The sequence below is a fragment of the Bacillus sp. FSL K6-2841 genome (assembly GCF_037976435.1).
Lineage (GTDB): Bacteria > Bacillota > Bacilli > Bacillales > Bacillaceae > Bacillus > Bacillus pumilus.
On record NZ_CP150266.1, the window covers coordinates 2873255 to 2930780 of the forward strand.

A 57526-nucleotide genomic window follows, 5' to 3' on the forward strand; every position below is an offset into this window, starting at 1 on the left:
TGGAAGTCCAGTTTTCACCGCACAGAAACGGCATGCGCGCGTACAAACAGATCCAAGGATCATAAATGTAGCGGTTCTTCTCACTGCCCAGCATTCATGAATATTCGGACATTTTGCTTCCTCACAAACGGTATTCAGGTTGTTTTCCCGCATCATTTTTTTCAAACCGGTATAGTTTTCATTCGTATTCAGCTTAATTTTAAGCCAGTCCGGTTTTCTTACGTGCTCTTCCTTCTTTGCCAATTCCATCATCTCCATATGAATTCGTTAAAGGTGCATCTACAAAAATCTTCCTGCTATATACGATGGATGCAGCTAAGAAGCTGCAAAAAATTGAATCTTCGGCCTAAAGCCTTTTCTTTAGACACTTTAACATAGTACAGATTGAACAACAAGGGAATGAGCTGCAAAAATACCCAAAAGCCTCCTAAAAAAATCACAAGAAAATTACTAACATTTTCTTCTTATGAAATAGGGTGATCTAACCACACTAAACGGTAGAAGACGATGCTTGATGAAAGGAGATGGACGTTTGTGAAAGTGGTTTTAGCCATCATGATCGCTCTTTCAATGCTCCCTTTACCTGTTCATGCACAAGGGGAAGGCAAGCAGCCAGATGTACTGAAGCAGCGAATGGCACTATACGAAAAAGTCGCCATCACGACACAAGTTCCATGGTATGTACTTGCTGCGGTTGATCAGTATGAGCACAATATTCGAAAAAGCAGAAGAGATTTACCAAAACAAAAAGGCATCATTGGCATCTACATTCCCCGGGAAATGTGGATCGGCCCTGAAAACCCGAATAAGCAGGATACCTCTCCTTTAAGCATTAAAGTGTTTGATGGAATTGGACTTGATGGAAACGGGGATGGAAAAGCAAGCAGCGATGACGATGAGGATGTATTATTCACGTTTGCTCAATACTTGCTTCATTACGGCAACAGCATTGATCAATTAAAAATTGCTTTATGGGACTATTATGGACGAGATCAAACCGTTGGAATCATTTCATCTTTTATGAAGCTATATCAGCACTATGGTCATCTTGACCTCGGAAAGCACGCTTTCCCTCTTCCGGTTGGAGCTGACTACAGCTACCGGAGCACATGGGGAGATGCAAGAGGATTTGGAGGCAGAAGAATTCATGAGGGTACGGATTTATTTGCCCATTATGGACTTCCTGTTCGTGCGACATCATATGGTGTGATTGAAATGAAGGGCTGGAACCGCTTTGGCGGCTGGCGGATTGGTATTCGAGATATTCATAACCATTATCATTACTTCGCTCATTTGAATGGCTTTGCAAAAGGACTCAAAACAGGTCAAATTGTTGAACCCGGACAGGTCATTGGATCTGTCGGAAGCTCCGGTTATGGCCCTCCAGGCACAGCAGGAAAATTTCCGCCTCATCTTCACTATGGCATGTATAAAGACAACGGCAGAACTGAATGGTCTTTTGATCCATACCCTCATTTAAGGGCATGGGAAAGGGCTGAACGGAAACGACATTAACGAAAAGGAGAAGTTTAGCGTTTTTGCATTCTTCTCCTTTTTCATGTTTAAGCAAGTTACTGCTCATTTTTCTCCTTCAAACCTAAAATTAAAAATAGAATTCCCATGATGAGAAAAATGAAATACACAACTGTTACTTCCAATGGAATCATGTCAAACATACCTCTAAAAATATCGATACTTAAACTTTCATTTCTGACCAGTAAAATGGATGCTGTGATATATTTAGCACTAAATACTATAGCAAAAACCAAAAAACAAATACCACTTACATAAAGTTTCTTCATAAAGCTCCCCCCTAATAGCAATTAAAATTGATCATGACACATTCATCCATATGGAATCAAGCAGTAAATGAGGTTTTTATTAACAGTTCACATTTACAATGACTGCACATCAAAAAACAGCCCAATCATTCCTTGGGCTGTTATTCTTTCTTCTCCTTTTTCTCAGGAAGAACAATCGATGGAGCGCCAGAGTTCGTTCCGCTGCCATTGTAATAATCTGGTACGTCCCCTTGAACGGCTTGGATGGAGACGGGAACTGAGTTTTTAACCACGATTGTTTCAGATGCAAACGGGATGATGACTCTTACCTTGACCTCGATCAGAACACTAATATCAATCAAGGCATTGTTGATGCCATAAGGCTTAATGTTTTTTTCAACGTCCGTATGCGGGTCACCAATAACACTGAAGCGTACAGGTACTTTTGGTCCTAGGTTGGCGATGAGTGCATTTCCGGACGCTTGCCCAAGCGGAATGTTATATATAATGCCGTCATGTCCATCTGTTTGATCCTTTAATGCTTCTTTTGCCTCTTTTTGAAAATTCCCCTTTTCAATGTCCTCTAAATTTTTTTGAAGATGACGTGACAGATCAGCCATTGCTTTCGATGTTGCTTGCGCATTAAAATCGATGGTCGTTACTTTTCCGTTCTCACTTGTATTCATGACCACCATATCTTTCATATTCTCCTGATCTTCTGCAAAGTCTTGAACGGAATATTGAATCAGATGATTGGCGATACGCTCTGTTTCTAGTTCAGCAATGTGAATAAGGGTTGGTTTAATGGAACGGTTAATAAAAAATAGACTGATGACAGTTGAGAGTACAAAGAATAAGATCGCAAGCAGCATGACGTATCGGAATGGCAAAGGGCCCTTTTTATAGGGGCGATAGCGGCGGTTCATTCTCAATAAAAAATCCCCCCTTCTCCATTACAAGTGTATGCAGACAGGCGGGGGGATAGGAATCATCTCTCCATTTTATTTCATCATTTTTAATAAGGCGTCTCTTCCAATGGTTCCAACTGTAATGCCTAACGCTTCTGCAGCGTATGTCACAGATTCTAATGGGGCATCAAGCAATTGCTCTATCGTTCTCACTCCAACTGCTCTCCCTGCGATAATGCCTCTATCTGCAAGCTTTTCATTTAAGAGCCCGACATCCAGTGCACCGCACATAATATACCCATGTTCATTTGTCACTGCCATAAAATTCGTCTTCGGCAGTTTGACGGTGACGGCTGTAAAGGAATGTCCATCAATATTAATAGGTGTTAAATTCACCAAATCCCTTCACTCCTCTCATCACAATCTATGTGACAAGAGGGCGAGTGTTGTTAGGCAAAAGCGGATTTCATGTGGCTTCCTTCAGGCGCCAAGTAAGCACATCACGTAAAAATTCCGGCATGAAATATTCAATGTGTTCATGGTCACGAATATGAGGAAATAGAGAGCCTAATGTATACATATCGACTGTTCCAACCGTATAGGAAGCGTCTTTATTGATCGATTGATCATGCACAAAAACATCCTTCACCCGTTTGGTTTCGCCTTCTTCTAATGTATAGGTGAGACCACTATACAGCATTTTGCCCATCAGTTCACCTCTAAAGCCGAAGCCCTTGATGCGCAGCTGTTCCATTTTTTCTTCACATGCACGCCGAACGGTTTCGATGAGCTGTTGACCCGAAAGCGTCACACGAATAGGGTTAATGGGATGCGGGCAGATTCGATGGACTTCTTCTCTAGTCACAATTCCTGCCTCTAATGAATCAAGCACCATCCCAGCATTCATCATGCCGATATCTGCCCCGCACCAATCTTTAATGGCATCTGTTAAGAGCTGCGGAAGCGGGGATTCATCAAACCACTTCGTTTCTAACCCTGACTCAATCGCGGTTACTTTTTCCTGCATGAGGGCTTTCGCTCTTCTCTCTGCTTGCTGTAAAGTAGTGATGGCTTCATCTGATTCACTGATCAGCTGATCCACTGACTGCACCGTTGCTTTTTTCTCGATGAGCTCTTTGCTCGCTGTATCAATGGTCAGCTCGACACAGCCAATATAATGCCCATACTTTTCAGCGCATGCAAGCAGCACTCCATTGTCCATTTCACCCTGTTCTAACAAATGATGCGTGTGTGAACCTAGGATAATATCGATGTCAGGAAAATCACGGGCTACCTCCCGATCATGGATGATACCTAGATGGGATAAGAGCACAATGACATCCGCTTTTCCCTTCACTTCCTGCAGCATGTCCCGTATGCTGTCAAACGGATCTGTAATCTCCCAGCCCAGCTTTTCATAGACAGGTGTATACGCAATGGTCACGCCTAAGAGACATATTTTCAGTCCATTTTCCATTTGGATTATATGATAAGGCTTTGCCCACGATGGTCTTTTGCCTTTCTCAAATAAATTAGACAGGATCACTGGAAATTGTGCATGCTCATACAATTGATCGAGCTGATCATGAGGCAGTGTAATGCCTTCATTATTCCCAATCGTGACCCCATCATAGCCAAGTTGATTGAGAAGCTTGACATTTACTTTTCCATAATCAGCTTCTGACACAAGGTTCACTCGGTCCATATGGTCGCCAATATCAAACAAGAGCATCTGATCGTGAACTTGACGCTTTTCCTCAATATAAGCTGCGATTTTTGGCCAGTTCTCAAAGTGGCTGTGCAAGTCGTTTGTATGATATAACCATAGCTTCTGCAGCATGTTGATCTCTCCCTCAAGTTGTCACTGAACCATCTCATTCAGGTTGAAAGCCGCAGCTCTCATTTAACTAAATAAATCTAACTGCTTCGGAGAAAGGCTTGAATACGTAATATCCAGCAAATCAATCATCTGCTGGCCATTCGCCGCTGCATCTCCGCCGGAGTTATTATTAAATACGACATAGACATCTTTTGATTGCTGATGCAGAATGTCGAGATTCTTTTTCCACTCTTTTAATTCAGCTTCATTATATAAATATAAGTATCGCACTTCACGCCAATTTTCATGATCCGCTGGGTGAAGCCAGCCCTGTTTATTTCTCCCGTGAAAACGAACCAATGTTTTATCACGGTGCGTAGCTTGTATGACTGGCGGAATGGAGCCTTCTCCCACTTGCGGCTCATCACAAACAGAATGAATCCAGCCTTCTTTTTCCATAAAGGACAAGGTCTGCTCATAAAATTCATCTGAGAACCATGTGCGGTTACGGAATTCGAGGGCACATGGAATGTCGCCCATCTTCTCTTTACACCATCTTAAATAAAGGACGTGCTCTTTTTTGCAATCAAACCATGGTGGAAATTGAAATAGAACCATGGCTAATTTCCCTGCACGAATGAGCGGAGTCAATGAAAGAATAAATGCGTCAAACATCTCTTCCTTTGAAGCAAACGGAATTTCGCCCCTCTGATGACCGGTCATTCCTTGATATGCTTTTACGACAAATTGAAAGGTGTCTGGCGTATCCTTGATCCACTTTTCATGATTACGTTCAGGCTGAACTGCATAAAAGCTGGCATCCAGCTCCACAATGGGAAACGTAGACGAATAGTGAAACAGCTTTTGCGCGCTGCCGATTTTCGGCGGATAAAGACTGTCATGGTCTCCCCAGCCAGTTAATCCGATATAAATCATGTTTCTCACCTCTTGCCACTTTCATGTATAGACGGCTTCCTCACATGAAAGCCTTTTTCTCTTGTCATACCCATCTTTCTGAAAGAAATTCTTCTGTCTACAACATATCATATTTGCCGGTAATTCTGAATGAAGATGACTGATGGTGCGTGATTTTATCATGATTTCTGTTTGTTTGTCATGTTAGTTGACAATATTCTATCTAAAATGATGTGAGCTGATAACATACTATATATCAGAGAAATGAACAGTGATTGTCCATTTATTTATTCATCTTCACCAAGAACTTTAGTTCTCAATAAAGGAGACTTAGTGGATATGAACATAGACGATAACCAATTTGAAACATTGCAAAAAATCGCCGAAAAGATTCACAAACCTGTCTATTTGTGTAACCAGCATGGGCGTCTTCTCGGCAACTCGCCCATCACGCGCCCAGATTGGATTCGCATTCTTCCCTTTTTCCAAAGCATGGCACCCCATTATTTTTCGATAATCGATACGAAGCAAACCTTTTCTGTCTTTCCGATTGATCTAGCCGAACAAACATGTGAGTATGTGGTCATCCCTTCCTTCATTCTTCCGCTGAATGAAACACTGCAAGTCATCATTGAACAAGCCGTACACGAAATCTCGATTGCGCGAATGAGACAATATACTGCCCAGCAAACAGCCAAGCGTGCCAGAAATGAAGCGTTTCGCAGATGGATAGAGGGTTTATCGTCTTCTCAGCAAGACGCTGCATACGTTGCGAAGGCGTTTGGATTAAATGTAGATAGCAGCTATCTATGCATGATCTATCAGCTTGATCAGTGTCATGAGACCACTCATTTTTTGAAGCAGCAACTAATATTAGATCAAGTCGTTGATCTGCTCGACAGCGCACTGCCAAGCTCTCCTTTCCCTTCCTTTTTATTTGTCAAAGGTGATATGGGCATTCTATTAATGGAAGAGACGGGCAGTTGGTCTGAGATGAGTGACAGACTCCTCTCTTTTTTAAAACAGCTGCAGATGCTCGTTAGCATACAAGTGAATCACACCATTTCCTTCGGCGTGAGCTTGACTAGTTGTCGCATCACCCATCTGTTTGAGGGCTACAGTGAAGCATTAGACGCACTTCAAGCCGGACATCTCTCGGCACAGCCGGAATATATACACTTCTATCAAGCAAAGGATGTGCCAGATTTATTGAAGCTTATTCCAAGAAAGGATTTAATCACGTTTTACCAAATGCACCTTCATCCGTTATATGAAGCTGGTCAAAACCTCCTCCACACCATATCTGTCTATTTAGAAACACATTGCCACATTTCAGAAACAGCGAAACGTTTGTCAATTCATCGCAACACGGTCATTTATCGATTGGAAAAGTGTGAAGAGCTGCTTCAAATCAGCTTAAAAGACCCTGAAGCCACATTAAGGCTGCGCTTAGCATTACGTATTCAGATGCTTCTTTCACCCCATCCTGATTGAATGTTTTCTTCCGAAGCTTCATATAGTTTGGAGGAGAAAAGTGATACAAGAGGAGGGATGATCAATGGATGGTGAGCTGGGTCACATCCCGCAGCCAATTCGAGAGGATGGTGCTGGTGCCACCGATCTAGGCCCGCGGGACGTCCTTCGAGACATCGAGAACCCCGATATGCTTGTTCCACCTAAAACCGATGCCGGAACCATTCCAAACTTGAAATTTTCATATTCCGATACACATATGCATTTGAATCCTGGCGGCTGGTCAAGAGAAATTACGAAGCGAGAGCTGCCTGTTTCCACAACGATTGCGGGTGTCAACATGCGGCTGACTCGAGGCGGAGTGCGAGAACTCCATTGGCATAAGCAGGCTGAATGGGCGTATATGATTTTAGGAAAAGCCCGTATCACCTCTGTAGATGCAGAAGGGCGAAATATGATCGCTGATGTAGCAGAAGGAGATTTATGGTATTTCCCGCCAGGTATTCCGCACTCCATTCAAGGACTTGAGGACGGGTGTGAATTTCTTTTAGTCTTTGATGATGGCGCTTTTTCTGAATTTGATACGTTCACCATCACAGACTGGTTTGCCCATACACCGAAAAACATTCTCTCTGAAAATTTTGGCGTTCCTGAGAAGCTGTTTGATAATATTCCGAATAAGCAGCGCTACATGTTTCAAGGCTCTCCACCAGCATCATTAGAAAGCCAAACGGTATCTGATCCATACGGAAGCATCGAGCCACCATTTACGTACCAGCTGCTTCGCCAAAAACCGCTGATGACCTCTGGAGGAACTGTCCGCATTGTCGATTCACGGAATTTCCCTGTTTCAAAAACCATTGCAGCTGCGCTTGTTGAAGTAAAGCCTGGCGGCATGAGAGAAATGCACTGGCATCCTAATAATGATGAGTGGCAATACTATTTAACAGGTACAGCCAAAATGACGGTCTTTGGAGCCGGTGGCACTGCCCGCACCTTTAATTACAGAGCAGGTGATGTCGGATATGTTCCTTTTGGTATGGGACATTACATCCAAAATATCGGTCAAACGAGCCTTTGGTTTTTAGAAATGTTTAAAAGTGACCGCTTTGCAGATATTTCGTTGAATCAGTGGATGGCCTTAACCCCTCCTCAATTAGTGAAAGAGCATTTGCATGTAGGTGATGCCATGATTCGTGCGCTTCATAAAGAAAAATCACCTGTCGTGACATATAAAAGGTGATGACCATAAAAAAACCGATCCATTTGTGCTGATCGGTTTTTTATAATTGAATTTTAAGAAATTGCAGAACGCTGCTGCACTTTTTTCCCCCACACGATGGATGCAATGAAGCTTATGCAAAGCACCAGTGTTCCGAGCATAAAAGGGAACTCAATATTCACATCAAATAAAATGCCCGCAAGGCTCGGTCCAACAATATTGGCAAGGCTCATAAAGGATGTATTGAGGCCTCCCGCTACTCCTTGCTGATTACCTGCCATTTTGGACAGCAATGTATTGAGGGCTGGACGAACAAATGATGTAGCCGACAAAAATAAAATAGAGCCTGCAAAGATCAGCCAAAATGACGGCGCAACACGGCAGACGATGAGCATCAAAGCCGCTCCCAGCAGGGCATAACGCACGACGCGCATTTCACCAAATCGTTTCACAGAGGCATTCACCAACGCACCTTGGACAAGCACGCCAGCAAGACCCGCAACTGTAATCACAAACGCAATATCCTTCGGTGTAAATCCATGTTTTTGATCTACATATAAGCCGAAAATCGATTCAAAGTGAATGATGCCAAAATTGAGGACAAACGCCAATATAAACAAAAAACCGTAGGATGTCTTTAAAGCTTGCATCATTTGTATAAATGGGTTGAAATGAATGTCTTTGTTTAACCGCGCTTCTTCCTGCTTTTCCTTTGTTAATGTTTCAGGTAAAAACAGGATGGACAATAGGGTTGAAAGAGCTGCAAAGGAACCTGCGATGAGAAAAGGAAAAGCGATTCCGTACTCGACCAAATAGCCGCCTACGCCTGGTCCAATGACAAAGCCTAACGTCATTGCTGCACTAAATAGCCCCATTCCTTTCCCTCGATCCTTCTCACTTGTGATATCAGCGATATATGCAAACATGGCTGGCATGAGTAAAGCTCCGGCAGCACCACCTAAAAACCGAGACACAAACAGCATCCAAAGCTGATCAGCAAATGCAAAAATAAACTGGGCAATCGTAAAGCCGGCGATCCCGGCAATGATCAATTTTCTACGTCCAAATCGATCGGTCAGTGCGCCTGCGACCGGCGATAAAGCAAACTGTGTGAGACCTGTTGCAGCGACAAGAAAACCGAGTGTTTTTCCTGTTGCGCCAAAGGCCTCAATGTAACTTGGCATGACAGGGACAATGAGGCCAAAGCCAAGCATGGCAATAAAAATATTGAGCATCAAAATGTATAATCTGCCCATTTTTTTCATATCAAAAAACCTCTTTCTGCTAAATAAATGAAAATGATGACAAAAATGATCAGAACTTCTTCAGTATAGCGATATCACTGTCTATAAGTCTAGTTTTTCAAAATTTAGTTTTCTTTTCCAAATAAAAAATACCCGCAAATAGCGAGTATCCTTATGACTTTATTCACCTTGTTCATAGATAGAAAGAGCCGCCTGAAGCCCTGCACCGCAATGGATAGATGCACCATGCTTGATTAGAATTGCTTCTAGCCCTGCTAACACAAAGAGCACATTTTCTTTTCGGCAGCTATAGCCCATTGTACCAATTCTCCATATACGTCCGGCTAGCGGTCCAAAGGAGCTGGCAATTTCAATACCAAAATGCTTAAGCAGATCGGCACGTACCGCTTCTCCATCCATACCACTTGGAATCTCAATACATGTCACAACTGGCATTTTACAATGTGGATCACCGAACAATTGAAGTCCCATCGCTTCAAGACCTTTCATCAAGGCTTTCTCGTGATATGCGTGCCTTTGAAAACGCTCAGACAGACCTTCTTCCAGCACAACACGAACCCCTTCACGAAGTGCATAGAGCATCGTTGTCGCTTCTGTATGATGATTTAATCGCCTAGGGCTCCAATAATCCTGGAGCTGGCTGAGATCAAAGTAATTGCTTTTAATTGGCGAAATATCCATTTGCTCCTGCAATTCATCCTGTGTCGCAATACCCTTTTCCACTTTCTTTCTCGACTCAACGACAGCTGCCACCCGTTCATTATACGTGATAGGGGACATACCTGATGGAACTGACAAGCACTTCTGCGTACCGCCAATCGCCGCATCAATCTTCCATTCGTCCACTTTCACCTGGACCCCGCCAATGGTTGCTACAGCGTCTACAATGAACAACGCATCCAGTGCTCGGCACGCTTCACCGATTTGCTCAAGCGGCTGCAATCGACCGGTGGATGTTTCACCATGGACCATCGCAACGATTTTAGGCTTAACCTGCTTCATTTTCTGAATGATATCACTAGGGTCAAAAACCGTTCCCCATTCACATTCCATTGTATGTACATCAGCCCCATAGCGCTGTCCTATTTCAATGAGAAGATGACCGAACCGGCCAAAGACAGGCACAAGCATCGAATCTCCCGGCTCAATGACACTGGCAAGCACAGCTTCAAGCCCTGAACGAGACGTGCCATCAATTGGAAAAGCCCATTCATTTTCTGTTTGAAAAAGGGAACGCAATAAAGTCATCGTCTCATTCATGATATGTGTAAATGCTGGATCAAATTGACCGAGAATTGGCGTACTCATCACACGGAGTACCCTGGGATCTACTTCAACAGGTCCTGGTGTCATAATCGTTCTTGAAGGTATTTGTAGTTCTTTCACGTTATCCATCCTTTCCCTTGCTGTCATCCTATATGCCCACTTATACAGTAATGCTGATAAAATAGCAATCTCTTTTCCTGCGAATTTATTACATAAAATTTACGATAAATCCATTTATTTCTTTCCGACATTATGATAGAAATAAAGAGAATACATTCCCTATTAAGGAGGAAATCGAATGAAGAGAACCTTATTTGGAACTGTGGCTGCCGGAATCATGATATTCGGTACGTTAGCCGCCCCGCTGCCGCAAGCTGCGAATGCTCAAAGCTTTACTCTGAATGAACCGAGCCAAACCATCACATTTTCCCCGTTACAGCTTCAAAACGAAACATCTGCACAACAAACGAAAACAACAGCTACAAGTCAAATCGATTCCTATTATCAAACTGCTAATGGCAAATCAGGACCCGCTCTAAAGAAAGCTTTACACGACATTATTGATGATCATAAGCAGCTATCCTACAGCCAGGTTTGGGATGCCTTAAAGAAAACAGATGAAGATCCAAAGAATCCAAGCAATGTGCTCTTGCTCTATAGCGGTGTCTCTCGCTCAAAGCAAGCGAATGGCGGAAATGTTGGTCAGTGGAACCGGGAGCATGTGTGGGCTAAGTCACACGGCAATTTTGGGACAAGCCAAGGCCCAGGTACAGATCTCCATCACCTGCGGGCAACAGACGTACAAACGAATAGCACACGTGGAAATTTAGATTTTGATATGGGCGGAAATGAATACAAGGCAGCACCGGGCAATTTCTACGATAGCGACTCATTCGAACCTCATAGCCGGGTGAAAGGGGATGTGGCAAGAATGCTCTTTTATATGGCAGTGCGATACGAAGGGGATGACCGCTTTCCAGATTTAGAATTAAACGAAAAAGTGAATAATGGCAGCGCCCCTCTCCATGGCAAAATGTCCGTACTCCTCAAGTGGCACAAACAAGATCCTGTCGATCAAATCGAACGAAACCGCAACGAGATCATTTATCAAACATACCAGAACAACCGCAATCCCTTTATCGATCACCCAGAATGGGCAAGTGCGATTTGGGAATAAAAAAGAAAGGCACTGCTACGAACAAGCAGTGCCTTTCTTTTTATCAAGTGGACAGACAAGACAATAATCGAGACTCTCCGATTTTTTCTCGAGCTTATAATACATACAGCAAGTCTTTCGATTGGATGTTTCTAGTAAACTGTCATCTAAGTTTAAGCTGTGATGAAATGGATTTTGTTTTGCTCCGAATACATTACCCGCTGCTTGCTTCAGATACAGATAGTCCTCCTGTACGCGCTGCTTCACAGCAGGGTCTTCAGCCTCCCGCATCATGCTGCGATAAAGAGAATTGATACGAACTGCTACATTCTCCCATAAAATAGAATATGGAAGTCTTGACGTGCGCTTTAATACATCTAAAAGAGGTGTAACACACTCCGTAAACAGCGCATGCACAACCTGCTCTCTCCATTCATTCCGATCTCCTTCTAATGAAACAAACGAACACAATGACTCATCAATTTCGATTTTCCGATCCTCTCTAAAGACACATGCCTCTGGTGGAAACTGATAGACACCGTCATACAGCGTCATCATGTACAAAGTGGAACTGACGGCTAAGTAGGCATAACGCTTTGAAAACATCGACGACGCTACAGCTAAATTCGGTGCATGCATTGCTTCCTTTTCAGCCTCTAATAAACGCAGGACAGATGCTTCTGAAAAAAGCGCAGCAAGTGTGCGATCAGATGTCATTGGTCCATGTGTGATGTGTACGCCGAAATCAAGTAACTCTCTCTCAACCCACTCTGGCCTCATATCAAAACCTCCATCTTTCGTTTATCGATTTCTCTGCTGGTATAACAAATAAATAAAGAACGGTGCCCCAATTGCAGCTGTGAATACACCTGCTGGTACATCTAACGGTAGAAAAGCCGTTCTAGCGACTAAATCTGCGAGCATCACGAGAATACTGCCAACAAGTGCAGATGCTGGGACAAGCGCAATGAAGGAACGACCGATGATCATCCGTGCGACATGCGGCGCCATCAGTCCAACAAATTCAATACCGCCTGCAAAGGCAACGGCAATCCCCGCCAATGTCACACTCATCAGTAGAAAGAATAACCTTTTTGCCTGTACTTTCACCCCGAGGCCTGTTGCAAGATCATCTCCAAGCTCTTTCACATTCATCGTTCTTGCTAACACCATGACAATCGGTAAAATGACCATGATCCAAGGAAGCATCGACGTGACGTCCTTCATCGTAGAACCATATAAACTGCCTGTCAGCCAAATATATGATTTTGTCGTCGTCATCGTATCACTAAGAACAAGAGTAAACGTCACACACGCCTTCATGATGGCAGAAATCCCGATGCCCATTAGGACAAGTGTGATCGGCTTGACTCCTTTTTTCCATGAAAGCAAATAAATCAGACACGAGACGGCAAACGCCCCCGCAATCGCCCACAAGGATTGATACGCAATAGGCACAGTGCCCATCCAAAAAACAATAAACATAATCGCACCGAACGAAGCACCACTCGTAATCCCAATGATGTCAGGTGATGCAAGCGGATTTCGGATTAACCCTTGCAAAATAAGCCCTGATACCGCAAGTGCGGCTCCCACTAAGACAGCCAGCAATGTTCTTGGAATCCTCAGTGTATTGAGCACAAAGGTATTTCCCTCTCCCTGACCGATTAAATGAAGAAGCACATCCACAGGCGAAATAAATCGGCTGCCCATACAGAGACTGAGAATAAATAACCCAAAAGCAATGGTCGTCAATAAAAGTAAAATTAAAAACGTCCGCTTTGAAAATTGAAATGAAATGCGTCCGTCCTTTGAACGCACTGTATATGTTTTAACCACCTGTCTTCAACCCCTTGCGCACGAGATAAACAAACAGAGGCGCTCCTGCTACTGCCGTCATGACACCAATCGGTACTTCCTGCGGCATGATCAGAAAACGAGCCGCAAGGTCTGCGACAAGTAATAGAGACGCCCCCACTACGGCACAATACGGCAGTACCCAGCGGTGGTCAGGTCCGACAAGCTTTTTCACAATATGCGGCACTAGAAAACCAACAAAGCCAATTGAACCAGCAACAGCGACGGAACCACCCGCTAAAAAGACGACGAGAACTCCCATCGTGATTTTCAGCATCAGCGTACGCTGGCCAAGTCCCTTCGCAATATCATCTCCTGACAAAAGGACGTTGATGGAACGTCCAAGAAGCAGCGCCACAACTGTCGCACCTAAAATATAAGGCAAAACAGGCAGCAGCATATCAATGCTTCTTCCAGACACTGAACCCGCCATCCAGAACAGGATGCTTTGAATCGACTGTTCATTCACGATTAAAAGACCTTGTGTAAAGGACGCAAACAGTGCAGATATTGCCGCTCCCGCAAGGACAATTTTGACCGGTGTCAATCCATCTCTTCCAATGGAACCCAAAAGAAAAACAAGCATCCCTGCAATTGCCGCACCTAGAAAGGCTGTCCACATATAGCCTGTTAATGACTCTGTTGAAAAGAAAACAATCGAAATGACGATAAAAAATAGTCCACCTGCATTAATTCCTAACAAATCTGGTGCTGCAAGCGGGTTTCTCGTTAATGCCTGCATCAGTGCACCTGAAATGGCTAGACTTGATCCAACAACTGTTGCAATTAAAGCTCTTGATAATCTGGATGTCATGACAATGACACTGTTTGGATCCGATTCATCAAATTGAAGAAACGCATGGATGGTGGCTTTGAGGGAAATGGAGGTTTGCCCAAGAGAAATGCTGAGCATAAAAAAGACCAACATCAATACGACGAATCCAGCAAACAGCAGCGCCTTGCTCGAATCCTTTTTTAATAAACTTCTCATCTGATTCCCGCTTTCAATCTGTTATGGAAAAAGGAGAAAATGGTTTTTCACATTTTCTCCTCTGTTATCCTTATTTATCAATGCCGAGACGATCATAAATATCATCAAGCATCATGTTTGCAGCAATAATACCGCCGCCCATGTTCCAAGTGATTTCATCGACTTTATGCACTTGTTTCGCTTTCACTGCGTCAAGCTGCTTCCATAAAGGATGACTCGTCCACTCTTTATATGCTTTTTCAACCGCTTTATCCTGGTCATCCATGAAGTAATAGATCACATCTGCATCCATTTGCGGAATGCTCTCTTTGTCTGTAAGTGTAATAATGTCTTGCTTTTTATCTTTGACATTCTTAGGTCCTTCAAAGCCTAGCTCTGTTAAAATGGACCCTGCGAATCCAGTTTGATAAATTCTAGCATGATCTGCACGGAAGTTCACTACAGACACACTCATTGGCCAGTTTTTGATGTCTTTTTTCGCTTTTTCTTTGAAGTCAGCGACGCGGTCATCCCACTTCGTCAGCAATTCTTTTGATTTGTCTTGCTGATTTAACGCTTCACCCATTAATTTCACTGTATCTTTAAATGTGAACACTGTTTCAGTTGCAACAGTTGGAGCGATTTCTTTCAGCTGATCAAAAATTTGCTCGTGGCGGACTTTTGATGCAATGATCAAATCTGGGTTAAGCTTTTCAATTTCCTCTAGGTTTGGCTGTATTTCCTGCCCAACAATTTTGACATCCTTTAAGTCATCTCTTAAATATTTATACGTAGGTGCTTCAAGCCATGATTCAACAACACCCACTGGTTTAATACCCATCGCGACTGCTGCATCGGTTGCTCCTTGGTACAGCGTCACCACACGTTTAGGCGATCCTTTAATTTCAGTTGAACCGATAGCGCTTTCAACGGTTCTTGCTTTTTCTTTACTATTTGACTTGCCTTCACTGCTATTGCTGCCGCAAGCTGCAAGTAAAACGATGGAGAGCACAACTAATAGCGACCAAAAAGATTTTTTGAACATGTACCTCACCTATCCATTCTATATGTAGTCATATCGTTTGATAACGATTCTCATTATCACAATTTGATTTTATCATAGAAAAAGTTGGTGTCAATGTAAAATATAAAAATAACAGATGATAATCTCCTAATGACAAAATAACATATTGTGGAAAATATAATTCTTTCGTCTCTTTTTTGCCGCTATCTATTTTCCTATAATGAAGTTGCAACAAATACAATTTTTGGAAGAGGAATATCACAATGAAATGGAAAAAAACAATGACTGGCGTCGCTCTTTCTTTTGGGTTACTTCTTTCTTCGTATGTTCCAGCAGCAAATGCTACTTCATCTTCACCAGCAAAAAGTTCAGATGGCGTTGCTCATACAAGCAATTTCGAGACGCCCTGTCCCGCAGATATCTTACGGAAATTTCGCAACTCAGACAAGCCTTTTTTATGTATGTACTCCGACACAGCTATTTTTGCAAACTCTTTCACAGCATACGGAATAAAATGGTATTTCAAAGGAAGCTCTGGACTCTATGCTTATTATGAGGGTAATGTATAATCCATAAAGTAAAAAACACCGATAAGTGAATGTTGTGATCTTTAGCAGCATTCATTTATTGGTGTTTCTTTTAGATAGGAATTATTATGTGACTGATATCCCGCAAAAATCTGGCTTGTCTGCTATCTCTTTGAATTAGCAGACAAAGGTGTGTAGGAGAAAGAATTCAAGAGCACCAATCAAAATAGAAATCCGTCCTAATGATTTGATCTCTCCATCTATCGGACTGATCAAATGCAGATAGACCATCTTCAATTATCAAACGAAAAAGAGTGCACAGGTCATAGCAAGTATAGCCAGCGCCAACCAGAACGTCGATACCGCCTCTTCATGATCAATGATAATCAAACGAATGACAGCTGTGATCCCTATATAAATCAAATAGCGAAGCGGAAAATGAAAGTTGGATTTAAAGTATTTAATAATTAAGGCAATAAACTCAAAGTACATAAAGAAGATCAGCAGTTCCCCAAGCATTCCATAATAGCTTTCTCCTTCCTAATGGCCGTGACCTCTTAAATCGAGCAAAAACGTATTCACATGAAAATCATGCTGCAGCGTATGAGCGATATGCTCGTAACCAGCTAGGCTGTGAGCGCCTCCGCCATGGATCAAGATGACATTTGCCTCGTTCTGCTTTTCTGCTAAAAATGAATAATACGCAAGGCTTGTGCCGTCGTGTGATGGCATGAATTGTCTTTCTGGAATATGAACAGGGGCTACCTGCTGCATACTTGCAAATGAGAATGGTTCGTTCTTGGTGTCTGTCAATGTTTCGCTCCTTCAAACAGAAACGAGAATGGCCAGCCTCGCTAGTCATCCTCATTCCTATATCTTATTCATTGCATTCTTTCAAAGGGAAGGTATTACTTTCAATAATCTCGACAATTTGGTTTAACGCTTTTTTTGCTTCTGGTATAGGGAAAACAGGAAACACATGATTCATTTTAGGATATTCTATATAGTTTATTGGAACCCCCTGCTTCTCTGCTATCTCTTTGAATTTACGGGCATCTGGGAGGAAGAATTCGTGAGTGCCTATAAAAACAGAAATTCGTCCCAATGCTTTGATCTCTCCATAAATTGGACTGACTAAGTGGTGTGTTTCATCCATGTCACCCGCATATCTTTTTCCTGCTTCAATTAATAAGGCTAGATTGAGCATTGGTTCTTTTGGAACCATCGCAGCGATATCTGGGTTGCTTAATGTAACATCTAGCCATGGTGATAAAAGAATGATATTCCCAGGCTGCGGCAAGCCCTTTTTTGCCAAGTATTGAGCAAAAGCTAACGATAAACCTCCGCCAGCAGAATCACCCATGATGACGATATTTTCAGGTGTTCCTTTCTCTAAAAGAGCTTGGTACACAGGAAGGACACTCTCGATCGCATCCATATACTGATGGTTTGGTGCTTTTGGATAAACCGGCACATACACCGTACTATTTAATTGCTTCGTCAATCGGTCTAAAAAACGCCAATGCCAAGTCAAAGGCTGTTCAATATAGCCGCCACCGTGTATAAACAACACTTGATGGTCATCCGGCTGGACATTTGATTTCAACATATACGTATCGACTGGAAACGAGTGATTTTTAGTGATTTTGTACTTATTCTTAATTTTTTCAGGCAATTCATAAGGTAATTCATTTGCCCTTCTTCGTTCTTCTAGATAATCATTTACATTGAGTTTCTTTTTCGTCAAAACAAGCAGCTTTTCTACTAAAAAGCTTTGAATACTTCGCATCTGATCGACCCCTGTTCATAGAATCATGATGTTCGATGTCTCTTGGAAAGAAAAGGCTTCTAAAGCATACCATAAGAATACGCACATCAGGTAAACCACTTTTGAAAAAACCTTTTTATCCTGATGATCACTCATCATCACAAACAGATATTCATTAATGAACAACTGTTTATTTATTGTTACTCATATTCTACTTTTTAGACGCATGACAATCAATTATCAATCTGATCCTAACCGTTCATTAATAGACAGATGACGACTGAGTGTTCATTTCGTCAATCTCCAGACATGAAAAAAGACGAACGGTCATCGTTCGTCTTCTTCCCTCACTTCACTTCTTCATTCTCCTGAACCGTATGTCGTTTACTAGCGATAAAAAGTGCAACAGTCATAGCTAAAATAGTCAGCGCCCACCAGAAGGTCGATACAGCCTCCTTATGATCGATGATAATCAAACGGATGACGGCTGTGATGCCAATATAAATAAAATAGCGAAGCGGAAAATGAAAGTTTGATTTAAAGTACTTAATAATTAAGGCAATGAACTCAAAGTACATAAAGAAGATCAGCAGCTCACCAAGCATTTCATAATAGCTTTCTCCTTTGTTGACCACATTCTTGTAGACAAATTGGACAATATACCACGTTTCACTAATTAAGAGAACGCTTAAAGCAAGGGCTAGAAAGAATAGACAAATATTCAGCAGACCTTGCAAGAGATCGGGTACCTTTTGGAAATTGTTGAATCGTTTCATGAGATTGTCTCTCCATTCCATATTATTCATTTGTCATCTATATTTTGATGTGCCAGAATCGCAGCACGGTGTAGTAAACGCCGTTCTTTTCCATCTTCTCAAACTGCCCGTGCATGCGGGACATCATTCGTTTAATGCTTCGTTCACCAAGTCCAGTGCTTTCCTGCGTGTCATTTGTCTCTTTTATCGCATTGCTGACATGGATCTCAAAGATTTCTTGATCGGATAGAAACGTGAGATTGATGTCTTTTTTCGGATCGGCGTATTTTAGTATGTTCGACATTAGATTATCAAACACTCGGCCCAGCTCCTCGACATTCACGTTGATATAGCTGTCAGGCAGCTCTCCTAAAAGATGAACCTTGAATGTCTCTTGCTGCAAGATCGCCACCTGATCTGATAGGAGATCGTAAATGACCTCTTTGACTGCAACGGTCTCAAGCTCAGGTTCATGTTCTTTATCAAGCAGAAAATAGGCAAACAGATTATCGGACAGATTTTTCAATTGCAGTGCTTTTTCATAAGCACTTGCTATATATTGATCTTTACGTGTATCCGCCCCAGCTGCCTCTTTTTTCGCAAACTCTAAATTCATCATTAGCGATGTCAGCGGTGTTCTCATATCGTGCGACATTTCAGTAACTAAGCTGCGGCTCTCTTCTTGCAGCTCATCGATGGCTTGAAGCTTGTCCAGAAAAGCTTTACGAAGATCCTCAATACTTTTGGCAATCATCGCTAATTCATCATGCCCTTTCACCGTCATCTCGTAAGCCAGCTCGCCGCCTTCAAGAATATGAATGTCTTGGTGAATCGTTTGCAGGTAGCGTAAGCTTTTGCGAATGCCAAGCAGAACAATGAGGAGAAAAATAAGCGTCGACCCGAGCAGCTCAAGTGTAAAGGCAAGATCGTGGTAACGAGATGAATAGAAACCATCCACCATGACCCGACCTTCACCGTCGCTAAACTGAACCGGATACGAATGATGCTCAGCATACTGGGTCACCTTTTCTTTTCCGTAAGCCGATTCATCAGCAGCCGAATAGATGGAGTCATATTGCAGCACTTCATCCTTGAAGATGGTCAAATTAATGTAATTCTCTTTTTTCACCCATTCACCAAACGCTTGTCGATCTGTAGAAGACAGCTCATTGTCAGACACATAGCGGCTGAATTTTTGAATATATCTAGCTGACTCCGCCTCGTAATACTCGTCTGAACTCAAATATCCTTCAATGAGGTCATCGGTGATCTTTTGCAGCGTCAAAAAGACAAGTCCACTCACAACCGTAGCTGTCAAAATCAGCAGTGCCAGCTTTTTGGCTAGTGTATATTTACGATGTGCCAAATCGGTATCCTCTTCCCCATTCGGTTTTGATATATAAAGGACGTGCCGGATCATCTTCAATTTTGGCACGCAGCTTTCGAATATGCACCATCACCGTATTGTTGGAACAATAGAAATAAGGCTGTCCCCACACGCTCTCATAAATATTTTGGGCTGAAAAGATTTTGTTTCGCCTGCTCATGAGCAGCTTGAGCACACGATATTCTAAATCAGACAGCTTGATTTGTTGATTTTCTTTCCACACTTCATTGAATTCTTCGCTCACCCTCAGCTTGCCCCCAACAAGAAAAGTTTCTTCCTGTTCCTTCTTTTCCTGATAGACGGTGTACCTGCGTAATTGTGCAATCACTCTAGCATGAAGCTCCTCTTGTGAAAAAGGTTTTGTCATATAATCATCCCCGCCGGCAAGTAAGCCTTCGGTTTTATCGAATGTACCTGATTTGGCTGTTAGAAACAGAATCGGGACATTAGAAGAGGCTCTCATCTGCTGGCACGTTTCAATGCCTGATATGCCTGGCATCATCACATCCAAAATCACCAAATCGAGCGATTCGTCTACAAACTTCAATGCTTGCTCGCCATTCATCGCTCTTTGCACCTCATATCCAGCACGTATAAGGGATTCCTGCAAAAGGTCTCCAATATCCTGATCATCTTCTACGACTAATATTCGATGTGTCATGTCTCTCTCACCTCAAGATACGTGATGTACTTTCTATTATGCCTTTACTATATATCATCTAGCTATGTGAAAAGATACAGCATAAATCTTAACAGTTTATGAATTTGACCATCCTCCATCAATTTGTCACATTTATATTTAAATAATTGGATCTTCATAAATTGTTAAGAATTGGGACGTATATTGATTCATTGTAAGGATCGTTGAACTGATCCGAATGACATTTATCATAACAAGAAAAGGAGCATGGATATGAATGCAAACAAAGTAGCACACGCGATGAGTTTGAAAGATCGGATCCATTTCTTAGACATCGTACGGGGATTTGCCCTAATGGGAATTATTCTGGTGAATTACTTTTTGATTGTGGATTCGGCGAAGGGGTTCGATATGGGAGCAAATGATGTCTTTCATAACTTGGTGAATTGGTTCGCCTCAGGGAAATTCATTACGTTGTTCTCCTTCCTATTCGGCGTTGGTTTTATGATTTTTATGGATCGAGCCGCTCAGAAGGTGGACAGTCCGAACAAGCTGTTTGCCCGCAGACTAACCATTCTCTTAGGATTTGGCCTTCTGCATTTAACTTTTGTTTGGATTGGTGATATTTTGGCCTATTATGCAGTCGCTGGCTTTTTATTGCTTTTCTTTTACAAACGCACAGCCAAAACCATCGGATACTGGTTGATCGCACTCTTTGTCATTCAATTTCTCACGCCCTTTTTCACGATGCTGCTCAATACCGTCAGTTCAGGTTCATCAGGCAAGCAGGACTTGGCTGATTTTGAATTAATCAGCCACAACAGCCTGACTTATTTAGCATCTATCGGTGATCGGTGGACAGATATGGTCACGATGGCTTCCAGTTCTTTTTCTACTGTCTATTCCATGTTCTTCATGTTTTTACTAGGTGTGTATTTTGTGAAAATGGCGTTTTTCAAAAACATGGAGGCGAAAAAAGCGATTTGGAATCGCATTTGGATCATTTGTACAATCGCTTTTCTCATCACTCAAAGCAGTACGATCATTGTAGCAATCAATCCTTTTGAAAATACACCCTGGGTGAGCATTGCCACTACTCTGGAACAAAACGGAGGATTAACTGGCAGTATGTTTTATATGAGTACACTTGCGATGCTGTTTCTGCACGTTCCTCAGCTGCGAGGTGCTTTAATGGTCTTTACAAAAGTCGGACGGATGTCCCTGACCTGTTATTTGCTTCACTCGATCATTGGAACGATGCTATTTCTAAAGTATGGAGCAGGGCTTGTCGATCATCTCCAGCCGGCTGGTACGTTCTTTATAGCTATTGGCGTGTATGTCTTCCTTGCGCTTTTCAGTACGATTTGGTTAAAGCGCTTTAAGTATGGACCGATGGAATTTATTTGGCGTCAGCTGACGTATGGGAAGGTCAATGACAGATCGAAAACCAATACATTTCATGAGGCGAAGTAAAAGAAAAAAGGCGAATGGCTATAGTTCGCCTTTTTTAATATGTGAAGTTTTATTCAGAGACAATTCGTTCACTTTCAATACTGATCCATCATTTCTTGCAATTGAGTCAAATAACTCTTTTTTAATTCATCTGGGTATTCAATTTTCACATGTTTCCCAAATGAGATCAAATAGTGAGTCATATACGATAATTCTTCTTGATTGTACCCACCCATAATATAAGGAGTATCATCAATGATCTCCAATCTCATATTCGGATAATGATTCTTCAGAAACTTTTCTTTCCCTTGTTCCGTTAATCGACATTTAAATGAGATATCATGATAAGTTTTTTCGTACTCGACCTGCATTGCTTTTAATTCTTCCTTCGTAAAGGTGCCTCCGCCTTCTTCTTCAATGATCAAGTCCTTCATAAAATCACATCTATAGATGCCCCACTTTTTACTTTGAACATCATATGCTTTGGTGAACCAAATCCCATTTCGATAAAATAACTCAAGAAATTGCAGCCTGATCCTTTTATTTTCATATTGAGTGTACGTCATCTTCACGATTTGATCTTCCATCATCGCCTGTAAAATCAATTCCAAATGATTTTGTTCACTAACTGGTTCGACATTATAGTAATGAATCACTTCCAAAGTCTCTGTAATCATTTGTTTTCTCTCATCAGACATTGTGGCAAACAGCTTTTGCCGAATTTGTGAGTAGGACTTTTTAAATGGTGTGGCTGACACCAGATCTAGCGCTTTAAGTGCGAAAAAAATAGCTTGAACTTCATCGATATTGAAATAAATAGGGACCATTGGAGATTGTTTCACCAGTCGATATCCTCCATGTCTGCCATTTTCAACATAAAAAGCTAAACCCATGGACTCTAGTTCTTCCATATCTCTCAACGCCGTACGTTTCGATATGCCAAATTCGATTTCTAAATCCTTTAATTGAAAAGAGTACTTATCACTTAAAAAAATAAGTTCCTGATTTAATCGTTCTGATTTTTTCATTTGATTTTCCTTTTGAAAAAGGTGACATATTTTGTCACCTTTATATTTTATACTCAGTTTATCAAAAGAAAAGGAGCATGTATATGCAAACATTAATCATTAACACACACCCTGATTTCACTCATCAAGAAAGTTATTCACACAAACTGCAAACACTATTTTTAGAACAGCTTAAAGAAAGATTCCCTCATGAAGAACCAACAATTTTACATTTACATGAAACTGAAATTCCTCGTATCGAAAAAGACCAGCTCCTACGTATTTGGGATAAGCAAGCATCCGAACAAACATTAACAACTGCCGAAGATAAAATCGCTGCTGCTTCATCTGCTTTATTGGCTCAATTCAAAGCACATCATCGAATCGTGATTGTATCACCTGTTCATAATTTCAATGTGACGTCACGTATGAAAGATTATATAGATAATATCTTGATTGCTAGAGAAACGTTTAAATATACAGAAGATGGTTCAGTTGGTCTGATGACAGACGATTATCGTGTACTTTTGCTTCAAGCAAGCGGCTCAATTTTCACAAATAACGATCGATACACACCTCTGGAATTTTCACATTACTACCTAAAAGAAATATTCCAAAACTTAATGGGCTTTCAACAATTTCATATTGTCCGAGCACAAGGAACAGCGATTTTAGAAGAGGAAACGATCTTGACATCTGCAGCTGACGATTTGTCTAAAGCCTTTGATGCGTTTTACTCACCTAGCGGGATGTAAGCTATGTTCTTTCAAAACAAAAATATAATAAGACAGGCAAACCACCCACATACGAACAAGTATTCTATTATTATATAACTTCGATAAAAAAATTAATTGTATTCTTTACAAATCAAAAAAATATCTGAAGGAACTTTATAATTAATTTATCCCAAATAATGTAGTAATATTTTACCATTTAAGTATAAAAACATTTATTTTTTCATATTTTACATGTTAATATTTGTCTTAGGGAGGTGTGCTTATAGACTTATTGCAATCTGATTAGAGAGTTGGTTGTGAAGGTATAAATTCTAGGAAAACAAGAATTGTTAAGGGAGAGGGAAAAATGAAAAAATTGGTTCTTTTATTTGTGGTTATTTTTACGACAATTGGTTTATCTTTACCACAACAAGTATCTGCCCAAGAAACTCAAAACGATAGTTCCAAAGACCAAATTGGTTTTACTAAGGAGCAACTAGATAAAGTGAAGCAAAACATGGAGATTGAAGGAGTAGTATCTTCTGAGACTCAGGATAAGCTATTGAAGAAGCTTGCTAAAGGAGAAGCCTTGGATTCTTTTGTTTTACCAGAAGAAAAAGCTGTTAATACTATTAAAAAAGAAACAGGTGACGGTTATGAAATAACTTACATTTTTGCAGATGGATCCTATTCCAAATCGGCTGTTGATGAACCCGGTTTCTCTGTTGCAGGTGTAGGCATTGAGAAGGGAAAGTGCCAAGGTGGATCAGGTTATGTTAACTGCTCTGGAAGGAAAATTTATTACAATAATAGTGGTACATTTTCATTGAGTTTTAAAGCCAACTATTCACTTATTCAGGGTGGATTTGGATCAATCACTAGTGCTGGAAAATGGAATATTTGGACAGTAACGGGTAGTTACAGTAATCCAAAGATGAGAATCATCAGAAAGAAAGAAACTGATTTCAAAAAAGCAGAAGCTAGACTTTCAGCTACATTGGTTATCGGCGGAGGAATAGGCAGTATAACACGAAGTGTTTCACTTATCGTAGGTAAAAATAAAGCTAAGGCACAGGGCAACACTTACTACTAAGATCACTTGGGGGTTATTGAGTGGCAGTGGGAGATATTGTATACAAAGCATTTGTTTATGGTATACCAGCTTTATTTTTAATAGGATTTACAATGTTTGCAATAAAAAAATATAAAAAAAGTCAAGCTGACCAATAAAAAAAGACTGTCGATTTTCTCGACAGCAAGACCCCTCTTTAGAGGGGTCTTCTATTTCAACAATCTTTCTAACATTGATCTTGTCTTGGACAACATATGCCGTCTACTACAAACCCATGTAACATCCTGAAACATTAATCACATTCGAATAGCCATCACTACTGTTGTTTTTATTAGGGTAGTAGTATGCAGTAGCGAAGGTTTGCTGTACGGCTTTTAGTGCTGATCTTTTTTTAGAGGCTTTATAACTTTTAAAATACCAGTTGACTATTTAGCAGGCTTGGAAGTTTCTATTTTGGATGGTGCTGATTTTATTTGTTTAACACTCGGTAATGTTTGAAAGTGAAATACCTTACTCCTGCGTTAACTGCGAATCAACAATTAAGCATTTTAAACCATATTTCGGAAATTAATATCCCAAAGTTCCATGCCGATCGACTTCATGTAGCCCGTTCCTCTGTCATTCCCTACATGCCATTCATTTTCGTTTAGTGGTAAACGCTGATAAATGACATTCTTATTCACAGTAGAGTGCCAGCTTAAACCTGTACTAAATCAGTTTGCGAAAACTAAGTGACTTGCTGCGTCTGCTTCTTTGGCTTTGTTTGCTGTGGTTTGGACTGTGATATATAGAGACTTCATATAGTTTACTTATGCGTTTTTAAAACAAGAAAACGAACAAATACTCTTAAAGAATTGAAAGTAAAAGCAGCGGGTGAACTATCTTGGCTAGTTTCAGCTCACACTATACACCTTTTAGAAGCAGGCATGAATATTAAATATGTATCGGAACGGTGGTTAGGACATATTAGCATAAAAACAACCGCAGATACGTATTTCCATGTCACAAAAAAATTGAAGACCAAGCAATGGAAATGTATCTGCGGTATGTTAAATAATTAAATTTTGTGGGTGTTTTGTGGGTGCTTGATAAAAATGTAATGCCTAAACACCTTTAATCCCCGGTATATCAACGGTTAACCTATACTACCTTCCATCTCAAACTTAATCAAACGGTTCATTTCAACGGCGTATTCCATTGGTAGTTCTTTTGTGAATGGCTCGATGAAGCCCATGACGATCATTTCTGTTGCTTCTTCTTCAGAAATTCCGCGGCTCATCAAGTAGAATAGCTGCTCTTCTGATACTTTTGATACCTTCGCTTCGTGCTCTAATGAAATGTTGTCGTTTAGGATTTCATTGTAAGGAATCGTATCAGATGTTGATTTGTTATCCATGATGAGTGTGTCACACTCGATGTTTGAGCGTGCACCCTCTGCTTTACGTCCGAAATGAACGATTCCACGGTATGTGACTTTACCGCCTTGTTTCGAAATTGATTTCGATACGATCGTTGAAGAAGTGTTTGGTGCAAGGTGAATCATTTTCGCACCTGCATCTTGGTGCTGACCTTTACCTGCTAGGGCAATACTTAATGTCATCCCACGAGCGCCTTCACCTTTTAGGATGACCGCTGGGTATTTCATTGTCAGCTTAGAACCGATGTTTCCATCAATCCATTCCATCGTTGCATTTTCTTCACATACTGTACGTTTCGTCACAAGGTTGAAGACGTTGTTTGCCCAGTTTTGAATCGTTGTATAACGACAGTAGCCGCCTTTTTTCACGATGATTTCAACAACCGCACTGTGAAGTGAGTTTGTTGTGTAAACTGGAGCTGTACAGCCTTCTACGTAATGCACATGTGCGCCTTCATCAACGATAATCAGTGTACGCTCGAACTGACCCATGTTTTCAGAGTTGATACGGAAGTATGCTTGAAGTGGAGTATCTACTTTTATCCCTTTTGGTACGTAGATAAATGAACCACCAGACCATACAGCCGAGTTAAGCGCAGCAAATTTGTTGTCAGTCGGAGGAATGACCTTTGCCCAGTGCTCACGGAAGATGTCTTCGTTTTCTTTTAATGCGCTGTCTGTATCTTTAAACACAATGCCTAGATCTTCAAGGTCTTGCTTCATGTTGTGATACACAACTTCAGATTCATACTGAGCAGATACACCTGCTAAGTACTTTTGCTCTGCTTCTGGGATCCCAAGCTTATCAAAGGTTTGTTTGATTTCTTCTGGTACTTCATCCCAAGAACGCTCAGAGCGCTCTGATGGCTTTACGTAGTACGTAATTTCATCAAAGTTTAATGCATTTAAATCTCCGCCCCATTGTGGCATCGGCATGTTGTAAAAGTGCTCAAGAGATTTCAATCGAAAGTCGAGCATCCATTGAGGCTCTTCTTTCATACGAGAAATTTCTTCAACGATCTCTTTTGTCAGTCCGCGCTCTGAACGGAAAATGGAAACGTCTTTATCAGAAAAGCCGTATTTATATTCACCAACATCTGGCATTTTTTTAGCCATCCATTTTCACTCCAATCTTATGATTTGCCGTTATCTTCGGCAGATGCGCCTTTTTCAAGCGCCTTCCAAGATAATGTTGCACATTTGATACGGGCAGGGAATTTTGCTACTCCCTGCAGCGCCTCAATGTCACCAAGATCAATGGAATCGTCGTATTCTTTTCCTAGCATCATATCGGAGAAAATCTGAGACATTTTCAAAGCTGTTTCAATATCTTTCCCTTTAATCGCCTGCGTCATCATAGAGGCAGATGCCATTGAAATCGAGCATCCTTCTCCTTCAAATTTCGCATCGGTGACTTTTTCGTTTTCGATTTTCATCGTGAGACGAATGCGGTCACCACACGTTGGGTTGTTCATATCGACGACAATGCTGTCGTTTAACACACCTTTGTTTCTCGGATTTTTATAATGATCCATAATCACTTGTCTGTACAGTGTGTCTAAGTTTACATTAAAAGACATTCGTAAAATACTCCTTTGTCTTACGGAGCGCTGCAATAAGTTGGTCAATCTCTTCTTCTGTATTATACAGATAAAAGCTTGCTCTTGCAGTCGCTGATACACCAAGCCATTTCATGAGCGGCTGTGCACAGTGGTGTCCAGCACGAATGGCGACACCTTCCGTATCTAGAACAGTAGACGCATCATGCGGATGGACGTCATCTAAGTTAAACGTCACAAGCCCAGCTCGGTGCTGCGGTCCATAAACAGTCGCACCGTCAAGCTCTTTGAAGCGCTCAAGTGCATAAGTGGCAAGCTGATGCTCGTAACGGCTGACTTCCTGCATACCAATGTCATTTAAGAAATCAATGGCTTTTCCGAGTCCAATTGCTCCGGCAATAATCGGTGTTCCCGCTTCAAATTTCCACGGAAGCTCTTTCCAAGTAGAATCATACAGATCCACAAAGTCGATCATTTCACCGCCAAACTCAGCAGGCTCCATATTATTCAAAAGGTCCTTCTTCCCGTAAAGTACACCAATGCCAGTCGGTCCACACATTTTATGTCCAGAGAATGCGAAAAAGTCACAATCTAGATCCTGAACATCAATTTGCATATGCGGTGTGCTCTGCGCACCATCGACAACGATAATAGCACCGTGATCGTGGGCAATCTTTGCGATTTCTTTAATCGGGTTGATGGTTCCTAATACGTTTGAGACATGTGTGACAGCGACGATTTTCGTTTGATGTGTGATCGTTTGCTTCACATCTTCAAGCGATAGCGTGCCGTCTTCCTGTAACGGAATGTATTTCAATGTGGCGCCAGTTGCTTTTGCTGCTTGCTGCCAAGGGATGATATTCGCATGGTGCTCCATGTGCGTAATGACAATCTCATCGCCTTCTTTGAGGTTTGCTCTAGCATAGCTGATCGCCACTGTGTTTAGTGCAGTTGTTGTACCTCTAGTAAAAATAATCTCCTGGACAGATGAAGCACGGATGAATGCACGAACTTTCTCTCTTGCACCCTCGTATGCGTCCGTTGCTTTTGTGCCAAGGGTATGAACACCCCGGTGGACGTTCGAGTTGTAAGACCGGTAATACTCATTCATTACATCAATGACAACTCGTGGTTTTTGAGATGTCGCTGCACTGTCCAAATACACCAAATCATGTCCGTTCACTTGCTGATGAAGGATTGGAAACTGCTCACGAACGTCTTTGATATTCATTATTTTACTTTCCTTTCAATCACAGAAACGAGCTGCTTTTTAACTCCTTCAATCGGCAGTTCTTTGACGACTGGATTTAAGAAGCCATAAATGACAAGTCTTTCTGCATCTTCTTTGGAAATCCCACGGCTCATGAGGTAATAGAGTTGAATTGGATCAACACGCCCAACAGAAGCAGCGTGCCCTGCTGTTACATCATCTTCATCAATTAATAGAATTGGGTTTGCATCACCGCGTGCTTTCTCACTCAGCATGAGAACACGTGATTCCTGCTCGGCATTTGACTTCGTTGCGCCATGCTCGATTTTACCAATTCCGTTAAAGATAGAGGATGCTTGATCCTTCATCACACCATGCTTCAAGATATACCCTTCAGAGTTTTTACCGAAGTGAATGATGCTTGTTGTAAAGTTTTCCGTTTGATTCCCGCGGCCGACAACAACTGATTTTGTATCACCAAATGTACCGTCGCCCATAAGCTTTGTGATGTTTTCAGACACGACGTCTCCATCATTCATCAAGCCAAGCGCCCATTCGATTTTACTGTCACGGCCACTTGCCATACCGCGTCTATTCACATAGACTGTGACACCTTCAGAAAGGTTGTCTACTGCGCCGTAAGTAACGCGAGCATTAGCACCCGTGAACACTTCGGACACGATATTGAAGATTGCTTCTTCAGGTTTTGCTGTACTGATGTAGTTTTCTACATATGTCACTGCACTATGATCGTCTGCTACGACGATAACATGGTTGAACAAAGTCGTGTCGTCATTTTCATGCAGGTAGACGGCTTGAATTGGCGCTTCAAGTTCTACATTTTTCGGTACATAGAGGAAAGCTCCGCCATTCACTAAAGCAGCATGTAAAGCTGTTAGTTTATGCTCATCTACTTTCACTGCATCCGTCATGAAGTATTTCTTCACTAGATCACCATGTTCGCGAAGCGCTGTATGAAGATCAGTGAAGATCACGCCTTTGTCTTTCGCTTCTGTTGAAAGAGACAAGTAGGCTGGCGTTTGATCACGCTGAATATAGACTGTCTTATCCGTGTCCTCTAAATCAATGAGAGATTTCACTTCTTCAGGAAGCTCTTCTAATGATCCAAATGGCGCACTTTCGACTGTATGCTGTTTGAAATTGGTTAAATTCCATTTAGAAATATTCGTTTTGTCAGGCTTTGGCATTGGAAGGTCTTCTGCTTTTTCAAGAGCCTGTAAGCGAAGGGAACTCATCCATGCCGGTTCCTGATGCTTCTCGGAGAAGCTTTTGACATAATCTTGATCTACTGATAATTTCGTTTCTAATGTCATCAATAATCCTCCTAACGCTTACGCTTCTTGACCAACAGTTTCGTCTTCAATTCCTAACTCTTTTTTAATCCAGTCATAGCCTTCTGCTTCTAGACGCTGTGCAAGCTCTGGTCCGCCAGATTTCACGATACGTCCTTGCATCATGACATGAACATGATCTGGTGTGATGTAGTTCAGTAGACGCTGATAGTGAGTGATCATTAAGCAGCCGAAGCTTTCGCCGCGCATTCTGTTAATTCCTTTAGAAACCACTTTCAACGCATCGATATCAAGACCAGAATCGATTTCGTCAAGAATGGCGATTTTTGGTTCAATCATCATTAATTGAAGAATTTCGTTGCGTTTTTTCTCCCCGCCTGAGAAACCTTCGTTTAGGTAGCGCTGCGCCATGTCTGGGTCCATTTCAAGGAACTCCATGTTTTCGTCCATTTTGCGGATAAATTTCATGAGAGAGATTTCATCGCCTTCTTCTCTGCGAGCGTTAATAGCAGAACGAAGGAAGTCCGCATTTGTCACACCACTAATTTCAGATGGGTATTGCATTGCAAGGAAAAGACCTGCTTGAGCGCGCTCATCTACTTCCATTTCAAGTACATCTTCGCCATCAAGCAAAATGCTGCCTTTTGTTACTTCATATTTAGGGTGACCCATAATTGCAGCAGATAAAGTTGATTTACCTGTACCGTTTGGTCCCATTACTGCGTGGAATTCTCCACCTTTTATCTCGAGGTTTACACCCTTTAAGATTTCTTTCCCTTCAATCTCAACGTGCAAGTCCTTAATTGTTAATGTCGAAGCAGTCATATATCGATACCTCCAAAATAATCATTATTCTCAATTTATTCTCATTCTAATTTTATAACAAATTAAAAGTGAATACAACACATTCACGATAAGCGTGAGAGGATGCTCTCAAAATTCTAACAAAAAAAGCCGGTAGATAAAAGGATTTATGTCGAAAAGACTGTTTTCATAAAGAAAGGACGGGAAACTGTTCTCCCGTCCCTAAGCTATTTAATAGCCTCGTATATTCATTTTTGAAAGCTGTCTTTTCTCATCTCGATAGGACTGCTCTCGTTTATATTCCACTTTCATCCGTAAGTCATGGTCTCTTTCGTACTCTGCATAGCTCATGCCATGAGCCTTATGCATGGCCTTTTCCATCTCGGCGGTATAATCCAATCCCAGTGTACTATGGTCCGAACAAATAATAAACCATTCCCTTCTTTGAGTGTAGCTTTATTGTATCAAAGACATGCGGCTTCACTCAAAAGGGATATAGCGCGCTATGCTGGCATATTTTCTCACACAAAAGGCTGAGAACGACTCAACTCCCTGAGATGGATAAATACCATCTTATCCTTCCCTTAATGCGTCTGTCCTCCAAATTCGTCAATACATTGCTGAACGACAGTAATCCCTTGGCTCAGTGCTGCCCCGCCGCCAAATGCTGCCGCCACGCTGACAACCTCCAGCAAATTCTCCTCTGTCGCGCCTTGATCGAGCGCCCCCTTTGTATGATAAATCATGCAGTATTCATCCTGTGCATGAATACTGATGCCAAGAGCAATCATTTGTTTTTCCTTTTGCGTTAATGAATCGCTCTGAAAGCACTGCTCCGTGAATTCATTGAATTTCTTCCCAAACACCGGCATTTTCTTCTGAAATTCACCCATTGCGGTTTTATAATCAGTCAGTGATTGCTGCATGGATCCGCTCATATGCTGTTCATTCATCTTCATTCCATCCCTTCAGGTCATTTGTACATTTTTATTATGAGCGAGATTTGAAAAAATACACAAAAAAACCTCGCTTTGACGAAAGCGAGGTTACAGATTGTTGACAAAGGTCTAAAATGAACTTAATTTTAGACCTTTGTCTTCCTTTCAGCGTGATAGAAAACCTTTGCAGTGTAGGAAGGACGAGTACTGGAGCGGAGCGAATCCGACATTCGTGAGCACCAGCACGCAGGACTGACACCGAATGCGAGGGTTTGTCTACACGCTGAAACCTCGCTTCGATGAAAGCGAGGTTAACACATGGTTATTCAGATACCGGTAGTACAGCACCGTCATATTTTTTGTCGATGAATTCTTTGATTTTATCAGAGTGAAGAACTTCCATTAAAGTCTTGATCTTATCTGATTTTTCCTCACCTTTGCGAACCGCCACGATGTTTGCGTATGGGTTGTTCTTTGTTTGCTCAAGTTCGATTGAATCGTTTTTCGGATTCAATTTATTTTGGATCGCATAGTTGACGTTGATAAACACAGCATCGCCTTCACTGTTTTCATAAGCTTTCGCTGTTAGTTCAGGAGCGATTTTTTTGAACTTTAGGTTCTTTGGATTTTCTTTGATGTTCTTTACAGTAGCGTTGATTGTATCAACCTTTGGATCAAGTTTGATGACACCAGCATTTTGTAATAGGGCAAGCATACGTCCTTGCTCAGCTACGTTGTTTGTCATGATGATCGTGCCGCCGTTTGGAATATCTTTTACTGATTTGTATTTCTTAGAGTAGATACCGAATGGCTCAAGGTGAACTGCACCTGCACTCACTAGGTTGTAATCTTTGTTTGATTTATTTTCTTCGTTTAAGTAAGGGATATGTTGGAAAAAGTTCGCATCCACTTCTTTTTCAGATAACGCTTTGTTGTACATTTTGTAATCGCTAAGCACTTTCACTTTGAGGTCGTAGCCTTTTTCTTTTAGAAGTGGTTTTGCTTCTTCAAGAATCTCGGCATGTGGTGTTTTTGAAGCAGCAACCGTAATGGTTTTGCTATCACTTGCGTTATTAGATGAACCGCACGCAGCTAAAATGCCTGCAAATGCTAGGAATAGTGCACTTAAAATCAATTTCTTCATGAATAAATCCTCCCTTATCTTTTATCAATTTTATTTGTAATCAAATCACCGATTATTTGAATAATAAAGACGATGATGAGAATAAACACAGTGGCAACAAGTGTGACATCGGTATTACCAGATTGGTATCCTTCCACATAGGCAAGGTCACCAAGTCCGCCTGCTCCAATTGCACCTGCAATCGCAGTTGAGCCAATTAAAGCAATCGCAGTTACGGTAATACCTGAAATGAGGGCTGGCAATGATTCTGGCAGCAATACTTTGAAAATGATGGTCGACGTTTTCGCTCCCATTGATCGTGCTGCTTCAATGACTCCTTTGTCAACTTCACGCAGTGCAATTTCGACAAGACGTGCGTAGAAAGGAGCTGAACCAATGACAAGGGCAGGGAGTGCTGCATTTGGACCTAGAATTGTATGCATTAAGAATTTCGTGAACCCTAATAAAAGAATAATTAAAATGATAAAAGGAATCGATCTGAAAATGTTGACGACTGCCCCGATGACAGCATTGATCGGTTTATTTTCCCAAAGACCGCCTTTTCCTGTAAGGAAAAGCAGGAGTCCAAGAATAATTCCGATCACAAAGGCAAATGCCAATGAAATGAGTGTCATATAGACCGTTTCACCCGTTGCATTCCAAATGACTTCTAAATCAACGTTCGGAAACCATTTCTCAAACATGTGTCATCACCTCAATTTCAACCTGTTTGCTTTGGATATAGGCGATGGCTTTTTCTACCTCAGTCTCTTCTCCATTAATATGGATAAAGAGTGTTCCAAACGCGCCTTCCTGCGTTTGAGAAATCTTTCCTTGTAGGATGTTTACATCGACCTTGAAGGATCGAATGATTTCAGTGATGAGCGGCTGCTCGGCAGAATCACCAATAAAGGACAACCGTACGACCTGACCTTCTTTTACACGCTCTAAGACGTGCTCGATTGTTTCTTTCGCTTCCTCTGGTTCAGCAAGCTGCTGGACGAATCGCTTCGTCATTTCTTCCTTCGGCTGTCTGAAGACGCGTAATACCTCGCCTTCTTCGACAATTCGTCCGTTCTCCATCACTGCCACGCGATGACAAATTTTGCGAATGACATGCATTTCGTGTGTAATCAGCACAATCGTGAGCCCTAGTCGTTTATTGATATCTGCTAAAAGATCAAGGATAGAATCCGTTGTTTGTGGATCTAGCGCTGATGTTGCTTCGTCACAAAGAAGAACCTTTGGATCATTTGCTAATGCTCTCGCAATCCCCACACGCTGTTTTTGTCCGCCGCTAAGCTGAGACGGATACGCATTTTCTTTTCCTTCTAAACCGACTAATTTAATCAGTTCATTCGCACGTTCTCTTCGTTTTGATGCCTTTACACCTGCGATCTCAAGCGGGAACATAATATTTTGTCTCACCGTTCTCGACCAAAGTAGGTTAAAGTGCTGGAAAATCATGCTGATTTCTTGTCTTGCTATCCGAAGTTTCGCATTCGATACTTCATTGATCCGGTTGCCTGCCACTTCAACAATTCCTGTTGTTGGCAGCTCCAGACCGTTTAATAGGCGAATAAGCGAGCTTTTCCCGGCACCGCTATACCCGATAATTCCGAATATTTCACCTTTACCAATATCCAAGTTGACGTCTTTCACGGCATCAACATTTCCGCTTTTTGAATGATACGTTTTTGATACATTCTGTAAATGGATCACAGTCTGTTCACCTGCTTTCTTGCTGAATCTATAGGTTGCCATCACATACATTATTTATTCTTCCTGCTGCCATGCTTCGCGCCTGGCTTGAGGTCAGTAAAAAAGACCTAACTGCAATGCAAGCAGAAAGGCCTTTTATGTTCAATACGCCTTTCTCTCATCTTTCAAAGCATTGCGGCTTTGAGTGAATTGGCACCAATTTCAGCTATGCTGACGGTTGCCGGGTTTCATAGGGCACGTCCCTCCACCTCTCTTAATAAGAGAAAATATGTTGTTTTATGTGATGTTCATGTTTTTACTAACGTAGAATATCATGCTACCCGAGATATGTCAACGCTGTAAATCGCTAATTTCCTAGTAAACGACTACGTTATCATTTTTCGAAAAAAACCGTTCGTCAGCCAAAGCACCGCCTCTAGTCTTAGGAGCGCACGGAATGACCCTTTTACTTTCACTTGTCCCCTGCTAATTAACTGCTGTAAGGACATATCTCCATCTAATAATTGAAGTATTTCTTTTCTCTCACCATAAAAGATGAGATCCGATAACTCAATTGCAGGTAGTTTCTTCACTTCACCACGCTCATCCACAATCAATGTACAAGAGTCAGTTTCCGCCTCAAATGTAATCTTCAAGGATGATGATGAGAGCAGCGGCTTTAGCAATAATCGCTGCCCTGTTGTGTTACCATGGGTTTTCACTTTTTCCACATGTATAACCTCCCTGTCATTTGGTTATACATAACATTTCTCTACAAACATTGGCTTGTCCTTTATAAATAACTCGACAAATTTTCAGATGAATTGCTTGAAATATGACAAAAAACCGCTTTATTTAGCGGTTTCAATCATTTCGTGAAGATATGGAACAGAGTGAAAGGCATAGCCTTTTTGCACTAGCTCACCTTTTTTAAACAGTAGAAAGCAAGGAACGCTTTCGATCTCAAAAGCTTTCGCAAAGCCTGGTGAGTAGTTTAAGTTATTTTCGTAAAATGGTACATCCGGCTGCATGGTGTCAACGACAGCCAGCATTTTCTTTGCCAGCTGACATGTCCCGCAAAACGGTGTATATAAGTATAAAAGAAATAAATCGTCCTTTATCTCCTTGAATTCGTGTTCTTCAATCTCTTTCATATACGTCCACCCTCATACATATTTCGAATGAACATCAATGTTTGCAGCTAATAGGATAGATGCAATGTGGGCTGACGGTGAAGCGGCCACTTCGCGGTACGTTCTGTCGACAAAAAGATGAAGTGCTTCAGGGAATTCTTTTCGAAATTGCTTCCGCAGTTTGTCGCCTGCATCGTCACTGTCTGCTAATATGTAAACGTCTTTCCCCAATAATTCGTCTACGAGCTGATCCAGCTTCGATGTACTGATCGTGCCATTGGTGCAAATGATGGTAACAGGTTCACTTATGACTTCTTTTAGCTTTTGTTTGTCTGTTTTACCTTCTACAATGATGACCTTTTCTACCTCTACATTCATCACGATCACCCGGCCCTTTTGACGTTGTTCACTTCTCCCTTAGATTACAATCTTTCATCGAGGTTGTAAAGATTGGGGCTTGCACTAAAAAGACTGCAGCTTATGCTCACTGCAGCCTTATCTGTGATTAGCACCAGCCATTTTCATCATCACAGTCTACATATTTTTCTGTCCCGTGGGTCAATGTATCCGTCAGACGATAAAAACGATTTTGATCATAGGAATAACCTGATTTTAACTCATATTGGTTTTCACTAATCATCGTGCCAATCTCTTCATTTTGATGATACAGCACCATGCCGCTTTCTTTGAATCGTCCAGTGACATGATCTGTTATATCCACCTGTTCTTTTTGAAAAGACAAATTGGACACCCCCCATAAAGGTAGAGTGTCCAATTTCACGTGAATTAGTCTTCTTTTGTCATTTCTTCATATTGCTCAGCAGTCATCAAGTTCTCAATTTCAGATGTATCAGCTGGCTCTACCACGATCATCCATGCTTTTTCGTATGGAGAGTCATTGACGAATTCAGGGCTGTCATCCAGCTCATCGTTCACTTCGACGATTGTGCCGTTGATCGGTGCGTAAAGCTCAGAAACTGTTTTCACTGATTCTACACTTCCGAAAGGCTCGTCCGCTGTAATTTTGTCTCCTACTTCAGGAAGCTCAACGAACACGATATCGCCTAGCTCAGATTGAGCAAAATGCGTAATACCGATACGCACCTTATCTCCTTCTACTTTGACCCATTCATGTTCTTCTGAATAACGTAAATCTTTTGGTGTGCTCATTCAATACCCCTCCAGTCTTTTCTTTCAATCTATATTGAAGATACCACAATCTGAATGAAAGTTACATCATTTCCAGACGCTTTTAAATGTATCTTCATTAAATCCAACTGTGACTCGTTTACCGTCTGTTGTAATCGGACGCTTGATCAGCATTCCGTTAGATGCGAGTAATTCTAGCTGCTCGTCCTCTGACATTGCAGGAAGTTGATCTTTCAGCTGCAGCTCTCGGTATTTCTGTCCGCTTGTATTAAAGAATTTCTTCAGCTCTAAGCCGCTTTTTTCATAAAGGGCTTTTAATGTTTCTTTATCAGGCGTCTCTTCGACGATATGTATGCTGTTGATGTCTTTATTGTGTTCTTCCAGCCATTTTTTTGCTTTTCGGCATGTACTGCAAGATGGGTATTCATAAAAATCTAAAGCCACCATTTTCACCTCCTGCAAATAGTGACAACATTTTATCACAAAATATTTTAAAAACCTAAATGTATGCTTACAAAAAGGTGCGGAATGATATCCGCACCTCAGCGTGTAGACAAACCCTCGCATTCGGTGTCAGGTCTGCGCTTCGGTGCTCACGAATGTCAAATTCGCTCCGCTCCGGTGCTCGTCCTTCCTAGACTTCAAAGGTTTTCTATCACGCTGAAAAGAAGACAAAGGGCTAAAATAAAGATCATTTTAGCCCTTTGTCAACAATCTGAGGTACGGAGTGATATCCGCACCTTTTAAGCCGTCTTATACGATATATTTCTCTGCTTCAAAGATTCGTTTCGCCACTTCGCGCTTTTTGGCGATGACATTAATCGGGGTGAATCTTGTCAGTTTGCGAAGAGCTGACAGACTCATGCGGAGTGCATCTCCTTCTTCCATCGCGATCAAGGATTCTTTTGCATGGGCTTCAATTTTTAAGAAGGCTTCCTGCGTGAAAATTTGTGTGTAAGCAAGCTTTTGAGTATTCTTATCAAGCCCTGATGCAGCGATTGCCTTTTCAGTACGCAGAATCGCCGATTCAGCCGCAAAAATTTCATTGACGATATCCGCTATGTTCACAAGAATCTCTTGCTCTTTGTCTAATGCTTTTCCATACTTCATCGCCGCCATTCCAGATACCATTAAGGCGATCTTTTTCGCATGGGTGAGCAAGTATTTTTCTTGATCGAGCGGCTGATCACCCGGCTCTTCCGGCATCATCATCATGAGCTCTTCCTGTAAGGTTTGCGCCTTTTGAAGAAGCGGAAGCTCTCCCTTCATCGCTTTCTTCAAGAATGTGCCTGGTACAAGCAGACGGTTGATTTCGTTTGTCCCTTCAAAAATACGGTTAATCCGCGAGTCACGATAGGCTCTTTCGACCTCGTATTCTTGCATGAATCCATATCCGCCGTGAATCTGCACGCCCTCATCCGCAATATAGTCTAAAGTTTCAGAGCCAAGCACTTTACAAAGAGAGCATTCAATTGCATATTCTGCAATGGACTGGGCAATTTGTTTGCCGTCCTTTTGCTCTTCTTCACTTAATAGACCCATGCGCTGTTCAAATAATCCAACTGTGCGGTAAACAGCACTTTCCATCGCATAGAGCTTTGCCGACATGTTGGCTACTTTTTCACCAATTAAGCTAAATCGAGAAATTGGCGTTTGGAATTGCTTACGCTGGTTTGCGTATTCTGCTGATAATTGAATGACACGTTTTGACGCGCCAACTGTCCCGACAGCAAGCTTATAGCGTCCGATATTTAAAATATTAAAGGCAATGACATGACCTCTGCCAGCCTCACCTAGTAAATTCTCTTTTGGCACTTGAGCATCTTCAAGGATTAACGTTCTCGTCGAGGACCCTTTAATGCCCATCTTTTTCTCTTCAGGTCCCGTTTTGACACCAGGAAAATCCTTTTCTACGATAAAAGCAGAGAAGTGTTCACCATCAATTTTCGCATATACGACAAAGACGTCGGCAAATGCGGAGTTTGTGATCCATTGTTTTTCCCCATTCAACACATAATGAGTTCCGGCTTCATTTAAGACCGCAGTTGTCTTTGCTCCAAGAGCGTCAGAGCCTGATCCTGGCTCAGTTAGGGCGTACGCCGCAATCGTTTCTCCAGAAGCAAGTCCTGGCAGGTATGTTTCCTTTTGCGCTTGATTTCCGAACAGTACGATGGGCAAAGATCCAATGCCGACATGGGCACCATAGGAAAGTGAGAAGCTCCCTGCTCTAGAGAATTTCTCGGTAATAATGGCTGAACTGATTTTATCTAATCCGAGCCCGCCGAATTCTTCAGGCACGTCAGCTCCTAGCAGTCCAAGCTCTCCAGCCTTTTTGAGAAGCCTGACAGAATGCTCAAATTCATGCTTTTCAATTTGATCTATATATGGAACAACGTCTTGTAAAATATAATCCTCTGTTGTCTTTCCAATCATTTGATGCTCATCAGTGAAATCCTCTGGTGTAAAGATATGCTCATAATTCGTCTCATCAATTAAGAAGCTTCCACCCTTTTTTACCTCTTCCATTGCTTTCATCCTGATTTCCCCCTTTAGATCAATTCAAAAATTCCTGCTGCTCCCATGCCCCCGCCGATACACATTGTGACGATACCAAATTGCTCGTTTCGACGTTTCATTTCATGAATAAGTGACAGTGTCAGTTTCGTTCCTGTACAGCCGAGCGGATGTCCGAGCGCAATTGCCCCGCCATTCACATTTACTTTCTCTTCATCAATCCCTAAATGACGAATGACTTGAATGGCCTGAGAGGCAAACGCTTCGTTTAATTCAAACAGCCCGATATCTTTCAGCTCAAGTCCAGCGATTTTCAGCGCACGCGGAATGGCTTCAATTGGACCGATTCCCATCACCTCAGGCGGTACACCGCCAACAGCAAACGCCCGGAACTTGGCGAGTGGCTGAAGGGAAAGTGAGGATGCTTTCTCACGATCCATCATCATCACACACGCAGCGCCGTCACTTGTTTGTGAAGAGTTTCCTGCGGTTACCGTGCCCTTTGTTGAAAAAGCCGGACGCAAAGTGGAAAGAATCTCTTCCGTTGTCCCTGCTCTTACGCCTTCATCCTGTGAGAACGTGAATTGATGTTCTTCTAATTGATATTGCTCTCCTACCCGCCGCTCTGTTACATCAACGGAGACAATTTCATCTGAAAACTTTCCTTCCTGTAATGCTTTGGCTGCCTTTTGATGACTTCTTACCGCAAAGGCGTCCTGATCTTGACGTGTGACCTGATACTTTTGCGCCACCTGCTCTGCCGTGTGTCCCATGCTCATGTAGTATTCAGGCGCTTGTTCTGCCAAATGAGCATTCGGACGAATGGAGTGACCCATCATCGGCACCTGTGACATCGATTCGACGCCACCAGCTAAGATTGTTTCTGCCTGACCGAGCATGATTCGTTCACCCGCATAAGCGATGGACTGAAGACCAGATGAGCAGTAGCGGTTAATGGTGATGGCAGGGACTGTATACGGAAGCCCTGCTAATGCTCCAATATTCCGAGCCACATTTAACCCCTGCTCTGCTTCTGGTGTTGCACATCCGATAATCAAATCATCTATCTGTCCGTCGTAATCACCGGCACGCTTTAATGTTTCTTTTACACACAATGCGCCCATATCATCAGGTCGAACATGTTTTAACGATCCTTTTTTCGCCTTCCCTACTGGTGTTCTCGCGCCAGCGACAATGACTGCTTCTCTCATTTTGACTCCCCCTTAGTTACGTAAAGGTTTTCCTTTGACGAGCATGTGCTGCATGCGTGCTTGTGATTTCACTTCTCCTACAAGACTTAAAAAGGCTTCCCTTTCAAGCTCTAATAAGTATTGCTCCTCTACTTCTGTTCCAAATGGCAGTTTTCCGCCGGAAATAACATGAGCTAATTTTTTAACAATGGTCATGTCATGCTCTGAAATGTATCCAGACAATCTCATATTTTCAGCCGCCAATATCATTGCTGCATAGCCTGTTTCGCCCATGACGGGCACCTTTTGCTTGAGCGGCGCACGATAACCCGCTTCATCAAGAGAGAGCACAAGTTGTTTCGCATCATAGATCAAGTGATCTCCGTTCATACTGATTCGGTCACTCGCGCGAAGCATGTTCATATCCCGCGCTTCCTCTGCCGAAGTGGATACTTTCGCCATTGCAATTGTTTCAAATGTTTTCATCGTGGCGTCTTGTATAGCGGTCTGCGATGGCTTCGCTGATCCTTGTAGATGGCGAAGGTATAATTCTTTGTTTCCACCGCCGCCTGGAATCAGTCCAACTCCCGCTTCGACAAGACCCATGTATGCTTCACTCGACGCCTGAATAGCTGCTGCCGGCAGACAAACCTCTGTTCCGCCTCCGAGTGTCATACCAAACGGTGCAGCAACGATTGGACGGTCGCTATATTTCACCTTCATCATTGCCTGCTGGAAGCGGCGGATCACAAAGTCAATTTCAAAGAAATTATCGTCCTGAGCTTCCATTAAAATCAAAGCAAGGTTGGCACCAACACAGAAGTTCTTGCCTTGGTTTCCGATGACAAGCCCTCTATAATTTTGTTCCACCTCATCGACAGCGCGATTGATCATGTCAATGACATCTAGTCCAATGGCATTGCTTTTGGAGTGAAATTCGAGCAAGGCGACATCATCACCGATATCGATCAAGCTCGCACCAGCATTTTTAAAAATAACGCCGTGCTTCTTTTTCAATCTCGCTAAGGAAATATTCTTTTCGTTTCCTTTTTCCTGTTCATAAGTCCCATTATGATAAAACGCACGCTCTCCATCAGCATTCTCTTGATAGAATGTATCGTGTCCTTCTGAAAGCATGTCTTGCACCCACTGCGGGATGCTGTGACCTTCTGCTTCCATGCGCTCGACTGCTTTTTTCACACCGATTGCATCCCATAGCTCAAATGGACCGTGCTGCCAGCCAAACCCCCATTTCATTGCGTTATCGATGGACTGAATGTCATCCGCAATTTCGCCTGTTAACTGAGCCGAATAAAGGAGCACAGGTGCCGTCATGTTCCAGAGCAATTGTCCTGCACGCCCATCTTGATAAATAAGCGCTTTCAATTTCGCTTTCGTTCCCTTTTGCTGCTTCGCCATCTCAATGCCTGGATCTTTCAGCTTCGTTCGTTCTCCATATGTGAGCGTCACAGGATCAAGTTCTAAAATGGCCTTTCCATTCTTTTGATAAAACCCTTGCCCTGCCTTGCTGCCAATCCATCCCTTTTCAAGCATTCTTTCAATAAACTCAGGAAGCTGGAAAATATCTTTTTCTTTACCTTCTACTTGGTCATATACGTTGCGGGCTACATGGAAAAACGTGTCGAGTCCTACGACATCAAGTGTACGGAAGGTCGCACTTTTCGGTCTTCCAATGAGGGGTCCTGTGACTGAATCCACCTCTCCAATGGTGTATTTGTTTTCAAGCATTTCACGCACTGTCACAAGGAGTCCATAAGTACCAATACGATTGGCAATAAAGTTCGGCGTATCTTTCGCTTCCACGACGCCTTTACCAAGTACATCCTCGCCAAACGTTTTCATAAATTGGAGTACTTCTGGATCTGTTTCTTGAATAGGAATGATTTCTAAAAGCTTTAAATAACGAGCGGGGTTAAAAAAATGTGTGCCTAAAAAGTGGCGTTTAAAATCCTCTGATCGGCCTTCTGCCATTTTTTCAACCGAAATTCCCGATGTGTTACTTGATACGATGCTGCCTTCTTTGCGGTGTTCGTCGATGAGCGAGAATACGTGCTTTTTGATGCTGAGCTTTTCAGTGACGACTTCAATGATCCAGTCAGCATCTTGTAATAAGGAAAGGTGATCTGTGAGATTTCCTGGTGTGATGTATGAAAGGTTTTTTGCTGAAGTAAGAGGTGCTGGCTTTTGCTTTAACAATTTTTTCATCGCTTCTTGACTTAATCTATTCCGAACACTAGGGTGATCAAGCGTTCGCTTTTTTGCCGTTTCTTCCTTTGTCAGTTCGTTTGGCACAATATCTAGCAATGTTACTGGTATCCCGATATTGGCTAGATGCGCAGCAATGCCTGAGCCCATGACACCTGAACCAATGACAGCCGCCTTGCGAATATGTTTGCCCATAAATATCCCCCTAAACATTTTGAATGAACAATCATTCATTTTTTGTCCAAAAAAAAGCAATGCCTCTTTCTTTATCTTAAAAGATTTTCCGAAACAGTTCAAGTACGGATTTCAAAAATTTACACATTCTCATGTGCCTTACTTTGCGGCGTATGAATTAAAGACGAGAGGGCATTGTAAGAATGGAGGTGATGTCCACATGTCTCGTTTGAAGAAAAACCCATCGAAAGCAGGCGTAAGTGCTGCAAGTGTAAAAGGAAACGCAGGTCCATCACAGGAAGCAGACCTAGGCGGCAAAAAGACTAGTCAAAATCAGCAATATAAAAAGAATCAGTAAGGAAACAAAATCGTAAGGAGGAACACACCTTGAACAATCAGCAAATGAATATGCCCCCGCAAGTCATTTCAGTGAAGGATTCCTTGTACTTAGAGGATATGCTGAATTGGAACTTGATCGCTATGAAAAAGGCTCACTTTATGGCTGAGCATTGCCAGGACCAAACATTGAAACAAGAATTAAATCAAGTGGGCCAAATGCACCATCAGCATTACACACAAATTCTTCAGCATTTAGGCAGCTCAGGGCAAGGCCAGTCTACTGGCTTTATGCAATAGGAGGAAAAAACATGGAACAGCAAAACCAACAAAAAATCGAGAATCCTCAAACCCCGGTTCCCACAACAACAAACATGAATGATCGTGATTTTGTCACAGATCTCTTGTCGACTGAAAAATATATGACAAGCGGATACAACACAGCGCTCAATGAATTCAGTCATGAATCTCTTTATCAGGATATTCAGCGAATCGCGCTAGAAACTCAGAAAACACAAAGACATTTATATGATGTCATGTTCCGATATGGGTGGTATTCAGTTGAAGCCGCTGAGCAGCAAAAGCTTCAGCAGGCACACCAGAAATTTCAGCAAACACTGACAGAACAATCTCCATACGGACCATCACAGATGTCATAAAGAAAAACTGCCAGTATGGAGCTGGCAGTTTTTTTAACGGTCTTGATTGGATCGATGAGCTTCGTTCATTTGTTTGATCCGCTGAATGGTTTCTTTGATTTCTTCCTTAGCCTCTGGATACGTTTCATTAAAGTGCTTTGCTAGAGACGGCATACTTTTTGCAATATGAGAATAGATGACCCACTGTTTCACATCTTGTTTCAGCTCGTCTGTTGATTCACCGAGCAGCAGCTCTGTATATTTCTCAAGCAAGCCTTCCAGCTTTTCGTCTAGTTCATTTCCCATTTTGATCTTCCGCTCCTTTTTTCAGAAAAAAGCCTGACTCTGTACGTAACAGATGTCAGGCTTTTGACATACGATTATCTTGCAGCGAGAAATGTCTCCGCTTGCGCTTGCTGCACAATACAGCGTCCTCTGCCATGCGGAATACATAATGGCGTTCCGAATAAAGGATCTGTTGTCACTTGGCAGTTCATATCAAAGACATTTTTCACAAGATCACAATTAATGACCGTTTCTGGTCTTCCTTCTGCATAAATCGTCTTGTCTTTAATCGCTACAAGGTGATGAGCATATCTACAAGCGAGATTCAGGTCATGAAGAACCATGACGATCGTGCGCTGCTCTTTTTCATTTAAGTCAAACAGAAGGTCGAGAATTTCAATTTGATGCGTCATGTCTAAATATGTCGTCGGCTCATCTAACAAAATGATATCCGTTTCCTGCGCTAACGTCATCGCAATCCATGCACGCTGCCTTTGTCCACCTGATAATGAATCGACCGTTCGATCAGCAAGGTCTTCCATCTTCGTTGACTTCAGTGCACGATTCACTGCTTCCTCGTCCTGCTTTGACCACTGCTTCAGCCAATTTTGATAAGGATATCTGCCTTGCTTCACTAATTGATGCACGGTTAATCCTTCTGGCGCTTCTGGTCCTTGCGGAAGAATGGCGAGCTGTTTCGCTACTTCCTTTGTTGGTAATTTGGCAATGGAATGACCTTCAAGCAGGACAGAACCACCCATTGGCTTCATGAGACGGGCCAAAGAGCGAAGTAGCGTGGATTTACCGCATCCATTGCTGCCAATAAATACTGTGATTTCACCCTTAGGGATTGATACATTTAGTTCATCTATGATCATTGTTTCTCCGTAGCCTAAGCTTAAACCTTCAGTAGAAATGGCACTCATTCCGCTCAAACGCTCCTTTTCTCATGCAAATTTTTTATATGAAATATCGTCTATATATAGACGCAAAAGATCACTTATCTCAATTTAGTGTATCAGATTTAAGTGATCTTGAAAATCATTTTCAATTAAAAAATGAGAAAGTTCCGTTTTACTTCTTCTTTTGGAATGTACGTTTGGTCCCATCTTCAAGCTTAATATCGACCTGAATTCGCTGATAATCATCGTCTAAATTAAAAGCAGCTAATAGCTCATTTACATACGTTTCATTGATCTTCGCACTAGGAATAGACATATCATTTAGCTTCATCTTCATCTCCCGTAATGCTTCTTCACCTTCATAGCGGACACCGTTCATATGATCACGAATAAGTGCTTCTTCTTTGCCTTTCGCCTGACGATAGGTGGCTTCGTATAATTCGCTTTTCTGCCCGTATTGAACATGCAGGTGGAGATGCTCAAATGGAAGTTCCTTCATTTGAACCGCTGAAAGACTCTCTGCTTCTGCTTCCTTTGTTTGCTGGAGCGGCTCGATTGATTGGCAGCCAGACAGCATAAAAAGCAGCACTCCTATTTGTCCCGCCTTCTTCCAACACATCATGTGCTTCCTCCTATTTCTTATCATCGCTTTTTATTCTTCTCCATCCTTCTTTTCGTTATTCAATAAAAGAGCGGGCTATGGTAAATTGAAACAAAAAGGAGGTACGAGATGATGAAAAGGACAGCCATTGTATCTGGTGCCAATAGCGGCTTTGGCAAGCTCATCACGATAGGTCTCGCCAAGCAAGGCTATACAGTGATTGCAGGCGTCAGGCAGGAAGCCAATGCGAAAAAGCTTGCTGAAGAAATCGAGCAAGTCTCGTTATCCGAAGCGATACATATTGAAGCATTAGATGTGACAGACACGCAGTCGATTCAAGCATTTCAGAAAAAACTACATGCTTACGCCCCTATTACCCTGCTTGTCAACAATGCAGGAACAGCCTATGCGGGTTTTGCTGAAGAGGTTCCTGTTGACACGTACCGCCAGCAATTTGATGTCAATGTTTTCGGAGTCATGGAAGTGACACAAGCCGTCCTTCCGTTTATGACAAATGGTGCAAAGATATTCAATATGAGCAGCATCAGCGGATTAATGGGAATGCCCGCACTTTCTCCTTATGTATCTTCCAAGTTTGCTTTAGAGGGCTACACAGAGAGCTTGCGCATTGAACTAGCCTCGTTCGGTATACAGGCAGCCTTGATCGAGCCAGGCTCTTTCCAAACGAATATTTGGAACACGTCTATGAACGAGCACATGTTGCAGCCAGAGGAAGGCTCGAAATACATACACATTTATCAAAAGATGATGGCTCATATCAATGCCCAGAAATCAAACTACGGGGACCCGCGTGAAGTCGCAGACCTTGTGATTCGATTAGCTGAGAAGAAGCGGCTGAAAAAGCTGAGATATCCGATTGGGAAAGGAGTGCGACTTTCATTTACCGCAAAGCAGCTTCTGCCTTGGAGCATGTGGGAAAAGATCATATTACGTACACTCTCTTCAAAAAAATAAGCATAAAAAAACAGGTAGACCTTTAACGTCCACCTGTTTTTTCATTTATTCAGTTTCAGACTGTCCAAGGGTAATGTCTAGATTTTTGTTTTTCCCTTCACGAATGACAGTCATTGTTGTTTTATCGCCGACTTTTGTTTCTTTGTACAAAATTTCTTTCAGCTGAGAGCTGTTCGCCACGTTTTTCCCTTTAAACTTGATGATGACATCTCCAGACTTCAAGCCTGCTTTTTGTGCAGGTGATCCTTTTGATACATCCTTTACGTAAATCCCTTTGCCGATTTGTTTATCAAATAGGCCGAGCGTATTTTCTTGATATGTTTCAGGCACTTGCTCAAGATCAATCATTTGTACGCCAAGGTAAGGACGTTCAACCTTTCCGTTTTTCAACAGCTCATCTACTATCGGTTTGACATCGTTACTTGGAATCGCAAAGCCGAGTGATTCGACACCGCTTTCGCTAATTTTTAAGCTGTTGATACCGATGACTTGACCATCTGTATTGATAAGCGGTCCACCGCTGTTTCCTGGATTGATCGCTGCATCTGTTTGCAGTACATTCATTTCCACCGTACCAGATGACGTGTTCGCTTCAACTGTACGATCAAGACCACTAATAATCCCTTCTGTTACAGTACCAGAGAACTGGGCACCAAGCGGGTTTCCAATTGCGATCACTTTGTCTCCAGCACGAAGCTTAGAAGAATCACCAAAGCTCGCCACTTTATCAATGCCGTCTGCATTGATTTCTACAACCGCTAAATCTGTCATCACGTCACTGCCTACGAGCTTCGCGTCTTTTGTTTTTCCGTCATAAAGTGTGACCTTCAATTTATTGGCACCCTCGACTACGTGGTTATTTGTAATAATGTACGCTTTTTTCCCATCCTTTTTAAAGATGACACCAGAACCCGTTCCAGCTTCAGCTTCTGTTGAATCACCGCTAAGGCCAAACGAATTTTGGGTAGATTGATAGTTTGAGACTCCCACAATGGTTGGCTCTAAATCTTCTACCATATCAGAAACATTCGTGGCATTGGTGATTTGTTTTGTTGAGAAATTTTCAGAGGCCGCTGGTTCACTTGACGCTGTTTGCGTTTGATTGTTTGCTGCTGTGTCCTGTGACTGCGGCAAAAGCGGTGTAATGCCAAGCACAAGGCCGCCGCCAATAATTCCGCCAAGGATCGGACTGAGCCATGCTGCTTTCCGCTTTTTCTCCTTTTTCGACGCACGGTCATCCCCCATTTGAGGAGAATGGTTTGTCACACTCTCATGAGTGGCAGAAGCTTCGTTTTCATGAGGTTGAAAAACGACTTCCTTTTCTTTTTCAGGTTCGTCTATTTGTTTCTCATTCTCTTGATGTACATCTTCTTCTTGATTCAACTTCTTCTCTTCATCTTCTCTTCGAAAATCCATCGCTTACACTCCTTTACATCATGTTCATGACTTGCTTGATTCATATGTGTAGATAGGACTCATGTCCTCTTAATGGCAACATCATTGAAGATACTACATGACAATAAGTCAAATTATATAATACTTATACATAGAAAAAAAGCAAGGTGCGCACATTCGTGAAAAGCACCTATTGATCTGCCTTTTGTCTATGCCCTTTTTTCCCTTGAGCTTATCATAAACAAACATTATGGGATAATAATGAGAAGAATATGTGAAATTGTGAAAAATGCATGAGATTGTTGACATGCCGCCTTTATATCCCGTTATAATGACGTTGAGAGGATGTGGAAGACTTTGTCGTACACCATTTATTTAGTGGAAGATGAACAAAACTTAAACGAACTTTTAACCAAATATTTAGAAAGTGAAAATTGGAATGTCTCCTCTTTTTTAACCGGAGAAGCGGCACGCGAAGCAATGAATAAGCCGCCGCATCTATGGATTTTAGATATCATGCTGCCTGATACAGATGGCTACACACTGATTAAAGAAATCAAAGCCGCATCACCTGACGTACCGGTCATTTTCATTTCAGCACGCGACGCTGATATTGATCGTGTCCTCGGTTTAGAGCTGGGAAGCAGTGATTATATTGCGAAACCATTTCTCCCGCGCGAGCTGATCATTCGGGTGCAAAAGCTGCTTGAGCTTGTGTATAAAAACAGCGATACTCCGCAGCAGCAAAGTGTTACACCCGTTTCCTCTTATGTCATTCATGAGAATGTAAGAGAGGTGTATGAAGGAGATCAGCTTATTAACTTAACTTCTAAGGAATTTGACTTGCTGCTTTTATTTACACATCATCAAGGACATGCTTTTTCTCGTGAAGATATTCTCGTCAAAATTTGGGGACACGATTACTTTGGGACAGATCGTGTGGTGGATGACCTTGTCAGACGATTGCGCAAAAAAATGCCCGACTTAAAGGTCGAGACCATCTATGGATTTGGCTATAGGATGCTAAAAGGATGAAGAACAAACCACTCGCTTTTCAAATTTGGATCGTCATCTCTGGTATTTTACTCACCATCTCGATTGTCCTGATCATCCTATTTTCCAATACATTACGTAACTTTTTCACGAATGAAATTTATAAAAATATCGAAAATGAACAACAGGTGCTCACAGAATATCCGTTGAACCGAGACGGCTCACCAAAGTCGACACCGGAAAACCGCTCGGTGCAGCACATTCTGATTCCGTCAGATGAATTAAACCAAATGGCGCAGTTTTTCCCGCACGCTTTTATAGAGAAAATCCAAGCCTTTGTGAAAAAACAAAAAAGCGCAACGAAACGCTATTCTGAAGAGGTGAATGGCCAGCACATCTTTTTTGTCATCAAAAAAGTATCAACAGGCAATACACAATATATTCTTTTGTCTTATGCGCCAGACTCTTATCGAGATGACCTGTCCTTTACGCTGTTTAAACAGCTGATCTTTATCTTGGGCACCGTTATTTTATTAAGCTGGATTCCATCGATTTGGCTTGCCCGCTACTTATCCCGTCCAATCGTTGCATTTGAAAAGCACGTGAAGCGGATTGCACAAGAAGACTGGGACGACCCTGTCATCGTTGACCGGCAAGATGAGATCGGAAAGCTTGGTCACACCATTGAAGAAATGAGACAAAAACTCATTCAAAAGGATGAAACAGAACGGACTCTTTTGCAAAATATATCACATGACTTAAAGACACCTGTCATGGTCATCCGCGGCTATACGCAGTCGATTAAAGATGGTATTTTTCCTAAGGGAGATCTTGAACAAACGGTGGAAGTCATTGAAGGTGAAGCGGAAAAGCTTGAGAAGAAAATCAAGGATTTGCTGTACTTAACAAAGCTTGATTATTTATCAAATCAACACCCTGCACATGCTTCCTTCCTACTCAGTAATACGATGCTGGAAGTGGTCGACCGGATACGCTGGTCGAAAAATGAATTGCAGTGGAACGTGGACTTAGATGATGAGGCTGCTCTTGAAGGCGATCCAGAACAATGGAGCAAATTATTTGAGAATGTACTAGAAAATCAACTTCGCTACGCAAAAAGTAAAATTGATATTCATATGAAACAGGAAGAGGATCAAATACGCATTGTCATTCGTAATGACGGTCCTCCAATTGAAGAACATATGCTATCCAACCTATACGAACCTTTTAGTAAGGGAAAAAAGGGCGAATTCGGTATTGGATTAAGCATTGTCAAAAAAATTCTCTCCATGCATCAAGCGTCTATATCTATTGAAAATGATGAACTAGGTGTACGTTATACGATCACGGTTCCAAAGAAGAGACTGTAGGTTTTTGACCGCAGTCTTTTTTAGATGAATGAATACCCATTAAAATCACGGTATGTGGCTTTAATTTTCTTGCCAGCTTGATACATCCATTTCTTTTCAATGGTTGTCTCTTTCGGCATTTTGACTTTTTCTACTTGAATTCCTTTTGTTCGCAAGCGTCTTATCATATCATCGATTTCTCTCATGGAACATCATCCTTTCACATATTTTGACCAGTTGGTCACCTTACTTTATAATATAAAGAATTACACTGTAAAAAACAAGTTACAATCTGATTAATTTTTGAAAACTTTCGTCGTTTATGACCGATAAGTCACATCTCTTTGCGCACGTTTCCTAAGACATTTGTCTCTCGGTAAGAAAGGATGACAATCATATTGAAAAAGAAAGAGAAAATGATCATTGAGGCTGGTATGAAATTGTTTGCCAGCAAAGGCTACAATACAACGTCTGTTCAGGAAATTGCGGATGAATGCCACATGTCAAAGGGTGCTTTTTATCTTTATTTTAAATCAAAGGAAGCACTGCTCATTTCAATCTTACATTACTATTATGATAAGGTATTTACCCGGATTCATGAGGTTCAAACAGAGGGCGGCACACCAAAGGAAGCCTACCGTAAACAGCTCACTGTCTACTACGATAATATTTTGCAGCAAAAGGATTTTATTAAAATGCAGCTAAGTGATCGAGCATTGCCAATGAATGAAGATACGCAGCAGCTCGCAAAACAAATCAGACTTGCCACCATTCAGCTTCACATTGATAACATTAAACAGGTATATGGAGATGCAGCGATTCCATATATGGCTGATCTTTGTTTGACGATTGAGGGCATGAGCCACGTATATTTCGAGCTTGCGATTTTATATGATTTTCAGCTGGAGGCTGAGGAGCTAGCCGCAACGATGATTCACCGTATTGATGATTTGATGGGCGGTATGATGAAGCGACATGATCTTCCGCTCATCTCTGTAGATCAAGCGAGCGATTGGTTTGGTCCTATTTATGAACGGTCATTCGACCCACTGACAGAATCTCTTTTAAAAGAACTAAGAGAGCAGGCTGAGGCACACTATGAAGTGAAAAACGAGCCTGATTTATTCGAAGCACTTGGCATTTTAGAAAATGAATTAAACAAACAGAAACCTAGACAAGTCATCGTGAAAGGCATGCTGCTTCAATTAAAATTATACACACCACTCCAAACCCACTCCGAATCACTTTTGCGTATTTTGAAAGAGGACCATTTGTAGAACCCAAGGCATTCCTTGGGTTTCATTTTTGTTCACATCACATTCAATGAAAAAAACCAGGGGCAGCCGCCCCTGGCTTCTTATTTTGCTTTCGGTGTCACCATTTCTTCTGGTTTCACAAACTCTTCAAACTGCTCTTCTGTTAACAGCTCTAATTGAAGTGCTGCTTCTTTTAACGTTAAACCTTCTTTGTGAGCAAGCTTTGCAATTTTCGCTGCATTTTCATATCCGATGTGCGGGTTAAGTGCCGTCACAAGCATCAATGAATTGTTCAAGTTTTTCTCGATTGTTTCTAGGTTTGGTTCGATTCCAATGGCACATTTGTCATGGAATGAGTTCATGCCATCAGCAAGTAATTCAACTGATTGCAAGAAGTTATAGATGATGACCGGCTTGAATACGTTCAGCTCAAAATTTCCTTGGCTGGCAGCAAAACCGATCGTTGCATCATTCCCCATAATTTGTGCTGCAATCATTGTTAAAGCTTCACTTTGAGTTGGGTTCACTTTACCTGGCATAATGGAGCTTCCTGGTTCATTTTCAGGAATGATCAATTCACCAATTCCACAGCGAGGACCACTTGCCAGCCATCTCACATCGTTGGCAATTTTCATTAAATCAGCTGCAAGTGCTTTTAGGGCACCGTGTGCATACGTAATTTCATCATGGCTTGTCAGCGCATGGAATTTGTTTGGTGAAGAATTGAAATTTTGACCTGTCAGCTTGCTGATTTCCTCAGCGACATATTGACCAAACTCAGGATGTGCGTTAATTCCTGTACCAACAGCTGTGCCGCCAATCGCAAGCTCTCTCATTTTTTCAGTTGATTCTAGAATCATTTCTTTTGAACGGTCTAGCATGTACACCCAGCCGCTAATTTCTTGACCTACTGTCAGTGGTGTTGCGTCTTGCAAATGCGTACGACCAATTTTCACAATTTCTTGATATGCTTTTGCTTTCTCATCAAGAGTCGCTCTCAATTGATCAATCGCAGGCAATAGCTTTTTGTACACAGCTAAAACAGCTGCCACGTGCATAGCAGTTGGGAATGTGTCATTTGAGCTTTGACTGCGGTTGACGTCATCATTCGGGTGAATGCTGAACTCACTATTTTTATCTTTCAAGTAAGCAGTTGCTCTATTTGCAACGACTTCGTTCATATTCATGTTACTTTGTGTTCCACTACCTGTCTGCCATACAACAAGCGGGAAATGCTCGTCATACTTTCCGCTGATGATGTCATCACATACAGCAGCAATTGCTTCTGCTTTTTCGCTCTCAAGGTTGCCAAGACGTTCGTTGGCAATCGCTGTGCTACGTTTCAAAATTGCAAACGCATTCACAACTTCCTTTGGCATTTTCTCAGAACCGATTTTGAAATTTTCTTTGCTTCGTTGTGTTTGTGCACCCCAGAACTTGTCCTTTGGCACCTTGATTTCGCCCATTGTATCTTTTTCGATTCTAAATTCTGTCATTATGTATCCCTCCATAGCTTCTATACACTCAACTCTATTCTATACAAAAAACGAAAATCCTTTAAGCGTTTTCAATTAAAATTTTATCTTTATTTTAATTTTAGTTCAATATAAACGCGGACATCTTTCGAATATTTGTATTTTGGGTTCGTTTTTCCGTAATCTTTTGATGTATATGTCACTTCATAATGCTTGTCAAACGACTGTAGAATACGGTCAATCTCCTCTTTTGTTCCTGCTAAACGAATTTGTGCCATCTTGTGTCCTCCAAAACCCTCATTCTTTCTTTTACCACAAAATAATGTAACACAGAATATTGTTTTTTCAAGCAGGTAATGCTAAGAAAAAGTTATTTGAGGCGGGTGATCCATTTGAATCAAACTCCACTGAAAGAGCACTTATACGATAATCTCTCTGTCATCCTCCCGCAGTTAAAGGATATGGACGATTTGATTCATGAGAAAAAAACGCTGCCTCACGGGCAAGTTGTTTACTATTTATACATAAAAGAAATGAACAAAAAGATGGAGATTCAAACCTTTTTAAAGCTGCTTCTCCAAGATCATGCGTCTCTTACAAAAGAAAAGTTGGAATCTAATTTATCCATGATGACCACTCGTTCGGTTAAGACCTCTGAAGAATTGATTGATGCGATTTTTGAAGGTCACTGCGTGGTGCTGATTAACGGATTTCAGCATGCTTATATATTAGAAACAAACGGAACGAAGAAACGCAATTTAGGGGATTCTACCTCTGAAACAGTCGTAAGAGGACCCAAAATTGGCTTTATTGAAGATTTAAATACGAATTTAGCGCTTGTAAGACAGCGCTTAAAAAATCCTGATGTCAAAACCGTCGATATGAAGATTGGTTTACAGAAATACACACAGGTGACCATCATGTACATCGACGGTATCGTACAAGTACCCGTTTTAAAGGAAGTCAAAAAGCGGCTCAAGCAAGTCACCATTGATGATATACAGGACTCTGGTGTTCTTGAGGAGCTCATTGAAGACAATGTGTACTCTCCTTTTCCACAAATTCAAAACACAGAACGGCCGGATAAAGTCGCGTCTGCTTTAAACAATGGCCGGGTCGCCATTTTTGTCGATCACTCACCTTTTGTGTTAATTGTACCTGCTTCGCTCGCCACAATTATGCAATCACCTGATGATTATTATGAAAGGTGGATCGCTGCCTCTCTCATTCGGATGCTGCGGTTCACCTCGATCTTTCTGACATTATTTTTATCAGCCATTTATATTGCGCTTGTGTCCTTCCATCAAGGGCTTTTACCAACAACTCTTGCTATTTCAATCTCAAGTACGAGAGAAAATGTCCCCTTTCCGCCTATTGTGGAGGCGCTTATCATGGAGATCACAATTGAACTGCTGCGGGAAGCCGGTTTAAGGCTGCCAAATCCGCTCGGTCAAACGATTGGACTTGTTGGCGGGGTTGTTATTGGTCAGGCTGCCGTTCAGGCACATATTGTCAGCTCGATTATGGTGATTATCGTGAGTGTCATTGCACTTGCATCCTTTACTGTTCCTCAATATGGAATGGGCATGTCCTTTCGCGTGCTCCGTTTTGTGTCCATGTTTGCTGCGGCTACCTTTGGTTTATACGGGATTGTGCTGTTTATGCTCGTACTCCTTACCCATCTCACACGTCAAAAAAGTTTTGGCACACCGTATTTCTCACCAGATTTTGTGTTCAGCTATAAAAACGAGGACAATTCCATTATTCGATTGCCCTTAAAAAATCAACAGAAAGGAGAACGAGATGGTCAATCATAAAGAGTCGATATCAAGCTATCAGGCAAGTGCCATTATTGCAAATACAACACTAGGCGCAAGTATGATGATTCTGCCACGTTCAATGGCTCAGGCTGCGGCTACACCTGACGGCTGGATTGCACTCTTACTCATGAGTGTCATTTACATTGTGTTTATTTTTGCAAATGTCCTGATGATGAAAAAAGTACCTTTCTCCTCATATTATGATTATACGAATGAGGGACTTGGAAAATGGATTGGCGCGCTTGCCAACCTCTTGATTATTATTTATTTTCTTGGCGTTGCCAGCTATGAAGTACGGGCTATGTCGGAGATGGTGAAGTTCTTCCTGCTTCAAAACACACCTGTAGCGATGACAATGATCAGCTTTATTTTGGTTGGTTTTTATCTTGCCATTGGAGGAATCGGTGATTTAGCCAGGCTATTTCCTTTTATTCTGATTGTGACGCTCATCATCTTATTTGTCGCTTACGGACTGAGCGTGCAAGAATTTAAGCTAGATAACCTTCGTCCCGTTTTAGGAGAGGGATTCACCCCTGTCTTCAAATCCTTGAACGCATCAGCCATTTCGTTTGTAGGCATTGAAATGATGCTGTTTATGCCTGCCTATTTGAACACGCAAAAACACACCTTCGCTTATGGTACAGTCGGCTTTTTGATTCCTGCGATCATCTATATTTTCACCTATATTCTTGTGGTTGGTGCGTTCACGGTGAAAGAAACAGCGACTTTGACTTGGCCGACAATTGCCTTATTTCAATCATTTGATATACAGGGAATTTTTATTGAACGGATTGAATCCTTTTTGCTGATCGTTTGGCTTGTTCAGCTGTATACAAGCTTTGTCGGGTATACATTTTTTGCTGCGATCGGTGTATCTAAACTGACTAAGTTTCCTAAAAAGGTGGTCCTCGTTTTAATGGGAATTGTCATTTACTTTGCTGCTATTTTCCCAAAGGATGTTGACACAGTACGTGATTATTTAACTTATGTGAATGATTTATTTTTCCTTTTATTCGGTATCCTCCCGTTTCTCTTATTTATCATCGTGTTTTTTAAAAGGAGGCGGAAAGCTGCATGAAAAAGAACGCAACCTTTGCAATTCTGATCCTTGTTCTATTAAGTGGATGCTGGGATAGTACCAATATTGAGGAGCTGAACATGGCGATTGGTTATGGCTTAGATAAAGGAGATGACGGTCATAAGCTTAAAATATCTATGCAAGTCCTTGTTCCTCAAAAAATTGAGCAAGAATCCAGCGTAAAAGACCCAACAAAGATTATTGAAACGAGCGGAGATTCCGTACATCAAATATTCCGAACAACAACACTTAAAAGTCACCGTATTTTCGCGCAGCAGCTAAGGGTGTATTTATTTTCTGAGGAGCTCATCAATGAGAATAATTTCGACCTCGTCATTAATGAATTTATTCGCGACAATGAAGCGCGGAGAGGAAGCCTTGTCTTTATGACCCCTGAGAAACCTGGGAACATCCTGAAAATCAATGACGATGGACAGCCAGCTTCTTCTACATTATATGATATTTCTGGGAATACTAAATCGACTATACGTATGCTCAAGCCCGTTTCATTAGGAGATATTTCTTCTGCTATGCAAAACAACGTATCTTTTGCTGTTCCGAAAGTCAGTGTGGATCAAGGGAAATTAATAATCGACGGTGCCTCTATTATTAAAAACAAACGTTTTCTCACCAATATCTCTCCGTTAGCCGTGCAGTCATACAATCTGTTGACTGGGGACGGTAAAGGCGGAGTCGTTGAATTTAAATATGATCAGAGCATCTATTCTTTTGAGATATTTAAACTGAAACACAACATTGAAACGAATAAAACAGCCAGTGGGAATTATCAATTTAATGTGTCAGTGGAGCTTGATGGAAGATTGTCTGAGGATTGGAATGAGCGAGAGAACGCATTTAATGAAAAGTATCTTCAAGAAATTGAGCGTGCAGTGGAGCGTCGATTAGAGGAAGATGCAAAAGATTTCATCGAGGAATTACAGCATGAGATCAAAGCTGATATTTGCGGGTTCTATCAAAAGGCAAGTATTGCT

Annotated in this window: 63 protein-coding genes, 1 pseudogene and 1 riboswitch (2 of these 65 cut by a window edge); of the genes and pseudogenes, 18 read left to right on the forward strand and 46 right to left on the reverse strand. The window is 41.8% G+C overall.

The genetic code is table 11. The annotated features are described in order from the left end of the window. Positions 1-243: the start of a lipoyl synthase gene (lipA, locus tag MHH68_RS14775; RefSeq protein ID WP_034317455.1), read on the reverse strand. 654 nt of this gene lie to the left of the window's left edge; only the first 243 of its 897 coding nucleotides appear in the window; its start codon is at positions 241-243; its stop codon lies beyond the left edge, outside the window. A 327-nt stretch (positions 244-570) separates the two neighbouring features. On the opposite strand from lipA, the gene MHH68_RS14780 reads away from it, so the two are divergent. Next, a complete protein-coding gene (locus tag MHH68_RS14780; RefSeq protein ID WP_339165808.1) occupies positions 571-1515 on the forward strand; it encodes a M23 family metallopeptidase in 945 nt (314 codons plus the stop codon). Positions 1516-1571: 56 nt separating this feature from the next. Here MHH68_RS14780 and MHH68_RS14785 read toward each other — a convergent pair whose 3' ends face one another. The 5 genes from MHH68_RS14785 to MHH68_RS14805 form a co-directional block, all read right to left on the reverse strand. Further along, positions 1572-1802: a hypothetical protein gene (locus tag MHH68_RS14785; RefSeq protein WP_003212760.1), complete on the reverse strand. Its 231-nt coding sequence runs from the start codon at positions 1800-1802 to the stop codon at positions 1572-1574. A 140-nt stretch (positions 1803-1942) separates the two neighbouring features. Beyond that, positions 1943-2713 carry a sporulation protein YunB gene (yunB, locus tag MHH68_RS14790; RefSeq protein WP_080772989.1) on the reverse strand — a complete coding sequence of 257 codons (771 nt, stop codon included), beginning with the start codon at positions 2711-2713 and terminating at the stop codon, positions 1943-1945. A 69-nt stretch (positions 2714-2782) separates the two neighbouring features. Beyond that, a complete protein-coding gene (locus tag MHH68_RS14795) occupies positions 2783-3088 on the reverse strand; it encodes a YunC family protein (protein WP_061409521.1) in 306 nt (101 codons plus the stop codon). Positions 3089-3155: 67 nt separating this feature from the next. Further along, on the reverse strand, positions 3156-4529 hold the full coding sequence (locus MHH68_RS14800; RefSeq protein WP_339163776.1) for a bifunctional UDP-sugar hydrolase/5'-nucleotidase: 1374 nt from the start codon (positions 4527-4529) through the stop codon (positions 3156-3158). Positions 4530-4592: 63 nt separating this feature from the next. Next, entirely contained in the window at positions 4593-5444 is an 852-nt protein-coding gene (locus MHH68_RS14805) for a DUF72 domain-containing protein (protein WP_061410264.1), read from the reverse strand. Positions 5445-5762: 318 nt separating this feature from the next. On the opposite strand from MHH68_RS14805, the gene MHH68_RS14810 reads away from it, so the two are divergent. After that, positions 5763-6917 (forward strand): helix-turn-helix domain-containing protein, encoded by a 1155-nt coding sequence (locus tag MHH68_RS14810; protein WP_339163779.1) that lies wholly within the window; start codon positions 5763-5765, stop codon positions 6915-6917. Positions 6918-6981: 64 nt separating this feature from the next. Then, positions 6982-8139, forward strand: coding sequence for an oxalate decarboxylase family bicupin (locus tag MHH68_RS14815; protein WP_339163781.1), 1158 nt, complete (start codon positions 6982-6984; stop codon positions 8137-8139). Between the two features lie 53 nt (positions 8140-8192). Here the strand turns inward: MHH68_RS14815 and MHH68_RS14820 are convergent, their stop codons facing one another. Then, positions 8193-9383, reverse strand: a complete 1191-nt coding sequence (locus MHH68_RS14820; RefSeq protein WP_169055648.1) for an MFS transporter — start codon at positions 9381-9383, stop codon at positions 8193-8195. 159 nt (positions 9384-9542) lie between these two features. Continuing rightward, positions 9543-10778 carry an alanine--glyoxylate aminotransferase family protein gene (locus MHH68_RS14825; protein WP_058013905.1) on the reverse strand — a complete coding sequence of 412 codons (1236 nt, stop codon included), beginning with the start codon at positions 10776-10778 and terminating at the stop codon, positions 9543-9545. Positions 10779-10947: 169 nt separating this feature from the next. Between MHH68_RS14825 and MHH68_RS14830 the strand changes: the two genes are divergently transcribed. Beyond that, positions 10948-11826: an endonuclease gene (locus tag MHH68_RS14830; protein WP_180310146.1), complete on the forward strand. Its 879-nt coding sequence runs from the start codon at positions 10948-10950 to the stop codon at positions 11824-11826. 15 nt (positions 11827-11841) lie between these two features. Here the strand turns inward: MHH68_RS14830 and MHH68_RS14835 are convergent, their stop codons facing one another. From MHH68_RS14835 to MHH68_RS14850, 4 genes are all read right to left on the reverse strand, one after another. Next, positions 11842-12585 carry an IucA/IucC family C-terminal-domain containing protein gene (locus tag MHH68_RS14835; protein WP_339163786.1) on the reverse strand — a complete coding sequence of 248 codons (744 nt, stop codon included), beginning with the start codon at positions 12583-12585 and terminating at the stop codon, positions 11842-11844. 21 nt (positions 12586-12606) lie between these two features. Continuing rightward, positions 12607-13644: an iron ABC transporter permease gene (locus MHH68_RS14840; RefSeq protein WP_339163788.1), complete on the reverse strand. Its 1038-nt coding sequence runs from the start codon at positions 13642-13644 to the stop codon at positions 12607-12609. Then, positions 13637-14653, reverse strand: coding sequence for an iron ABC transporter permease (locus MHH68_RS14845; RefSeq protein WP_169055653.1), 1017 nt, complete (start codon positions 14651-14653; stop codon positions 13637-13639). The genes MHH68_RS14840 and MHH68_RS14845 overlap by 8 nt, the downstream gene beginning before the upstream one ends. Positions 14654-14723: 70 nt before the next feature. Beyond that, positions 14724-15677 carry an iron-siderophore ABC transporter substrate-binding protein gene (locus MHH68_RS14850; RefSeq protein WP_058013741.1) on the reverse strand — a complete coding sequence of 318 codons (954 nt, stop codon included), beginning with the start codon at positions 15675-15677 and terminating at the stop codon, positions 14724-14726. A 242-nt stretch (positions 15678-15919) separates the two neighbouring features. On the opposite strand from MHH68_RS14850, the gene MHH68_RS14855 reads away from it, so the two are divergent. Further along, the gene (locus MHH68_RS14855) at positions 15920-16225 is read left to right on the forward strand and encodes an LCI fold-containing protein (RefSeq protein ID WP_339163792.1); all 306 of its coding nucleotides are present in this window, start codon (positions 15920-15922) and stop codon (positions 16223-16225) included. Positions 16226-16483: 258 nt separating this feature from the next. Here MHH68_RS14855 and MHH68_RS14860 read toward each other — a convergent pair. The 6 genes and pseudogenes from MHH68_RS14860 to MHH68_RS14885 all read right to left on the reverse strand — a co-directional run. Then, a pseudogene (locus MHH68_RS14860) lies at positions 16484-16717 on the reverse strand (phosphate-starvation-inducible protein PsiE); the annotation flags it as partial. Between the two features lie 6 nt (positions 16718-16723). Continuing rightward, positions 16724-16996, reverse strand: a complete 273-nt coding sequence (locus MHH68_RS14865) for a hypothetical protein (RefSeq protein WP_339163795.1) — start codon at positions 16994-16996, stop codon at positions 16724-16726. A 64-nt stretch (positions 16997-17060) separates the two neighbouring features. Then, positions 17061-17972 (reverse strand): alpha/beta hydrolase, encoded by a 912-nt coding sequence (locus tag MHH68_RS14870; RefSeq protein WP_339163798.1) that lies wholly within the window; start codon positions 17970-17972, stop codon positions 17061-17063. A 326-nt stretch (positions 17973-18298) separates the two neighbouring features. Further along, a complete protein-coding gene (gene psiE / locus MHH68_RS14875) occupies positions 18299-18727 on the reverse strand; it encodes a phosphate-starvation-inducible protein PsiE (protein WP_180310141.1) in 429 nt (142 codons plus the stop codon). A 37-nt stretch (positions 18728-18764) separates the two neighbouring features. Next, positions 18765-20072 carry a HAMP domain-containing sensor histidine kinase gene (locus MHH68_RS14880; protein WP_339163801.1) on the reverse strand — a complete coding sequence of 436 codons (1308 nt, stop codon included), beginning with the start codon at positions 20070-20072 and terminating at the stop codon, positions 18765-18767. Continuing rightward, positions 20059-20754 carry a response regulator transcription factor gene (locus MHH68_RS14885; protein ID WP_339163804.1) on the reverse strand — a complete coding sequence of 232 codons (696 nt, stop codon included), beginning with the start codon at positions 20752-20754 and terminating at the stop codon, positions 20059-20061. The genes MHH68_RS14880 and MHH68_RS14885 overlap by 14 nt, the downstream gene beginning before the upstream one ends. Positions 20755-21006: 252 nt before the next feature. Between MHH68_RS14885 and MHH68_RS14890 the strand changes: the two genes are divergently transcribed. After that, positions 21007-22206 carry a DUF418 domain-containing protein gene (locus MHH68_RS14890; protein WP_339163807.1) on the forward strand — a complete coding sequence of 400 codons (1200 nt, stop codon included), beginning with the start codon at positions 21007-21009 and terminating at the stop codon, positions 22204-22206. 74 nt (positions 22207-22280) lie between these two features. On the opposite strand, the gene MHH68_RS14895 is transcribed toward MHH68_RS14890, so the two are convergent. After that, entirely contained in the window at positions 22281-23213 is a 933-nt protein-coding gene (locus MHH68_RS14895) for a WYL domain-containing protein (protein WP_339163809.1), read from the reverse strand. A gap of 83 nt (positions 23214-23296) precedes the next feature. On the opposite strand from MHH68_RS14895, the gene MHH68_RS14900 reads away from it, so the two are divergent. Next, positions 23297-23947, forward strand: a complete 651-nt coding sequence (locus tag MHH68_RS14900; protein WP_339163811.1) for an NAD(P)H-dependent oxidoreductase — start codon at positions 23297-23299, stop codon at positions 23945-23947. A 328-nt stretch (positions 23948-24275) separates the two neighbouring features. Beyond that, entirely contained in the window at positions 24276-25001 is a 726-nt protein-coding gene (locus MHH68_RS14905) for a hypothetical protein (protein ID WP_339163812.1), read from the forward strand. Positions 25002-25528: 527 nt separating this feature from the next. On the opposite strand, the gene MHH68_RS14910 is transcribed toward MHH68_RS14905, so the two are convergent. The 20 genes from MHH68_RS14910 to MHH68_RS15005 all read right to left on the reverse strand — a co-directional run bounded on the left by MHH68_RS14910 (position 25529) and on the right by MHH68_RS15005 (position 43452). Further along, positions 25529-25663: a hypothetical protein gene (locus MHH68_RS14910; RefSeq protein WP_339163813.1), complete on the reverse strand. Its 135-nt coding sequence runs from the start codon at positions 25661-25663 to the stop codon at positions 25529-25531. Positions 25664-26115: 452 nt separating this feature from the next. Continuing rightward, positions 26116-27513, reverse strand: a complete 1398-nt coding sequence (gene sufB, locus MHH68_RS14915; protein WP_058013733.1) for a Fe-S cluster assembly protein SufB — start codon at positions 27511-27513, stop codon at positions 26116-26118. 17 nt (positions 27514-27530) lie between these two features. Further along, positions 27531-27977: a Fe-S cluster assembly sulfur transfer protein SufU gene (gene sufU / locus MHH68_RS14920; RefSeq protein ID WP_323639290.1), complete on the reverse strand. Its 447-nt coding sequence runs from the start codon at positions 27975-27977 to the stop codon at positions 27531-27533. Continuing rightward, the gene (locus tag MHH68_RS14925) at positions 27967-29187 is read right to left on the reverse strand and encodes a cysteine desulfurase (RefSeq protein ID WP_339163818.1); all 1221 of its coding nucleotides are present in this window, start codon (positions 29185-29187) and stop codon (positions 27967-27969) included. The genes sufU and MHH68_RS14925 overlap by 11 nt, the downstream gene beginning before the upstream one ends. Then, on the reverse strand, positions 29187-30500 hold the full coding sequence (sufD, locus tag MHH68_RS14930) for a Fe-S cluster assembly protein SufD (RefSeq protein WP_058013731.1): 1314 nt from the start codon (positions 30498-30500) through the stop codon (positions 29187-29189). The genes MHH68_RS14925 and sufD overlap by 1 nt, the downstream gene beginning before the upstream one ends. A gap of 18 nt (positions 30501-30518) precedes the next feature. After that, positions 30519-31304, reverse strand: coding sequence for a Fe-S cluster assembly ATPase SufC (gene sufC, locus MHH68_RS14935; RefSeq protein ID WP_003213654.1), 786 nt, complete (start codon positions 31302-31304; stop codon positions 30519-30521). Positions 31305-31514: 210 nt separating this feature from the next. Beyond that, positions 31515-31652 (reverse strand): hypothetical protein, encoded by a 138-nt coding sequence (locus MHH68_RS14940; RefSeq protein ID WP_339163821.1) that lies wholly within the window; start codon positions 31650-31652, stop codon positions 31515-31517. Between the two features lie 215 nt (positions 31653-31867). Further along, complete coding sequence (locus MHH68_RS14945) at positions 31868-32236, reverse strand: carboxymuconolactone decarboxylase family protein (RefSeq protein WP_003212803.1); 369 nt, start codon at positions 32234-32236, stop codon at positions 31868-31870. A gap of 307 nt (positions 32237-32543) precedes the next feature. Then, positions 32544-33365 carry a methionine ABC transporter substrate-binding lipoprotein MetQ gene (metQ, locus tag MHH68_RS14950; RefSeq protein ID WP_058013730.1) on the reverse strand — a complete coding sequence of 274 codons (822 nt, stop codon included), beginning with the start codon at positions 33363-33365 and terminating at the stop codon, positions 32544-32546. A 14-nt stretch (positions 33366-33379) separates the two neighbouring features. After that, positions 33380-34048 carry a methionine ABC transporter permease gene (locus MHH68_RS14955; RefSeq protein ID WP_008347031.1) on the reverse strand — a complete coding sequence of 223 codons (669 nt, stop codon included), beginning with the start codon at positions 34046-34048 and terminating at the stop codon, positions 33380-33382. Further along, complete coding sequence (locus tag MHH68_RS14960) at positions 34041-35066, reverse strand: methionine ABC transporter ATP-binding protein (RefSeq protein WP_339165809.1); 1026 nt, start codon at positions 35064-35066, stop codon at positions 34041-34043. The genes MHH68_RS14955 and MHH68_RS14960 overlap by 8 nt, the downstream gene beginning before the upstream one ends. Before the next feature lie 154 nt (positions 35067-35220). Further along, positions 35221-35329: riboswitch (SAM riboswitch) on the reverse strand. A gap of 102 nt (positions 35330-35431) precedes the next feature. After that, positions 35432-35776 (reverse strand): SCP2 sterol-binding domain-containing protein, encoded by a 345-nt coding sequence (locus tag MHH68_RS14965; RefSeq protein ID WP_058013728.1) that lies wholly within the window; start codon positions 35774-35776, stop codon positions 35432-35434. Positions 35777-35896: 120 nt separating this feature from the next. Further along, positions 35897-36199 carry a thioredoxin family protein gene (locus tag MHH68_RS14970; RefSeq protein ID WP_003213095.1) on the reverse strand — a complete coding sequence of 101 codons (303 nt, stop codon included), beginning with the start codon at positions 36197-36199 and terminating at the stop codon, positions 35897-35899. A 12-nt stretch (positions 36200-36211) separates the two neighbouring features. Continuing rightward, the gene (locus tag MHH68_RS14975) at positions 36212-36556 is read right to left on the reverse strand and encodes a toprim domain-containing protein (RefSeq protein WP_058013901.1); all 345 of its coding nucleotides are present in this window, start codon (positions 36554-36556) and stop codon (positions 36212-36214) included. A gap of 127 nt (positions 36557-36683) precedes the next feature. Then, entirely contained in the window at positions 36684-36920 is a 237-nt protein-coding gene (locus tag MHH68_RS14980; protein ID WP_034659913.1) for a YusG family protein, read from the reverse strand. 44 nt (positions 36921-36964) lie between these two features. Further along, a complete protein-coding gene (gene gcvH / locus MHH68_RS14985) occupies positions 36965-37348 on the reverse strand; it encodes a glycine cleavage system protein GcvH (protein WP_003213614.1) in 384 nt (127 codons plus the stop codon). 66 nt (positions 37349-37414) lie between these two features. Beyond that, a complete protein-coding gene (locus tag MHH68_RS14990; RefSeq protein ID WP_061410268.1) occupies positions 37415-37771 on the reverse strand; it encodes an arsenate reductase family protein in 357 nt (118 codons plus the stop codon). A gap of 309 nt (positions 37772-38080) precedes the next feature. Beyond that, complete coding sequence (locus tag MHH68_RS14995) at positions 38081-39862, reverse strand: acyl-CoA dehydrogenase family protein (protein WP_339163823.1); 1782 nt, start codon at positions 39860-39862, stop codon at positions 38081-38083. Positions 39863-39876: 14 nt separating this feature from the next. Then, positions 39877-41052, reverse strand: a complete 1176-nt coding sequence (locus MHH68_RS15000; RefSeq protein WP_058013726.1) for an acetyl-CoA C-acetyltransferase — start codon at positions 41050-41052, stop codon at positions 39877-39879. Between the two features lie 12 nt (positions 41053-41064). Further along, positions 41065-43452: a 3-hydroxyacyl-CoA dehydrogenase/enoyl-CoA hydratase family protein gene (locus MHH68_RS15005; RefSeq protein ID WP_144461834.1), complete on the reverse strand. Its 2388-nt coding sequence runs from the start codon at positions 43450-43452 to the stop codon at positions 41065-41067. Positions 43453-43651: 199 nt separating this feature from the next. Between MHH68_RS15005 and MHH68_RS15010 the strand changes: the two genes are divergently transcribed. The 3 genes from MHH68_RS15010 to MHH68_RS15020 are packed head-to-tail and all read left to right on the forward strand — an operon-like array spanning position 43652 to position 44426. After that, positions 43652-43789 carry a YuzL family protein gene (locus MHH68_RS15010; protein WP_003212904.1) on the forward strand — a complete coding sequence of 46 codons (138 nt, stop codon included), beginning with the start codon at positions 43652-43654 and terminating at the stop codon, positions 43787-43789. 44 nt (positions 43790-43833) lie between these two features. Next, complete coding sequence (locus MHH68_RS15015) at positions 43834-44067, forward strand: hypothetical protein (protein WP_223250686.1); 234 nt, start codon at positions 43834-43836, stop codon at positions 44065-44067. Between the two features lie 11 nt (positions 44068-44078). Beyond that, the gene (locus tag MHH68_RS15020) at positions 44079-44426 is read left to right on the forward strand and encodes a spore coat protein (RefSeq protein ID WP_339163825.1); all 348 of its coding nucleotides are present in this window, start codon (positions 44079-44081) and stop codon (positions 44424-44426) included. Between the two features lie 33 nt (positions 44427-44459). Here the strand turns inward: MHH68_RS15020 and MHH68_RS15025 are convergent, their stop codons facing one another. The 3 genes from MHH68_RS15025 to MHH68_RS15035 all read right to left on the reverse strand — a co-directional run bounded on the left by MHH68_RS15025 (position 44460) and on the right by MHH68_RS15035 (position 46211). Next, positions 44460-44711, reverse strand: coding sequence for a YusU family protein (locus MHH68_RS15025; RefSeq protein WP_339163828.1), 252 nt, complete (start codon positions 44709-44711; stop codon positions 44460-44462). A 74-nt stretch (positions 44712-44785) separates the two neighbouring features. Continuing rightward, positions 44786-45616, reverse strand: coding sequence for an ABC transporter ATP-binding protein (locus MHH68_RS15030; protein ID WP_003213584.1), 831 nt, complete (start codon positions 45614-45616; stop codon positions 44786-44788). Between the two features lie 148 nt (positions 45617-45764). After that, positions 45765-46211, reverse strand: a complete 447-nt coding sequence (locus MHH68_RS15035) for a YusW family protein (RefSeq protein WP_186306811.1) — start codon at positions 46209-46211, stop codon at positions 45765-45767. 111 nt (positions 46212-46322) lie between these two features. On the opposite strand from MHH68_RS15035, the gene MHH68_RS15040 reads away from it, so the two are divergent. After that, the gene (locus tag MHH68_RS15040; protein ID WP_339163830.1) at positions 46323-47168 is read left to right on the forward strand and encodes an oxidoreductase; all 846 of its coding nucleotides are present in this window, start codon (positions 46323-46325) and stop codon (positions 47166-47168) included. A 45-nt stretch (positions 47169-47213) separates the two neighbouring features. Here the strand turns inward: MHH68_RS15040 and MHH68_RS15045 are convergent, their stop codons facing one another. Beyond that, positions 47214-48584, reverse strand: a complete 1371-nt coding sequence (locus MHH68_RS15045; RefSeq protein ID WP_339163833.1) for a trypsin-like peptidase domain-containing protein — start codon at positions 48582-48584, stop codon at positions 47214-47216. 336 nt (positions 48585-48920) lie between these two features. Between MHH68_RS15045 and MHH68_RS15050 the strand changes: the two genes are divergently transcribed. Further along, on the forward strand, positions 48921-49598 hold the full coding sequence (locus MHH68_RS15050; protein ID WP_169055670.1) for a response regulator transcription factor: 678 nt from the start codon (positions 48921-48923) through the stop codon (positions 49596-49598). Beyond that, positions 49595-50926, forward strand: a complete 1332-nt coding sequence (locus MHH68_RS15055; RefSeq protein WP_306011175.1) for a HAMP domain-containing sensor histidine kinase — start codon at positions 49595-49597, stop codon at positions 50924-50926. The genes MHH68_RS15050 and MHH68_RS15055 overlap by 4 nt, the downstream gene beginning before the upstream one ends. Positions 50927-50946: 20 nt before the next feature. On the opposite strand, the gene spxO is transcribed toward MHH68_RS15055, so the two are convergent. Further along, positions 50947-51111 (reverse strand): anti-adapter protein SpxO, encoded by a 165-nt coding sequence (spxO, locus tag MHH68_RS15060; protein ID WP_003212782.1) that lies wholly within the window; start codon positions 51109-51111, stop codon positions 50947-50949. Positions 51112-51303: 192 nt separating this feature from the next. Here spxO and MHH68_RS15065 point away from each other — a divergent pair, with 192 nt between their 5' ends. Then, a complete protein-coding gene (locus tag MHH68_RS15065) occupies positions 51304-52182 on the forward strand; it encodes a TetR/AcrR family transcriptional regulator (protein WP_339163838.1) in 879 nt (292 codons plus the stop codon). Between the two features lie 80 nt (positions 52183-52262). On the opposite strand, the gene fumC is transcribed toward MHH68_RS15065, so the two are convergent. Both fumC and MHH68_RS15075 read right to left on the reverse strand, forming a co-directional pair. Further along, a complete protein-coding gene (gene fumC, locus MHH68_RS15070; protein ID WP_058013717.1) occupies positions 52263-53657 on the reverse strand; it encodes a class II fumarate hydratase in 1395 nt (464 codons plus the stop codon). Between the two features lie 89 nt (positions 53658-53746). Further along, entirely contained in the window at positions 53747-53914 is a 168-nt protein-coding gene (locus MHH68_RS15075) for a YvzF family protein (protein WP_003213147.1), read from the reverse strand. 114 nt (positions 53915-54028) lie between these two features. Between MHH68_RS15075 and MHH68_RS15080 the strand changes: the two genes are divergently transcribed. The 3 genes in view from MHH68_RS15080 to MHH68_RS15090 are tightly spaced (each overlapping or abutting the next) and all read left to right on the forward strand, a layout consistent with a single transcriptional unit that may run on beyond the window. After that, positions 54029-55453 carry a spore germination protein gene (locus tag MHH68_RS15080; protein ID WP_058013716.1) on the forward strand — a complete coding sequence of 475 codons (1425 nt, stop codon included), beginning with the start codon at positions 54029-54031 and terminating at the stop codon, positions 55451-55453. Then, on the forward strand, positions 55440-56534 hold the full coding sequence (locus tag MHH68_RS15085) for an endospore germination permease (RefSeq protein WP_339163843.1): 1095 nt from the start codon (positions 55440-55442) through the stop codon (positions 56532-56534). Before MHH68_RS15080 ends, MHH68_RS15085 begins: the two co-directional genes overlap by 14 nt. Continuing rightward, positions 56531-57526 carry the 5' portion of a Ger(x)C family spore germination protein gene (locus MHH68_RS15090; protein WP_339163845.1) on the forward strand. 126 nt of this gene lie beyond the right edge of the window, so the window shows 996 of its 1122 coding nt (coding positions 1-996); its start codon is at positions 56531-56533; its stop codon lies off the right edge, out of view. Before MHH68_RS15085 ends, MHH68_RS15090 begins: the two co-directional genes overlap by 4 nt.

Excerpts from the sequence above, each read along its gene's own strand:
- MHH68_RS14780 (WP_339165808.1), top strand. The coding sequence starts at position 571 with ATGCTCCCTTTACCTGTTCATGCACAAGGGGAAGGCAAGCAGCCAGAT.
- MHH68_RS14785 (WP_003212760.1), bottom strand. The coding sequence starts at position 1,802 with ATGAAGAAACTTTATGTAAGTGGTATTTGTTTTTTGGTTTTTGCTATA.
- MHH68_RS14800 (WP_339163776.1), bottom strand. The coding sequence starts at position 4,529 with ATGCTGCAGAAGCTATGGTTATATCATACAAACGACTTGCACAGCCAC.
- MHH68_RS14805 (WP_061410264.1), bottom strand. The coding sequence starts at position 5,444 with ATGATTTATATCGGATTAACTGGCTGGGGAGACCATGACAGTCTTTAT.
- MHH68_RS14810 (WP_339163779.1), top strand. The coding sequence starts at position 5,763 with ATGAACATAGACGATAACCAATTTGAAACATTGCAAAAAATCGCCGAA.
- MHH68_RS14815 (WP_339163781.1), top strand. The coding sequence starts at position 6,982 with ATGGATGGTGAGCTGGGTCACATCCCGCAGCCAATTCGAGAGGATGGT.
- MHH68_RS14820 (WP_169055648.1), bottom strand. The coding sequence starts at position 9,383 with ATGAAAAAAATGGGCAGATTATACATTTTGATGCTCAATATTTTTATT.
- MHH68_RS14825 (WP_058013905.1), bottom strand. The coding sequence starts at position 10,778 with ATGGATAACGTGAAAGAACTACAAATACCTTCAAGAACGATTATGACA.
- MHH68_RS14830 (WP_180310146.1), top strand. The coding sequence starts at position 10,948 with ATGAAGAGAACCTTATTTGGAACTGTGGCTGCCGGAATCATGATATTC.
- MHH68_RS14835 (WP_339163786.1), bottom strand. The coding sequence starts at position 12,585 with ATGAGGCCAGAGTGGGTTGAGAGAGAGTTACTTGATTTCGGCGTACAC.
- MHH68_RS14845 (WP_169055653.1), bottom strand. The coding sequence starts at position 14,653 with ATGAGAAGTTTATTAAAAAAGGATTCGAGCAAGGCGCTGCTGTTTGCT.
- MHH68_RS14850 (WP_058013741.1), bottom strand. The coding sequence starts at position 15,677 with ATGTTCAAAAAATCTTTTTGGTCGCTATTAGTTGTGCTCTCCATCGTT.
- MHH68_RS14855 (WP_339163792.1), top strand. The coding sequence starts at position 15,920 with ATGAAATGGAAAAAAACAATGACTGGCGTCGCTCTTTCTTTTGGGTTA.
- MHH68_RS14870 (WP_339163798.1), bottom strand. The coding sequence starts at position 17,972 with ATGCGAAGTATTCAAAGCTTTTTAGTAGAAAAGCTGCTTGTTTTGACG.
- psiE (WP_180310141.1), bottom strand. The coding sequence starts at position 18,727 with ATGAAACGATTCAACAATTTCCAAAAGGTACCCGATCTCTTGCAAGGT.
- MHH68_RS14885 (WP_339163804.1), bottom strand. The coding sequence starts at position 20,754 with ATGACACATCGAATATTAGTCGTAGAAGATGATCAGGATATTGGAGAC.
- MHH68_RS14890 (WP_339163807.1), top strand. The coding sequence starts at position 21,007 with ATGAATGCAAACAAAGTAGCACACGCGATGAGTTTGAAAGATCGGATC.
- MHH68_RS14895 (WP_339163809.1), bottom strand. The coding sequence starts at position 23,213 with ATGAAAAAATCAGAACGATTAAATCAGGAACTTATTTTTTTAAGTGAT.
- MHH68_RS14900 (WP_339163811.1), top strand. The coding sequence starts at position 23,297 with ATGCAAACATTAATCATTAACACACACCCTGATTTCACTCATCAAGAA.
- MHH68_RS14905 (WP_339163812.1), top strand. The coding sequence starts at position 24,276 with ATGAAAAAATTGGTTCTTTTATTTGTGGTTATTTTTACGACAATTGGT.
- sufB (WP_058013733.1), bottom strand. The coding sequence starts at position 27,513 with ATGGCTAAAAAAATGCCAGATGTTGGTGAATATAAATACGGCTTTTCT.
- sufU (WP_323639290.1), bottom strand. The coding sequence starts at position 27,977 with ATGTCTTTTAATGTAAACTTAGACACACTGTACAGACAAGTGATTATG.
- MHH68_RS14925 (WP_339163818.1), bottom strand. The coding sequence starts at position 29,187 with ATGAATATCAAAGACGTTCGTGAGCAGTTTCCAATCCTTCATCAGCAA.
- sufD (WP_058013731.1), bottom strand. The coding sequence starts at position 30,500 with ATGACATTAGAAACGAAATTATCAGTAGATCAAGATTATGTCAAAAGC.
- sufC (WP_003213654.1), bottom strand. The coding sequence starts at position 31,304 with ATGACTGCTTCGACATTAACAATTAAGGACTTGCACGTTGAGATTGAA.
- MHH68_RS14940 (WP_339163821.1), bottom strand. The coding sequence starts at position 31,652 with ATGCATAAGGCTCATGGCATGAGCTATGCAGAGTACGAAAGAGACCAT.
- MHH68_RS14945 (WP_003212803.1), bottom strand. The coding sequence starts at position 32,236 with ATGAATGAACAGCATATGAGCGGATCCATGCAGCAATCACTGACTGAT.
- metQ (WP_058013730.1), bottom strand. The coding sequence starts at position 33,365 with ATGAAGAAATTGATTTTAAGTGCACTATTCCTAGCATTTGCAGGCATT.
- MHH68_RS14955 (WP_008347031.1), bottom strand. The coding sequence starts at position 34,048 with ATGTTTGAGAAATGGTTTCCGAACGTTGATTTAGAAGTCATTTGGAAT.
- MHH68_RS14970 (WP_003213095.1), bottom strand. The coding sequence starts at position 36,199 with ATGAAAGAGATTGAAGAACACGAATTCAAGGAGATAAAGGACGATTTA.
- MHH68_RS14975 (WP_058013901.1), bottom strand. The coding sequence starts at position 36,556 with ATGAATGTAGAGGTAGAAAAGGTCATCATTGTAGAAGGTAAAACAGAC.
- gcvH (WP_003213614.1), bottom strand. The coding sequence starts at position 37,348 with ATGAGCACACCAAAAGATTTACGTTATTCAGAAGAACATGAATGGGTC.
- MHH68_RS14995 (WP_339163823.1), bottom strand. The coding sequence starts at position 39,862 with ATGAAAGCAATGGAAGAGGTAAAAAAGGGTGGAAGCTTCTTAATTGAT.
- MHH68_RS15000 (WP_058013726.1), bottom strand. The coding sequence starts at position 41,052 with ATGAGAGAAGCAGTCATTGTCGCTGGCGCGAGAACACCAGTAGGGAAG.
- MHH68_RS15005 (WP_144461834.1), bottom strand. The coding sequence starts at position 43,452 with ATGGGCAAACATATTCGCAAGGCGGCTGTCATTGGTTCAGGTGTCATG.
- MHH68_RS15010 (WP_003212904.1), top strand. The coding sequence starts at position 43,652 with ATGTCTCGTTTGAAGAAAAACCCATCGAAAGCAGGCGTAAGTGCTGCA.
- MHH68_RS15015 (WP_223250686.1), top strand. The coding sequence starts at position 43,834 with ATGAATATGCCCCCGCAAGTCATTTCAGTGAAGGATTCCTTGTACTTA.
- MHH68_RS15020 (WP_339163825.1), top strand. The coding sequence starts at position 44,079 with ATGGAACAGCAAAACCAACAAAAAATCGAGAATCCTCAAACCCCGGTT.
- MHH68_RS15025 (WP_339163828.1), bottom strand. The coding sequence starts at position 44,711 with ATGGGAAATGAACTAGACGAAAAGCTGGAAGGCTTGCTTGAGAAATAT.
- MHH68_RS15030 (WP_003213584.1), bottom strand. The coding sequence starts at position 45,616 with ATGAGTGCCATTTCTACTGAAGGTTTAAGCTTAGGCTACGGAGAAACA.
- MHH68_RS15035 (WP_186306811.1), bottom strand. The coding sequence starts at position 46,211 with ATGTGTTGGAAGAAGGCGGGACAAATAGGAGTGCTGCTTTTTATGCTG.
- MHH68_RS15040 (WP_339163830.1), top strand. The coding sequence starts at position 46,323 with ATGATGAAAAGGACAGCCATTGTATCTGGTGCCAATAGCGGCTTTGGC.
- MHH68_RS15045 (WP_339163833.1), bottom strand. The coding sequence starts at position 48,584 with ATGGATTTTCGAAGAGAAGATGAAGAGAAGAAGTTGAATCAAGAAGAA.
- MHH68_RS15055 (WP_306011175.1), top strand. The coding sequence starts at position 49,595 with ATGAAGAACAAACCACTCGCTTTTCAAATTTGGATCGTCATCTCTGGT.
- spxO (WP_003212782.1), bottom strand. The coding sequence starts at position 51,111 with ATGAGAGAAATCGATGATATGATAAGACGCTTGCGAACAAAAGGAATT.
- fumC (WP_058013717.1), bottom strand. The coding sequence starts at position 53,657 with ATGACAGAATTTAGAATCGAAAAAGATACAATGGGCGAAATCAAGGTG.
- MHH68_RS15075 (WP_003213147.1), bottom strand. The coding sequence starts at position 53,914 with ATGGCACAAATTCGTTTAGCAGGAACAAAAGAGGAGATTGACCGTATT.
- MHH68_RS15085 (WP_339163843.1), top strand. The coding sequence starts at position 55,440 with ATGGTCAATCATAAAGAGTCGATATCAAGCTATCAGGCAAGTGCCATT.